Origin of the sequence: Chitinophaga ginsengisoli, assembly GCF_003014595.1 — a bacterium.
In the GTDB taxonomy this organism is placed as follows: Bacteria; Bacteroidota; Bacteroidia; order Chitinophagales; family Chitinophagaceae; genus Chitinophaga; species Chitinophaga ginsengisoli.
Genome location: NZ_PYGK01000015.1, coordinates 1 through 57,671 on the forward strand (window position 1 = coordinate 1; position 57,671 = coordinate 57,671).

General features: G+C 45.2%; 31 protein-coding genes, 1 tRNA gene and 1 pseudogene (1 of these 33 running past the window's edge). 14 read left to right on the forward strand and 19 right to left on the reverse strand.

The annotated features are described in order from the left end of the window. Nucleotides 1-289: 289 nt before the first annotated feature. Nucleotides 290-376: pseudogene (locus tag CLV42_RS34630) on the reverse strand (thioredoxin domain-containing protein); the annotation flags it as partial. Between the two features lie 402 nt (nt 377-778). Between CLV42_RS34630 and CLV42_RS26580 the strand changes: the two are divergent. From CLV42_RS26580 to CLV42_RS26620, 9 genes are all read left to right on the forward strand, one after another. Beyond that, entirely contained in the window at nt 779-1,963 is a 1,185-nt protein-coding gene (locus CLV42_RS26580) for a hypothetical protein (protein ID WP_106604977.1), read from the forward strand. A gap of 74 nt (nt 1,964-2,037) precedes the next feature. Further along, the gene (locus CLV42_RS26585) at nt 2,038-3,003 is read left to right on the forward strand and encodes a DUF5677 domain-containing protein (RefSeq protein WP_106604978.1); all 966 of its coding nucleotides are present in this window, start codon (nt 2,038-2,040) and stop codon (nt 3,001-3,003) included. A gap of 1,693 nt (nt 3,004-4,696) precedes the next feature. Beyond that, complete coding sequence (locus tag CLV42_RS26590; RefSeq protein WP_170117663.1) at nt 4,697-11,413, forward strand: FG-GAP-like repeat-containing protein; 6,717 nt, start codon at nt 4,697-4,699, stop codon at nt 11,411-11,413. 216 nt (nt 11,414-11,629) lie between these two features. Beyond that, entirely contained in the window at nt 11,630-12,295 is a 666-nt protein-coding gene (locus CLV42_RS26595; protein WP_106604980.1) for a DNA-3-methyladenine glycosylase I, read from the forward strand. A 751-nt stretch (nt 12,296-13,046) separates the two neighbouring features. Continuing rightward, complete coding sequence (locus tag CLV42_RS26600; RefSeq protein ID WP_106604981.1) at nt 13,047-14,453, forward strand: hypothetical protein; 1,407 nt, start codon at nt 13,047-13,049, stop codon at nt 14,451-14,453. Between the two features lie 28 nt (nt 14,454-14,481). Continuing rightward, nucleotides 14,482-15,615, forward strand: a complete 1,134-nt coding sequence (locus CLV42_RS26605; RefSeq protein WP_106604982.1) for a hypothetical protein — start codon at nt 14,482-14,484, stop codon at nt 15,613-15,615. A 26-nt stretch (nt 15,616-15,641) separates the two neighbouring features. Next, nucleotides 15,642-18,902: a hypothetical protein gene (locus CLV42_RS26610; RefSeq protein WP_106604983.1), complete on the forward strand. Its 3,261-nt coding sequence runs from the start codon at nt 15,642-15,644 to the stop codon at nt 18,900-18,902. Nucleotides 18,903-18,919: 17 nt separating this feature from the next. Then, a complete protein-coding gene (locus CLV42_RS26615) occupies nt 18,920-26,098 on the forward strand; it encodes a DUF6443 domain-containing protein (protein WP_146154487.1) in 7,179 nt (2,392 codons plus the stop codon). After that, nucleotides 26,092-26,361: a hypothetical protein gene (locus CLV42_RS26620; protein ID WP_106604985.1), complete on the forward strand. Its 270-nt coding sequence runs from the start codon at nt 26,092-26,094 to the stop codon at nt 26,359-26,361. The genes CLV42_RS26615 and CLV42_RS26620 overlap by 7 nt, the downstream gene beginning before the upstream one ends. A gap of 254 nt (nt 26,362-26,615) precedes the next feature. Here the strand turns inward: CLV42_RS26620 and CLV42_RS26625 are convergent, their stop codons facing one another. Together CLV42_RS26625 and CLV42_RS26630 are read right to left on the reverse strand one after the other, a co-directional pair. Next, entirely contained in the window at nt 26,616-27,131 is a 516-nt protein-coding gene (locus tag CLV42_RS26625; protein ID WP_106604986.1) for a hypothetical protein, read from the reverse strand. Between the two features lie 180 nt (nt 27,132-27,311). Beyond that, nucleotides 27,312-27,581, reverse strand: coding sequence for a hypothetical protein (locus CLV42_RS26630; protein WP_106604987.1), 270 nt, complete (start codon nt 27,579-27,581; stop codon nt 27,312-27,314). Nucleotides 27,582-27,945: 364 nt separating this feature from the next. On the opposite strand from CLV42_RS26630, the gene CLV42_RS26635 reads away from it, so the two are divergent. Together CLV42_RS26635 and CLV42_RS26640 are read left to right on the forward strand one after the other, a co-directional pair. Next, nucleotides 27,946-28,185 (forward strand): helix-turn-helix domain-containing protein, encoded by a 240-nt coding sequence (locus CLV42_RS26635; protein WP_170117664.1) that lies wholly within the window; start codon nt 27,946-27,948, stop codon nt 28,183-28,185. Between the two features lie 50 nt (nt 28,186-28,235). After that, nucleotides 28,236-28,799, forward strand: a complete 564-nt coding sequence (locus tag CLV42_RS26640) for a hypothetical protein (RefSeq protein WP_106604989.1) — start codon at nt 28,236-28,238, stop codon at nt 28,797-28,799. Between the two features lie 33 nt (nt 28,800-28,832). Here CLV42_RS26640 and CLV42_RS26645 read toward each other — a convergent pair whose 3' ends face one another. Then, nucleotides 28,833-29,120 (reverse strand): hypothetical protein, encoded by a 288-nt coding sequence (locus CLV42_RS26645; RefSeq protein WP_106604990.1) that lies wholly within the window; start codon nt 29,118-29,120, stop codon nt 28,833-28,835. 1,149 nt (nt 29,121-30,269) lie between these two features. On the opposite strand from CLV42_RS26645, the gene CLV42_RS26650 reads away from it, so the two are divergent. Beyond that, a complete protein-coding gene (locus CLV42_RS26650; protein WP_106604991.1) occupies nt 30,270-30,509 on the forward strand; it encodes a hypothetical protein in 240 nt (79 codons plus the stop codon). Between the two features lie 51 nt (nt 30,510-30,560). Here the strand turns inward: CLV42_RS26650 and CLV42_RS26655 are convergent, their stop codons facing one another. From CLV42_RS26655 to CLV42_RS26665, 3 genes are all read right to left on the reverse strand, one after another. Beyond that, a complete protein-coding gene (locus CLV42_RS26655; RefSeq protein WP_170117665.1) occupies nt 30,561-31,676 on the reverse strand; it encodes a tyrosine-type recombinase/integrase in 1,116 nt (371 codons plus the stop codon). A 384-nt stretch (nt 31,677-32,060) separates the two neighbouring features. Beyond that, nucleotides 32,061-32,144 (reverse strand) — tRNA-Leu (locus CLV42_RS26660). Between the two features lie 68 nt (nt 32,145-32,212). Further along, entirely contained in the window at nt 32,213-34,360 is a 2,148-nt protein-coding gene (locus CLV42_RS26665) for a xanthine dehydrogenase family protein molybdopterin-binding subunit (protein ID WP_106604993.1), read from the reverse strand. Between the two features lie 305 nt (nt 34,361-34,665). Here CLV42_RS26665 and CLV42_RS26670 point away from each other — a divergent pair, with 305 nt between their 5' ends. After that, a complete protein-coding gene (locus CLV42_RS26670) occupies nt 34,666-35,403 on the forward strand; it encodes a hypothetical protein (protein ID WP_106604994.1) in 738 nt (245 codons plus the stop codon). Between the two features lie 269 nt (nt 35,404-35,672). Here CLV42_RS26670 and CLV42_RS26675 read toward each other — a convergent pair whose 3' ends face one another. Genes CLV42_RS26675 through CLV42_RS26695 form a run of 5 tightly spaced genes read right to left on the reverse strand, consistent with a single transcriptional unit; the run spans nt 35,673 to nt 44,250 of the window. Beyond that, nucleotides 35,673-38,153 carry an outer membrane beta-barrel family protein gene (locus CLV42_RS26675; RefSeq protein ID WP_245901742.1) on the reverse strand — a complete coding sequence of 827 codons (2,481 nt, stop codon included), beginning with the start codon at nt 38,151-38,153 and terminating at the stop codon, nt 35,673-35,675. Between the two features lie 52 nt (nt 38,154-38,205). Next, nucleotides 38,206-41,229: an efflux RND transporter permease subunit gene (locus CLV42_RS26680; protein WP_106604996.1), complete on the reverse strand. Its 3,024-nt coding sequence runs from the start codon at nt 41,227-41,229 to the stop codon at nt 38,206-38,208. A gap of 10 nt (nt 41,230-41,239) precedes the next feature. Continuing rightward, entirely contained in the window at nt 41,240-42,181 is a 942-nt protein-coding gene (locus CLV42_RS26685; protein WP_106604997.1) for an efflux RND transporter periplasmic adaptor subunit, read from the reverse strand. Between the two features lie 16 nt (nt 42,182-42,197). After that, nucleotides 42,198-43,454, reverse strand: a complete 1,257-nt coding sequence (locus CLV42_RS26690) for a TolC family protein (protein ID WP_106604998.1) — start codon at nt 43,452-43,454, stop codon at nt 42,198-42,200. 10 nt (nt 43,455-43,464) lie between these two features. Further along, a complete protein-coding gene (locus CLV42_RS26695) occupies nt 43,465-44,250 on the reverse strand; it encodes a phosphatase PAP2 family protein (RefSeq protein WP_106604999.1) in 786 nt (261 codons plus the stop codon). A gap of 151 nt (nt 44,251-44,401) precedes the next feature. Here CLV42_RS26695 and CLV42_RS26700 point away from each other — a divergent pair, with 151 nt between their 5' ends. Continuing rightward, nucleotides 44,402-46,129, forward strand: a complete 1,728-nt coding sequence (locus CLV42_RS26700) for a GMC oxidoreductase (RefSeq protein ID WP_106605000.1) — start codon at nt 44,402-44,404, stop codon at nt 46,127-46,129. A 23-nt stretch (nt 46,130-46,152) separates the two neighbouring features. Here CLV42_RS26700 and CLV42_RS26705 read toward each other — a convergent pair whose 3' ends face one another. The 7 genes in view from CLV42_RS26705 to CLV42_RS26735 are tightly spaced (at most 26 nt apart) and all read right to left on the reverse strand, a layout consistent with a single transcriptional unit that may run on beyond the window. Beyond that, a complete protein-coding gene (locus CLV42_RS26705) occupies nt 46,153-47,610 on the reverse strand; it encodes a TolC family protein (RefSeq protein WP_170117666.1) in 1,458 nt (485 codons plus the stop codon). 26 nt (nt 47,611-47,636) lie between these two features. Then, on the reverse strand, nt 47,637-50,690 hold the full coding sequence (locus CLV42_RS26710) for an efflux RND transporter permease subunit (protein WP_106605002.1): 3,054 nt from the start codon (nt 50,688-50,690) through the stop codon (nt 47,637-47,639). Next, a complete protein-coding gene (locus CLV42_RS26715; protein ID WP_106605003.1) occupies nt 50,687-53,890 on the reverse strand; it encodes an efflux RND transporter permease subunit in 3,204 nt (1,067 codons plus the stop codon). The genes CLV42_RS26710 and CLV42_RS26715 overlap by 4 nt, the downstream gene beginning before the upstream one ends. Nucleotides 53,891-53,905: 15 nt before the next feature. Continuing rightward, nucleotides 53,906-55,078, reverse strand: coding sequence for an efflux RND transporter periplasmic adaptor subunit (locus CLV42_RS26720; protein WP_106605004.1), 1,173 nt, complete (start codon nt 55,076-55,078; stop codon nt 53,906-53,908). Between the two features lie 6 nt (nt 55,079-55,084). Further along, nucleotides 55,085-56,248, reverse strand: a complete 1,164-nt coding sequence (locus CLV42_RS26725) for a 6-bladed beta-propeller (protein WP_170117667.1) — start codon at nt 56,246-56,248, stop codon at nt 55,085-55,087. A gap of 10 nt (nt 56,249-56,258) precedes the next feature. Then, nucleotides 56,259-56,864, reverse strand: a complete 606-nt coding sequence (locus tag CLV42_RS26730) for a hypothetical protein (RefSeq protein ID WP_106605006.1) — start codon at nt 56,862-56,864, stop codon at nt 56,259-56,261. Further along, nucleotides 56,861-57,671, reverse strand: partial view of a 6-bladed beta-propeller gene (locus CLV42_RS26735; protein WP_170117668.1) — the 3' portion only. Its footprint extends 332 nt past the window's final position; only the last 811 of its 1,143 coding nucleotides appear in the window; the start codon falls outside the window, past its right edge — the gene reads right to left on this strand; its stop codon occupies nt 56,861-56,863. The genes CLV42_RS26730 and CLV42_RS26735 overlap by 4 nt, the downstream gene beginning before the upstream one ends.

Below are 57,671 nucleotides of genomic sequence, written 5' to 3' on the forward strand. Positions count from 1 at the left end.
GGCTCCGCTACGCTCCGCCTCACTTCACTCCACCTGCTGGTGGTATTAACTCGATACAGTTGAATATATACTTACACAAAGAATTTTACACTACCGATTTTTTTAGGGTAGGCTGTCTTAGTATTCTATGGGAACTGTTCTTAATGACCTGGCGCTCATCTGGTTTTTATTGTTATATTTAGAAATGAGTTTTGTTCTATACTTTTAGCATCTTTATACCATTTTCTTATCTCATTGTTTATCTTTCCTGTACAGTCCATCTGCACTTTTGCTGAGATGAAGTGTGTATTCATAAATAAGCTTGATGTATCATAGTATATACTTCTCTGCCCATTTGCTTACATGGCCCGCACCAGGTAGCATATAAATTGAGAAAATAAACTTGTTTTCTTGTTTCGCTTTCGCTTTATCTGGTCCTACGACAAATTTTTTCGAATTTTATACCCGATGTGTCAGTGCTTGCATAAACGGTGGCAAGAGGTAGGCACGGAAAGACGAGAAAATATAACTTCATATATACTGTTATTTGTTAGAATGTAGTACATAAGAATGCTGCAGGCGATATGGATTATCAACCAAAGTATTCACATGACTTTTATATAACACCGACTTGGTTGCAATCGTGCTATTGGAAAAAATCCGTAAGAATGGTCGGGGTGACAAATGGATTTTGTCGCCCAGGATCTCAGAGACAATGACTGCCAGTGTATAGATTATAAGACTTGCGAAAGCTGAAAATATATCAGTATCTTTCTTACCCCTTATTTAAATGCGAAGAATGAAAAACGTAGAAAATAATCTTCTAAATTTATGGCATAAGGAGGCTTTCAGCTTGTCTTCTCCTCTGTTAATTAAGCCGATTATTGACAGAAATATTGTTCAATACATCTATAGCTCTTTGCTGCAGTTTTTTAAACTGGAATACTTTCATCCGTCTCCTCCTGATACTCCTATAGAAGATATTAATTGGATCCATAGTTTGCTTGCCAACAAAGAAAACCTTGGCTGTTACTATGCGTTAAATGAAATATGCAATCTGCTTAATTATTATGAGTCTATAAAGAAGGAGTTACCTAATTCGATGGAAGGGGCCGTGAAAGACCCCAAAATATTAAGAACATTTCTGTTTGAGTTATTTATCTACCAGAAATTAGATAACGCCGGAATCCTTAATAAGAAAAAGGTAGTTAGAAACAACCAGGAACTGGAGGGAGTATGCCAAATCAATGGACGGGAGTTTTTATTTGAATGCAAAAAGGCATACTATCCTAAGCTTGATTCTTTAGATGCGTTGGTTTATGTGCTTAAAACATTTAGTGCTAAGCGAACCATGTTTAATAATCCTCAGGGGATGATTTGCTTCTTAACTGTTCCCAAACCAATTGTTAAAGGCTTTAAAAAGGCCTTTAATGCGTATTTACCCACGCTGGTTAACCTAAATAATTCATTAAGCGCTTCTACACCCGAGTTTAGCGAGGATTTGTTTGGTGGAAAGGTTACTGTTAAATTATATGATGAAATTGATTTCATTGAAGCCCACCTTCAGAATAATTATGACATATTATTTTATTTGAAACCGGTTTCCAGACTGGATGGCCTACGCTATCTGTACGGGAAATCAGTTGTAAATTTTTCGCAATATCAAAGCGAAATTTTTAAGAAGCTTGAAGGCATTCTCAAAAAAGTTAAAATGCAGCATAGGCCTTTTAATGGTCCCAAAATAATATTCATAGATACAGAGGCTTATCCAGAATTCAGAATGGGGCTTTTTCAGACAGAAAAAAGTGTTGTTATCACTGAAATAGATAGAATTATAAATAAAGAAAGATTCGCGAATACAATAATTTGTATTACAAGAAGAAGTATAAAGGAAGGCAAGCTGGTTAACGATGTTTATATCTATGCTCCGCCTAATCTTAACGAAGAAGGGAGAATAGCAGGGCGGATGTTTGAACAAAACTAAATTTTGAACTCTTTTTTGAACCTGCGCAAAAAGGTTGCGCAGGTCTGTGTTTGCTTTGTGATAAAGAACTTACAATGAATAAAACATATAACTACCGGCCTGGTAATGGTTCAGACGAAGACGTTTTTAGGGTGACTGCTAGAAAAATTGAGGAAATGAGTAGGACAAAGGATTTGAATTCTCTGCGGGAAGTAGTCGCGAACACCATTTTTAACCTGCGGCATTTAATAAATGCAATGCATTCAAGGAAGATCCGCATTAAGCCGTGGATGGAGCAGCTAGAGGTGCTATTGGTTAAAATGTCTCTACATGCTTCTTCCATTAACGAATTATCTAAAGCAACTCCCTTGTCGAGGGATGATTCCGCATCCTTTATTGATATTTCATCCAGTTATATACTATCAAGAGCTTTGCTGGAAAATTACCTGATGTTTTTCTATCTCTATATGCTTCCTAAGGATGATGAAGAGGCTCAGTGCCATAACTTACTTTATAAACTGAGCGGTTTATGTAATAGGCAAAAGTATCAGGTGTCATTGGCTCCCAATATTCTTAAGAAAGAAAAGGAATTTCAGGAGATTATTACCCTGAGAAAGCTCCTGGAAAAAAATGGGTACTTTCAACAGTTTTCGGAAAAAGAAAAAAAGGGCTTGCTGGGTAGCTCACCCAAGGCTTCGCCATATTCATGGGGCCAACTCATAGATCAATCCCATCTAAAAGGTGAGCACTTCTCGAGCTCATGGAAGATGTACTCCAACCATGCACATTCGGAGTATATTGGCAGCATGCAACTAATCAGTTATTTTCAGGATACTGAGGCTCTAACGCACACAATATTTCATAATCTTGAAGCCACCTTACTGGTTTTAGCTGTTGCCATTACCGATCTGCTTAATTTGTTCCCAGAACTGATACCTGTTTTTGATGTCGAAATCGATACAATCGGAAAAAGCTTTATACATTGTTGGTCAGTTGTAGGGCTAAGGAAGAATATAAATTCAGGGCAGCCTTCAGTAGACCCTAGTTCAGAGGGCTGTTAGTGTACCGAGGATTTTGACACCTTACTCTGAATCTTTTTTCTCTTTCCGGTTATACTCGGGAAGATGCTTTACAATAACCAATTTTCCTGCGCCCCCCGCGCGGAACGGGAAGTGTAGAGACTGTCAGATTCATGCGGAAATGTTCATTCAGCATTTCCTCAATGGTGTTAGCAAACCTTTTCTTTGAAGTGGCTTTAGCCCATCCTTCCACATGAGAAAAATGCTGTTCCCTATGTTTCTTCTCAGCGTGTGATTCACTATACAACGTAAGTCATCCATCCTTGCGCCGATATTGCCCGTCTCGCCAACGTAGGTAATTTTCGTTTGATCTTTGAAAAGGTAGACACCGGGCTTTCGTGGAAATTGTTGACACAAATCAGCTGTCAGTTCTATTTTTTGAGGTGGTTATATATTGCGTTCAGGTATTCTTCAGCAGGATTCTTGCATGTTATTTAATTTGATCGCCGGAGTATTTTTAAATGAAATCATATTCCACGGTGATTATAAGGGCGATGTTACTGCTTTTTTTACAATCTGGCAAATGGACATACGCCTGTATGCATAGTGTATAATCTTGTTCTGCCTTCATTATACCCTTGCCAAAAGGAAAGCTATGATGAAGGTGGAAGAACAAGTGATAATGCGTACCATAGCCTTATGCTTCAAACCCTACTTAAAGCGCGAAGAATGTCTGGTATACTGCAATCGTAACAGATGCAGATGTGCGTGAAATTAAAACGTTGGTGAACATTCAAAGGGTGATGCGATAGCTGGTAATAGTTTGCAAGATAAACTAGTTCCGTAATTAACCAAGACTCCTGGTTTGAGAAATTCAACGATCACGCTATATGTAAAATCGGTAAAAATCCCAATCATCGAAAGTAGTCCATTGGGACTATATTACCCCATTTAAGATAAACGAAAAAGATGATCAGTAATATGTAGCTTTTTTTCCTACTCATCAAAATCTCTTATTGGAGTAGAGCTTTCATAGGTAGAGTGATTTGCGACATTTGCTTTAATACCCCCCTGGAAATTTCACCCAACTGAGGCAGGGGAGAGCAAAACAGGGCTGTCAATGCAGCGGCTGAATTATTTAGTGCGAAAGTAAAATCCTTTGGGAACGCTATAGGAGAGTAAGGGATGTGAATTTATTTCTTTGTAGGCTGGTTAAACTATATGCCTAATTAGAATCCCCCAAGAATTCAACTTGATCCCTAAAATCTATGCTTGGTATTCTAATCCCCCAAGTTTTCAACTTGATCCATTATAATCGAACCAATTTTAGATTGAATATGAAGTGCTTACAAGTAAACTAACAATGACTAAAAATAGCAAACCCGCTCGTAGAGCGGGTTTGCTATTTTTAGTGCCCAGAACAGGAATTAACCTGGATCTGGTATGCAATAGGTTATAAATATCTTTAGTCAAATTGCTGTCAAGTTACAATATGGCTTAGTAATTAGCCGGATTCGTCCGCTTTCTTTCGCCTAACGACCTGTCAAGGCAAATATAGTTTTTAGTCACGGTTAAACGGCTATTTTTTTTAAATAGCAATTATATTACATTTGATGTTGCTATAGCGGGACAATCAACCATCTGTAAAACACCCTATACTTTAATCATGTGCCAACGCATCCTTTCCAAAGGGACAATTACCTTGCTGTTGCTGATTTTCAGCATTTTATGTTTTTTGCCTAGATCCTTTTCACAACTCCGGCGGATATATGTAGACGATATGGTAGCGGACAATGACATCCGCAATATAAGTTTCTTCTCCTCCTCTTCTGGTTATGTGGCTTTTGCCAGAAATGTGGGTTATACGACGGACAGTGGCAGGACATTCATCAAAAAGTATATTACCAATACGAACGTCAACTTTAATGGCTATTCGGTGAACCTTACCTTTGGCTTTAATATCAATGGTGTCAAGGCGTTCAGCCGGGACACTTTGTTTGCTTATGGGCACTATGGGAGGGTGCCTGCTATTCTGTATTCTGTAGACGGCGCCAATACATTCAGACTGGTTTTCCATCAGCAGTATAATGGTGTATTTTCAGATGGTATCAAAGGGATGGTTTTCCCAGCAGATAATGCCGAAGGCTATGCCATTGATGCGAATCGAATTATACGGACGCAGGATAGGGGTGGTTCCTGGCGTTACACTTCGGATTATGATAATGCCGAGGGCATATATGAATCAATGATCGACGCGGGCAATGGCCGTTTTATTGTATATGGTACCGGAAGTACCAGTAATGGACGAATACTGCAATACTTTAACGGTTCTAGGCTAAACCTGGTGGCACTTCCCTGTTGCGGCACACTAAAAGCAGCTTCTTTTCTGTCTACCGGCAGGGGCTGGATTGTGGTGAACGAAGATGATGTACAAGGAGTTGTCTATTACACGACAAACTGGGGTAATAGCTGGAGAAAGATGAGTCCCGCGCAGACGGGCATTCCCACTACCAAAATACAATTCGTGAATGATAGTGTTGGATATGCGTTGTATGGGCTGTATGAAGTATATAAGACCAGCGATTCCGGTAAGGTATGGGAACCGGTACCCAGGGATAACTCCTATAGCTATTTGAACTACACACATAATGCCATTCAGGCTTGGAATGAACAACAGTTCTGGGTTGGCGGCGGACAAGGCTTCCTTGAGATAAGCACCAATGCAGGCGGAAACACTCACCCCTGCGCTTATTTTTCGATAGATACGATCAACCTCTATCAGGATAGTAACGTGAAGTTGACCAGTTACGGTAAAGCGGGGTACACCTACGAATGGTTTAGGAATGACACCCTGCTGAGCCACGCTGCCTGCGTTTCCTACATACATAACAAGTACAACCTGCTGGATGCTATTAAGCTAGTGGTGCATAAAGACACTTTCACCGATACATTGGTCCGCTACCAGGCATTCAGCCGCCCGGTGATATTGCAGGCTTTCTCGCCTATGGCGGCAACGCCCGGTAAAACGGTCATCCTTAGCGGATACCAGTTTATCGGCACTTATAGTGTGACCTTTGGAGGGATACCAGCATCGTCCTTCAGGGTGGTTAATGACAGTACAATCTGGGCAGTAGTGGGAAGCGGCGCTTCAGGGGAGGTGGTGGTTACCGCGCCTAATGGCAAGGCCTCGTTGCCGGGGTTTACGTTGATCCCTTTGCCTGTATTTACGAGCTTTGTGCCGACAGCAGTAAAGATGGAGGATACTGTGGTTTTAAAAGGGAGGTATCTGTCTACTACCAAACAGGTCACATTCGGTGGCCAGCCAGCCACCTCCTTTGTGGTGGTGTCTGATACGCTGGTGAAGGCTATTGCCGGCTCCGGGGAACCAGGAAATATTGTCATTACAACTGAGGCAGGTACCGCGACGTTGAGTGGCTTTACGCTTTACCCTACTATTGGTGATTTCCTGCCGAAGTCAGGTACAACAGCGGAAGTGCTCAGTATCAGCGGTGGCGGTTTTACAGGTACTACGTCGGTCACAGTAGGCGGCGTATCCGCTACCTTTACGGTAGACAGCAGCAGTCATATTACCGCAATTGCGGGAGATGGAGGTAGCGGAGATGTGGTGGTGACTACACCCGCCGGTAGCTCCCGCTTAACAGGATATGCATTTAAACTGCCTCCTGTTATTACGACGGTGATGCCAACCAAAGGGCCTGTGGGTAGTACGGTGACTATTAACGGTCAACATTTCAGAGGGCAGACAGATGCCAATATTGTTATGTTTGGGGGGGTAAGAGCGGCTGTAACAAGTGCCACTACTACAGCACTGACAGTCACCGTGCCCTATGGTGCGACCTATGATCTGGTAAGCGTATCTATAGATCACCTAACGGCCTACAGCAACGAACCTTTTCATATTACGTTTGCAGATGGAGGTAGTATTACAGCGCAGTCATTTAAGCCGAAGTCAGACTTCCACCTAGCAGGCTATTTTCCTGTATCTGCACTTTCTGATGTATCTATAGGTGATATTGATGGTGATGGGAAGCTGGATGCAGCCGTGGCAGATTACTCCATGGCCCGCATTGTACTCAACACGACTACTGACGACAGCATTACCCTGTCTGAACCTGTTTCCATCGATGGTGGAGTAACGCCGGTCGGCGTTCAGTTAGGCGACATCGATGGCGACGGACTACCAGAGCTCGGCATCTACGACGCTGACAGCAGTCATATTTACATTTATCAGAACAGGTCTGTTCCAGGTACCGTTATCTTCAAAGACAGTATCCTGCTCAATGGCTACAATGTGCGCTTTCTGGATATGGACAAAGATGGGAAAACGGACCTGATAGCAGGAGGTTATGTGTACCGCAATAGCTCCTATATTGGTCATCTTTCTTTTGTTGGCCCGGCGGAAGTAGGCATTACTGGTAATATTGTATCTATCACAGATATGGATCGTGACGGATTGCCGGATGTATTGGCGTTCAGCACTGGTGCCAACAAGCTCACTATTGCAAGGAATATCAGTGTCAAGGGCACGGTAGCTTTTGAGCCAGCGCAAGAGTATGCGATGGATTATCCACATGGGCTGGCCACTGGGGATGTTGACGGAGACGGCTATCCGGATGTGGCATCAGACAATCCAGATGGGCATTATATCTCTGTTTTCCGCAACACCAGCAGCCCAGGACATATATCCCTGGCAGCGGCCGTCGACTTGCAGGCCGGTATTTCTCCCGCCAGCCCTGTCTTTACGGATATAGATGGAGACGGGAAGGTGGACCTGCTGCATATCAACAGCTACGAAGGTGAGCGGGCTACCATGAGTATCTTTAAAAATATTAGTACGCCGGGAGATATCCGCTTTATCGACAGGACAGCATACCAGGATTCTAATTGGGGAATGGAGCTTGCCGCAGCAGATTTCAATCATGACGGTAAGCCGGATGTAATGACCTTATCGCAAGGACAGGGGTATGTTTCGTTCTTTCGTAACAAGGTGACACCATCCCCGTCTATCTATGAATTTTCTCCGCGTATTGGAGATGCCGGAACCGTGGTGACTATCAAGGGCGCTAATTTCAGGCAAGTCAGCGCCGTTACTTTCGGTGGTGTTCCGGCGGTATCTTATACTATTATATCAGACAGCATGCTCCTGGCGACTGTGGGCAATGGCACTGCCGGCGATGTGGCTGTAACTAACAGCTATGGGACTGACATCAGGAAAGGTTTCTCTTTCGGCATTCCTCCGGTTATCATGACAGTAAGTCCTGTTAGTGGCCCAGTTGGTACAATGCTTACCATCAGCGGACACTATTTCAGCGCTATACCTGACAGCAATACCGTGTATATCGGCAAAGTTCGCGCAACAGTGCTTAGTGCAGATGCAAACAAACTGAAGGTGCAGGTGCCTGCTGGTATCACATATGAACCAGTGTCGGTGACTGTACGGGGGCTAACAGCCTATTCCAACGAGCAGTTTACAATAAGCGGTAATGCAAAGAATGAGGCCTTCAATAATGCATCTTTCAGTGCGAGGATTGACAAATCGGGTTCCAGCCTGGGAATCGTAGCAGATTTGAACAACGACGGCAAACTGGAAATCCTGTATACCCGCTTCAACCTGCTCTGCGTGTTACCCAATATCAGTACTACTGGCGCTATTAGCTTCGGCGCATTGCAGACATTTACCGCTGGCAATTCCGCCAACAGGTTAACTACCGGCGACATTGACGGCGATGGCCTGATCGATGTCATCATAGCTAACTGGAGCATGTCTTATATTTCGTATCTGCGTAATAATAGTAGCGGTGATACTATCAGCTTTGATCCAGTGAAACAGATTAATTTACCATATGGAGTAACGGCAGCAGGTATCATCATCGATGACATAGACCTGGATGGTAAACCGGATGTTGTATTATCTAGTTACAACGGCAGATCGTTCAACGTATTAAGAAACAATACAACGTCCGCTGGTGTGGCTTTTGACGATGGAATGGCCTACCCCCTGGACTTCTATCCAGGAGCGCTGACAGTATCAGACTATGATGGAGACGGGAAAAAAGATGTGTTAGTTCCTGGCGGGGATAATCATTGGAAAGTATATAAGAATATCAGTTCTCAAGGTGAAATCCGTTTTACATTCATGGAGAACATTTCGGTGCCAAATGGTTCCGCCAACAATAATACAGTAAGTGGAGACCTGAATGGTGACGGTTTAGCTGATATTGCGACGTCCGATATCCAGACAGGCAGCGTGGGTGTAATGCTTAACCAGAGCAGTAATGGTCAGATGCGATTTAAAGTACCATTGTATTTCCCCGCGGGCGTATCTACCTCCTACGTTAGTATCAATGATTTGGATGGAGATGGTAAGCCAGACCTTATCGCCAATAATACTGCAGGGGTAGCAGTCCTGAAGAATACCAGTACCATTGATTCCTTATCGTTCCTGGCGCCAATGTCATATGCCTCCCCGGGTGCAGTGTTCACTGGTACTACCGGTGACATGGACGGAGACGGCAAGCCAGAGTTGCTTGCCTTCCAGTATGATGGCATAACCTCTATCTTCCAAAATCAGGTAACAGACAGTAAGCAAATCTCACTTTGCGCCGGATTGGATACGACCTTATACGCCGGAGCAGTTGGTACTAGCTACCGATGGCAGATCAATACTGGTACAGGATTCAGCAATGTAGCAGATGATACAACTTACAGTGGTAGTCAGACGGCTATGCTGCATCTGCACAGTGTACCTGCAAAATGGAATAACTGTAGTTTCCGTTGCCTGGCAGATGATAACAGCGGACCGGTATATGGATTTAAGGTAACAACCACGGTCACCCCCGGTGTCACTGCTTTTGCTTCATATATGGATATTTGCCAAGGTCAATCGATTACTTTTACCTCGATGTCGACCAATAACGATTTCACCACCAAATTTGGATGGTTGGTCAATGGCGTTCCCAATGAGGTAATTACCAATCAATTTTCATCCAATGAAATACGTGATGGAGATGTTGTACAGGCAGTTGTTACAACGGGTGCCACTTGCTTTACAAAAAATGCTGATACCAGTGCGCCGATGAAAATCAATGTGACCAGACCTATCATCCCGGTAGTAAAATTGGTAACGGCAGATAGCGGTTATGTGAATGAATCCACCATCATCAACGTACAGGGCAATGATGTGCCGGATGGTTGCTTATTACAGTTGATGCGTAGTGTTGATGGAGATGCCTTTGAAGTGTACCGTACTCTTTACTATTCAAGCGGCGCCTCTTTTCTCATTACTGATAACAATACAGTATCCCGCCGTCAATACTATACCCAGCTGAGCGGTACCACATACAACGGTTATTGTGAATTCCATTTCAACATTGTTTCCGATACGGTGACCACCTGGATACGTAAGACAGAATCTATAGTGGATACTATCCGTATAGCTGTGTGTAGTGATGCGGATACGGTACTTACTACTTCGCTGAGCGGAACAGTGTATCAGTGGCAGGAGAACCGTGGACAAGGGTTTACTGATATATCAGACAACGACGATCTGATGGGCACAAAGACGGCAACTTTGCGGCTATTGCATATAAGCGAATCGGCTAACGGATACCAGTACAGGTGTCGGGTAGGGGAACAGTCAAAAGAATATTTCAGTTTGTCTGTAGAAGCTTCTGTTATTACTTCGACCTCTATTACGTATGAGGGAGGCTGGATTTGTAAAGGTTCGCCGGTTACCTTTACGGCGAGCTCTAAGAATGCAGGGGATATGCCTTCTTATCAATGGTTGGTCAATCGTACGAACACCGGTGCTACGGGAAAAGAGTTTACCACATCAGCATTACGGTTTTCTGATACCGTGTCGGTGGTGTGTATCAGTAGTGCGAGATGTGTTAGTAATAGTCCGGATACTACCGTTGGATTGGTCCCGTATGTGGTTGAGTTTGATCCATTGGTGGAATACAGAGACTCTACCCTATTTGTAACCAATTATAATGCGTCGTCCGAATTCAGTTGGCAGATGAAGGACAGCAGTGATGTATGGATAGCAGTATATGAGGGGACTACATCTTACAAGCCAGTGACCAGTGGTACTTATAGAGTTGCATTGTTGGTTGGTTCGTGTAGCTGGGTATCGGATGAATGGGTGATTAGAGTGGCTGACGATGACGTGGATGGTAGCACATCAATAGGTAGCAGGATAACGCCGAATCCGGTTGGGAGTACACTTCATGTCAGCGGATTGCAATTGTCGGACAGCTGGGAAACGTTGGAAATTACCAGTCTGACGGGGGCTGTCCGTAGTACCGCATATAACGTTGTGGGGCTGACGCATGTGGTGATTGATGTGCAGACATTGCCGAAGGGTTATTATTTGGCGGTGCTGAAACGAAAGAAGGGTAAGTCTGCTAGTATGCGGTTTATAAAGATATAGACAATCGGTTCTATAAACCGGCCGGTCCATCTTGATGGATCGGATTTTTTATTTCGGGAAAGTACGCTGAATAAACAAAAGGAGGACATCGTGAGTTTTTTATCAATACGTTGAACCTTTATCTTGTAAGGGGAGTTTAAATTCGTCTAACCACAAATTCATTACTTTAGCATCTCATTTTTGGGTCATTTTTTAATAAATTAATCATCCCAATTTATGAACGATTACAAAAAGATATTTGAGAAAGTTGAAGATACGCTAAGAGAAAAATCATTTTTATCGCAAACTGAGTTTGACAATAAATATGGTCATTTTAAAAGAATAGAAAATATAAAGAGAACAGACGAACAGCTGTTTGAAATAGTGACAATGACAGTTTTTTATTCAGGATTTAGCTCTGCAATCGTTGATCGTAAAAAGGATAAAATTTTGAGTTATTTCTCCAGTTATGAAACTACGTCTCAATATACAGAGAATGAATCCGTAAAGATTCTTACGGATTTTGACATGATTAAAAACAAAAAGAGAATTGATAGTTGTATAGCCAATGCTAAGACTTTTAAATGTATAGTCGATGAGCATCATTCATTTCAAGCGTATCTCGACAGTTTTGAAGCGAACTCCTCGTTTGAAAACCTCTTGTTGCTAAAAGAGGAATTAGAATATCGTTTTGAATATTTAGGAGGAACGACAGTTTATCACTTTTTAATGGACCTTGGTTATAAAGTATTAAAGCCAGATCGAGTATTGATAAGGATATTCAAACGCCTGGGACTTATTGAAAGTGAAACGCAGTTATTTAAGACAGTTATTCAAGGAAGGAAATTTGCGGAGGCTACTGGATTGCCAATAAGATATATCGATATCATATTTGCAAAGTAGGGACAACAAGGTGAAAACTTGGAATTCGGAATGAGAAATGGGATATGTCTTGAAAATGAACCTCATTGTAAAGACTGTGGCCTTACAACATATTGTAAATATTATTTAAGCAATGTTGGGTCCTCTAATACTTAATATGAAGCAAAAGTGCAAAGGAACATATATTTGTTTGAGCATGTAGTTAAGATCAAGATCGCATTTAGTGAACTATCGACAATTCGATGAATTTATCATTGGCTCGTAGAAGAATGAAGATCCTATTAAAGGGGGGGACTGTTTGGGCATTGGGATTATCAGAGTGAAAATAAGTGGCCAAATCCATTTCATCTTCGAAAATTGAGAGTATCAACTTTTTGTGTAAATGTATTTTCCATTGTTTGAAACCCTGCCGGGATGGGGAAGGGGGAATGGCGCGGCAGCAGCACCTTCTCCGGTTTCAAGGTTCATTGTGAATCATGACCGAATAAGCTGTTAAACACAAGAAATTTTATAGTCTCTTTATAGTCTCAAAAGCAGAGAGGAATCCCGTTAGTAATTTCCTGTATTCGTATTTGTTATCTCTCTCAATAATTTATTTACGTTAACATGAAATTAACTTTTTTTTTCGTGGATACGTTTATCTTTATATAGTAAAATTGTTTTTTTAGTCCTCAATAAATCCATCCCTTCTATGTAATAGTTACCCCGCGCGCCAACCCCATCTTTTCACATCTCAATAAGCATGCGTTTTTTAACCACCTAACTGTAGCAAATGAAGCTTTTTTACTTCATAGGGTTTAGCATTGCCCTAACGATATCCCTTATGTACCATGCCTTGGCCCAGGACAGTTTGCTTAACATACCCAGCAAATATTTGAACCAAGTCGGTAGGAAAACAGAACGAGCAACCCACCAGATCGATGCCAGTACAAGCAAGGCGATTTCTGCGTTGATGAAACAGGAATCAAAACTTTATAAGAAGGTACAAAGAATCAATCCCGAGCATGCCAGCCAGATATTTAAAAAATCTATGGATAGCCTGCTTGTAATGAAGAAGGCAATGCAGCTAAAAACGCTGCGATTACCTGGTGCAATTGAGCAATTCGTACCGTATCTGGATAGTAGTCGGAATACCTTGAAATTTTTAGATGAAAACAGGGCATTTCTACAAAAAGGTAAAGGTGACCTGCAAGTTGCTATAAACAAAGTTGGCGCCTTGCAACAGTCGATTAATAATGCCGCCCAGATCGAGCAATACCTCAAATCACAAAAGGAGGTCATCAAAGCGCAACTAAGTGCCTATGGCAACCTCACAAAAGATTTTACCAAACTAAATAAAACAGCCTATTACTATAGCCAGCAGCTAGGTGAATATAAGTCTATGCTTAGTGATAGAAAGAAGGCAGAGAAAAAGGCGCTGGAGCTGCTTTCGCAATATAAACCATATAGTGCTTTCATGCAACGAAATTCGATGCTGGCAGGCCTTTTTAACTTCCCCGCCGGCGATGGCTCCAGACAATTAGAAGGTTTGCAGACGCGTACTGCAGTAGAGCAGACCATCCAGCAGCACATCGGTACCAGTCCGGAGGCGAAAAAAGCGGTGTCGCAGTTAATGGATGAGGCGCAGCAGGAATTTGCTGCTTATAAATCTAAACTTCCTGATCTCAATAGTGCTGCTGACATGCCGGATTTTAAACCGAATCCCATGAAGGGAAAGACATTCCTTCGACGGTTGGAATTGGGCGGCAATATTCAGTTCAAAAAGAGTTCCGAGTATTTCCCTTCCAATACAGAGGTAGCCGTACAACTAGCCTACAAGCTTAACAACAAAAGCAGTGCGGGCCTGGGAACAGCTTATGGATTTGGTATGGGGACGGGCTGGGATCACATCAAATTTAGCCATCACGCCCTGGGCGTACGTAGTTTTATGGATTGGAAATTGAAAGCTTCATTCTATATCAATGGCGGCTTTGAAGGTAAATATATCACTGCCATTCGGGACTTTAATGATTTAAAGGCCTGGAACAGATGGCAACCCAGTGCCTTGCTTGGCATCAGTAAAAAATATAAAGTCAGCTCAAAAATAAAGGGAAATGTACAGCTACTGTATGATTTCCTGGCCACCCATCAGTCGCCGCGTCAAAGCCCGCTGGTGATTCGTTTCGGATATTGTAAATAGTCAGCATAATTACCTCAATCGATCAATCATGAAAAAGAATCTATTGTTAGCCGCACTTACCCTAAGTGCTGGTCTCGCCTTTGCACAAAACACTTTCCCTACCTCTGGAAACGCCGGCGTAAACACTACAACACCGGCTTACAACCTTGATGTAAATGGTACTTTTAATGCCAATTCTATATCCCTTGGTAAGCAACTCGTCCTGCCACAGGTGCCCTCAACCCCGGAAAGAGGGATATTCAATCTCATTCTGCCGGCTTTGCGATCTGGTAAGCGGTTGCATTCCGATGAACAGTTTAACAACGGTACTAATAGTTGTGTTCTCTACAATAACGCGGGCAATGGAAATGTCACCCTTAACCGCGTCGCAGTAACAGGAGCGCCCAACACTTCAGGGTATTGTCTGGAAATTACACATACGGGTGCTGCTGCACCAGGTCTGGGTGGTTACTATCAGCCTGCCATGAGTGGCGCTAACAAAACCCTGGTGCAATTGTTCCGTGCCAAAATACCCGTTGGCTATACGCTCAATTTTGCCAGCAATCTACTTGGTACCGGCTTTGTCCGCCAGTGGCTTACCGGCAACACTGGTACGGGTAAATGGGAGGATTACGCCATTATGATCGTATGTGGTTATACAGGTACATTCAGTACCGGTGGTTACGTTTTTCTTACCGGCGATACCCCGACTGTATCAACCCCGTTAGTATGGCAGGTTGCCTCATCTGCAGTATATGACCTGAGCGATCTTAAAGATAATACCATTCAAAACCAGCAAACGACCGATCAGTTAGCCGACCTGCGCATCACGGGTAATGGCTATATGGGTGGTAATGTCGGTATTGGTACCGCAGATACCAAAGGGTATAAGCTGGCTGTAAATGGCAATGCCGTTTTTAATAAAGCGGTTGTTAAACTCTATGGCAACTGGCCAGATTATGTATTTAGTAAAGGGTATGAGCTACCGTCCCTTACCACTTTGAAGGAATACATTGATAAGGAACAGCACCTACCGCATTTGCCGGCTGCCAACCAGGTGGAAGCCTCAGGTATAGACCTCGCTGAAAACCAGAGGGCGCTGGTAAAAACCGTGGAGGAACTTACGCTATACATTATTCAGTTAAAAGCTGAAATAGATGCGCTTAAAGCGCAGGTTCAATAATTGTTAATCCGACAAACCTTTTCCTAATGAAATTTTTAGCTTTCTACTTGGCCGTAGTAATATCGGCAAGTGCCGGGCAGCTGATGGCGCAAAGCAGTAATAACACTGATCTACTGCCGAAAACTGTGACGGCGGGTCCCAATACCACACAGTTTCATAAGTTCACCACCTTTGAAGTGGCTTATCATACAGGCGTCCCGGAAATCCAGATTCCAATATATACCATCGAATCAGGCCGCCTCAATTTACCCCTTACATTATCTTACCATGCTGGTGGTAATAAAGTCAATGAAGTGCCCGGATGGGTAGGTATGGGCTGGAGTCTGAGTAGCGGCGGTAAGGTTACCCGCGCTATCGTGGGCAACAAAGCCGATGAATCTGGCACAGGCTTTCTTCGAAATACCCTGCGTACAGATCTGAATACCAATGTAGATGCTGACCTACTATACATCAATGATATTGCTAAGGGGGATTATGACGCTGAGCCGGATATCTTCTCCTATGATATCCCTGGTTACTCGGGGCGGTTTTTCTTTAACCGGAACAACAATTTTGCACCATCACTGATCCCTTTTGCGCCGGTAAGAGTAAACAAATATTTTAATGCTTCCACCAGCAAGTTATGGTTTGATATAACCAATCCCGAAGGTGTAAAATGTACTTTCGGAGATAACTATCGCGAAGTCAGTAGCGGCAGTAATGGTGGTGTCAGCTTCGACTACACCACTGCCTGGATGCTGGAGAAAATGGTCTCAGCAGATATGCGTGATACAATAGCATTTAGCTATGTCATGCAAAGTTCTATTCCGCAGGAAGATGCTGCTGATACATGGGTGATAGAAGACAATGTACAGAATTATGGTGTTACCTTGCCGCCAGGCAGCCTGGAACAACAACCGGCGCCACCATATTCTCCTAACTCAATGGCTTCTTTGTCGTCTAGTGCTCATTCTTCGATCACTGGTGAGTATCTGCCAACCCAGATCTTGTTTAAAAACGGCAAGATCTTATTTAACCAGGCGCCATTAGGTAGACAGGATTTTACGTTTGGCTTTAATGCATCAAAAGCCCTTCAAAGTATACAAATCTATAACCTGAAGCCGGGCACCACCACCTATGAGTTGCTGCAAACGTTCATGCTGTACCAAAGTTATTTCATGAACGGATCTGACTCGCTGAGCCGCCGGCTGCGGTTGGATTCTGTGCAGGTGCTTGATAAAAACAATGCGCGGGTTTTTTCTTACCGTATGCAGTATGACAACCAGATGCTTCCCGTGCGCAGCTCCAAAGCAAAAGATCTCTGGGGGTATTACAATGGCAAAAACAATAATACCCTGATCCCCCAAATGCAGGTTGTCTACACTACTGGCGTGGTAGGAACGGGAACGCAAATCACGGTAGGAAGCGATATTGCAGATGGCCGCGACGTGGATTCGGTAAAAGCGCAAGCATCTATCTTGAAGCGGTTGTATCTGCCGACAGGGGGATATAATGATTATGAATATGAAGCCAACCGGTACCTGGACAACGGTGATGTACAGCTGGCAGGTGGGCTACGTATTAAGTCTATCAAGGCCTACGACCCGATCGGCAATGCACGTTTAACCCGTTTTTATAAATACGGACTAAACGAGAACGGAGCGGGTACTAAAAACTTTACGCTGAACAACTCCTATTATATTGCCACCCGCACACACCGCTATTGGTATCCATCTTCATATGGAATTAACATAATTGCCAATAAAACTTCCCGCACCATCGCTGCCAGTCCGGCTATTGATATTGTGCCCTGGGACGGTGCCGCCGTCATATATCCCCAAGTAGCCGAATACATCGACAGTTTGGGCGCTTCGGGCAAAACGGTGGTGACATTTAATGATATCACTGATCCACTGATCTCTGCCTCCTGGACCAAACCGGTGAAGAACAGTTACTTCTTTAGGCGCGGACAGCCTCTCAGCAAAACGATCTACAAGCGGGTGGGTAGTCAGTTTGTATTAAAGGAAGCTGAACAATCATATTACCAGGCCTTTGTTGATAGCACTTTCCCGAATGTGGGAATGGTGGCCATCAAAACTGTCGTGAATGAAGGCACCATAGATGACGGTGTAGTGTTACCTTCCAGTAGCTTGCAACCCAATGACGCCAGCTCATTCCGTTATAATTACTACAACATAATTTCCGGTGATAACCTGCTGACGAGTAAGGTCAATATGACCTATGATGACGGCGACCCAAACAGGTATTATAAAACCGTAGTGGTGAACGATTATAATAACCTCAAGCACATGCAGGTCAGCAGGGTTTACCAGATCAACAGTGAAGGGGATACCTTGTTCCAGACTAAAAAATATGCGGCTGATTATCTTTCCGGAAATACTACGGGCAGTCCCGTGCTGGATAGTATGGTGGCCCGTAACATGCAGACGTCTGTTATTGAATCGGTAAATTATAAAGTTGACAAGGGTACAACCACCAGGAAATTCACCGGCGCGGATCTGACCACCTATAAACTGGTGAACAGTAACAGGGATATTGTGAAGGATACCGAAAAGGATTTGGCAATAGACCGGCCTGTTACCAATTTTATATCATCCGCGGTCTCCAGTGGCACCCTGCAGTTTGACTCCCGCTACCAGAATCGTACAGTGTTTAATAATTACAATACGGGTGGCGCATTATCCCAGTTCACGGAAAAGACCGCTGGACCTACCGCCCAGCTCTGGGATTATAATAATGAAGAGATCGTGGCTGTCGCCGTCAATGCAAATGTGTCCGAGGTAGCCTACACGTCATTTGAAACTGCCACCAAAGGCAATTTTGCTTATACAGGCACAGTTACGGCTGATGCCACGGCGCCCACTGGTCAAATGGTCTATAACCTGGGGCAAGCCAGCGGCAGCATAACCTTTCCCGCATTCAGCTCTTCGCAGTCCTACCGTATTTCGTACTGGACAAAGAACGGCACACCTTATTCGCTCTCCGGTACACAATCGGGTTATCCCCAAAAGGGCCTGACCTACCAGGGCTGGACCTACTATGAACACAAGATAACCGGCATCACCAGCCTTACGCTCACTGGTACGGGTATGATCGATGAGCTCCGCCTTTGCCCCTTTGGATCCCGTATGGGCACGCGGTCTGTCAACCCGCTGGTAGGTGTGACCGCCACGGCCGATGATGCAGGCAACCTTAAGCTGTACGAATATGACAGCTTTAACCGGTTCAAACTGGCCCGCGAGTTCAACAACATTATAAAGACGATCGAGTATCAATACAAGAAATAACGTTAACGCCAAACCATATGAAACAGATTAAATGGAGGCTACTTTTACTGCTGGTCGCAGTAGTGGCCCTGTCGCAAACGAGTTGGGCGGCGGTTCCCAAAACATATCCTTCAACCGTTAGTTTTCCATTTCCCTTACGGGGAATGATTGGCCAGCGCGTTGTTACAATAGAAGGCCCTGGCTGCGTGCTGCCTGGTTTCCCGATTGGTTATTACTCCACCGGGACAAACCTGGGTGATAATTCGCAGTGGTGCGTAAATGGCGGTAGTATCCAGGGTACTACCTCAACATGTAAGAGCGGAACACCAGTACCCAGTATAACAGTCACTTTTACAGCGGACGCGCCATCCACGCAGATATCGCTTACTGTCAATGGCGGCTCTTTTACGACACTGACGCCAGTGGTCTTAAAAACAAATCAGATCAATATTAGCGGCAGTCAACAGGTGGTGTCCGGCACTACGCCTACGCCGCTGACTTCTATAGAAACTGCTCCGGAGTGTAGTGGCTTCACTTATCTCTGGCAACAAAGGGTGTCCGGCGGTAGTTGGACAGATATTACCACCGCGACCAGTGCAACCTATAGTGTTCCGGTGCTGACAACTACGACGGATTTCAGGAGGCAGGTCTCCGCCAATGGAAATTCCATGTACTCAAACGAGATCACCATTTCAGTTACTGCTCCTCTTAGTGCCGGATCAATCAGTAACCCTGTGACGGGACCCATTGTCTATAACGGCAACCCCGGTACAATTACTTCAACAACCCCTGCAACGGGAGGTACGGGCGGATCCTACGTGTATATCTGGCAAAAAAGTACCAATGGAACAACCTATACGGATATTCCGGGCGCTTCAGCTACCAGCTATGCACCCGGTAACCTCATGGCGACAACGTACTTCCGCAGAAAAGCATCCATAGGATCGGAAACTCAGTACAGTAACGTAGTTACCATTACTGTATATCCGCAGTTTGTGGTCGGCAACATTACCAACCCGGTGTCTGCACCCATTAACTATAGCACGGCGCCAGGCACCATCAATGGTCCTACAGTTTCCGGGGGCGGATGCAGTAGCGCTTACACGTATCGCTGGCAGGCATCGGCAGACGGCGTTAATTACACCAATATAAACGGTGCAACCACCCTCAATTATAATCCGGGCACCATGACGGTATCACGGTATATCCGGCTGATCGTTACTTGTGGAACAGAGAACAAAGCCACAAATGCTATTTATATCCAGGTATATCCGGCTATATCGCCTGGTACCATTACCGCCAGCCAAACCATAGATTATAATCAAGTGCCTGCTCAGCTCACCGGCAGTGTTGCTTCCGGAGGTAATGGAACAGTTGGTTATCAATGGCAGTCTTCTACCGATAATATTACATTTACCGGCGTTTTTGGTGCTACAGTTATTAGTTACGGTCCACCTGCCCTTACCGCAACGACCTATTACCGCAGAGCGGCACAAAGTAACGGCGCTACCGCATATAGCAATGTATTGACAATTACGGTAACGCCGCCTCTTACATCTGGTGGTACGATTTCGCCCGCTACAAAGACAATCAACTACAATACAAGTCCCGGACAGTTGACGGGTACCGTGCCTTCAGGAGGTGGACCTGTTTATGACTACCTATGGCAATCATCGGACGATAATGCCACCTGGAGTGATATTGGAACGGCTACCGGCCAACATTATACGCCAGGCAATCTGACCGCTAAGAAATACTTCCGTAGAAAGGTAACCAGTAATGGCTCTACCAACAGCAGCAATACGGCTACCATTAATGTGTATCCAGCCCTGCAGGCCGGCAGTGTCACTCCCGCGAGTTCAACGATCAGCTACAACACTGTAGTACCAACGCTTACAGCTAATCCGACCGGTGGCAATGGCTCCTATAGCTATGTCTGGCAAACGTCGACGAACAATTCAACATGGACCGATTATCCCGGTTCTGCTGATAAGGATCTGGATTACGACAGTGGGTTGATCGCAACCACCTGGTTCCGTGTTATTGTTACCAGCAATGGAGTGTCTGCTACCTCGGCCAGCGTTGTAGTAAATGTGCTGGCCCAGCTCAAAGCAGGCGTCATCACGCCCAATAATCCGTCCATTAACTATAATACCGCCCCAGGGAACCTGAGTGTTTCACCGACCGGTGGGAATGGAACTTATACTTACCAATGGCAATTTTCCGGGGATAATAGTTTTTGGCAGAACGTAGGGACCTCTTCCAACACCTACACGCCAGGCAACCTAACTGAAGATACCTATTACCGCTGCCTTGTGACCAGCGGTGGCGTTACGTCTACGAGCCAAAGTGCGCTCATAAACGTCTATCCACCATTAACAGTAGGCGCGGTTATGCCATTGACCCAAACTATATTGCCCAGTGCTGCGGCTACTCCGGTGAGTTGTGGAGCGCCTGCGGGTGGCAGTGGCAGCTATACTTATGTATGGCAAAAATCAATCAATGGCACTACGTGGACAGATATTGCAAACAGTAATGCGCTAAGTATTGATCCGGGTGAGTTAAGCGCGAATACTTATTACCGGCTGAAAGTGACCAGCAACGGCGTAACCGTATATTCCACAGCAGCGCTGGTGCAAGTGCAGTTGACTGGTGGCCTTATCACCGCTTCCGCCTCATCGGTGGCACCCGGTGGTACTATCACCCTGGCCAGTGCCGCGCCGGCTACTAACGGTAGCTGCGGTGGCAGCTATACCTATATCTGGCAGAAATCTGCTAATGAGATGGACTGGACAGATTTTGCATCTGCAACCATCTCCAACATCATGGCCACCAGCTGGTACCGCAGAGAAGTAACCTGCGGCTCGGAGGTGACCTATTCCAATACGGTGATCGTAAGGGTGAATAGCGGCGTGGCCGGCATCCCTGATACGGTAACGATGATGACTACGACACAACCGGTAGCTACAATGCCGGCATATGGCAGCGGCGCTAGTGCGACCAACATGAACTACATGCGTACACGCATCATCAATAAACCGGGTGTAACTACCGAAGCAGCAGCTACTGCTTTAACAAGTCCCGTGGATGTTGAACAGGAAACGGAGTATTTTGATGGACTTGGAAGATCGCTTCAAACAGTAACCAAACAGGTAACCACGGGCAGCAAGGATTTGATCACCCTACACTTTTATGATCCCTATGGACGTGAGTCGCTTGAATACAAGGGGTATGGCGCCAACACGAGCGATGGTAACTTCAAAACAGACCCGGCTACTGCACAACCTGCATTTTATAATGCTATGTTCGGTGGTAGGGAGAACTTCTTTTATAAGAGGTCTATCTATGACAATTCTCCGGATGGTGATGTGCTGGAAAGCCGCCAGGCGGGCAAATCCTTCGAAGGAAACGCCCGGGGTAAGCGCACCTTCATACGGGCAAACAGATCGAGCGAAGCTGTACGTATATGGGATATAGGTTACAATGAAACAGATATCCCCACCAGTACTTCCACGTATGCATCTGGTAGCCTCCAGGTAACTGAAACGACCGATGAAGACAATAACAAGGTCATCAAATATACCAATAGGGACGGCCGGGTCGTATTAAGCAAGCAACAGAATGATGAACAGGTAAGCGAGGACCATACAGACTGGCTCTGTACCTACTATGTATATGATGAAATGGATAAACTGCGGTGCATTATAACGCCAAAAGCCGTAGAAGCTATTAAGAGCAATTGGGTATTGAATGCCACTGTCTATAATGAACTTTGTTTTAGTCACTATTACGATAGCAATGGCAACCCCATCATAAGCCGCAAACCGGGTTACGTGACGGTTGAGAATGTTTATGACGGCCGGGAAAGGAAGGTGTTCAGTCGTACGAATCTGGAGAAAAACAAAGGGCAATGGTCTATTTACACCTTTGATGCATTAAACCGCCCGATTATGAACGGCTTTTATGTATCGCCGGGTACCCGGGCTGTCCTCCAGGATAGCATCAACAACTATTCAACACCTTCCCAAACTATTTCAAAAACATATCCTAACATTAACCTGGTATTGGACCAGCATGATGGTTCGCCTTTATATCAGGCCACAAATAGCATTACGCTGCTTCCTGGTTTTGATTCCGACACTGACGTCACCACATTGGAGATCAACGCTGCCGCCACGGGTGAAACGCTTGCATTCGCGCCCGACAACTTTATGACCGCCATCAATACCGCCGCCATAAAGCCGAATGTCTATCTGTATTATGACGATTATAATTTCCCTGGCGCCCAGCAAGGCCTTACCAGTGATCTCAGTAAGCCGTTGGCGCTAAGCAATTATAATGCAGACGCTTATAGTTCGTTTAATCCTATCAACACAAGCTTGGCCACCGGAATAAAAAACCGCGTGTTGGGTACTGACCAATGGCTCACCAGTACGTTGTACTATACGCCACGTCGAAAACTAAGTCAGACTGTAGAGCAGAATTTAAGTGGTGCTACCACAGTAAGCAGCTCTCTATATAATTTCAAGGGCACGTTGCTAAGTAAATACGTATCGCACACAAATGCGCAGGCCAGTGAGACACAGCCTGTCTTATATCTTTATCACCTGAACCTGGCAGGTAAAACCGATTCCATAAAGGTGAGGTTCAACAATGATGCTGCTACACAGAAAACGGTAGCATACACTACTTATAATGAATTAAACCAGATCAGCCAGAAAAAAGTAGGTGTAACCGGTACCAGCACACAGTTGGAGACTTTTGACTATGGTTATACGCTTAATGGTGATATTACCACGATCAATGAGGCGTTTGTCAATACGCCTGGTAGTACTGCTAACTGGTTTGGACTGGTGAATAGTTACGATAAGGGTTTTAACGTAAAATTCTTCAGTGGATTAATGAGTGGCACCAAATGGAAGAGCAGGGGAGATGGAGTTGCTCGCGCCATGGCCTTTAGTTATGATAATAGTGGAAGACTTGCCGGTTCTTCATTTAATCAGCAGAATCAGGGAAGCATTGCATGGCAAAACAACCTTGCTGATTTCAGTTCCAATTTCCGGTATGACGAGAACGGCAATATTGTCTCCACGGTTCAGAAAGGACTCGATGGGCCCATAGTCAAAACCATTGACAGCCTTGAATATGGTTATTTTGCCAGCTCCAATAAGCTCAATTACGTTAAGGACTATAAAAATGAAACCGGAAGTAAGCGCGGTGATTTTAATGAGACTACTAACGATACTTCGCGTGATTATTGGTACGACGCCAATAATAACCTTACCCGTGATAAAAACAAGGGTATTGACAGTATCCGCTATAATGAGTTCAACCTGCCGGAATATATTTCCATCCCTGGAAAAGGAACTATCAACTTTGTGTATACTGCTGATGGTAAGCGCCTCCGTAAAACGGTAAATGATGTTTCCGTAACGCCAGCCAAACAAACGGTGACAGATTACATGGATGTGTTTACTTACCAAAATGATACCCTTCAACAGTTTACGCATGACGAAGGCCGCGTGCGGCTTGAACACGGAAGCAGCGGTGAAGTGAAATATACTTTTGACTACTTTGTACGTGATCCGGTCGGCAACACCCGTATGGTATTGGGCACCAGCACGGACACCAGCAGGTACATGGCTACAATGGAAAGTCAGTATACGGAAACAGAAAACCTGCTGTTCAGTAATATTGATAACACACGTTCAGCTAAACCAAGTGGTTATCCTGCAGATGCTACGACTATCCCAAACAGTTCTGTAGCCAAACTAAATGCTCAAAATGGTCAAAAAATAGGTCCATCGATAGTACTACGCGTCATGGCCGGAGATACCATACAGGCCGGTGTAAAAGCATTCTATAAAAGTGGTGGGTCAACCAGTTACAATGCCACGGCGACCGACATGCTAAATGCCTTGTTGTCGTCTTTTAATAGTAGTGGGGTGCTAGATGGGGTACATCAGGGATCAGGTGCTAACAGTCCTATCACTGCAATGACATCCAGTTTGTACAACGATGTCAAAAACAATGATCCGTCTCAAAACCTACCAGACAGACCCAAAGCATACCTGACCTACGCTGCCTTTGACGACCAGTTCAACCTGGTTAGTGAAAATTCGGCGGTACGTCAGGTGCAGAATTCCCCGGATATCCTGCAAACCTTGGCCACAGGACAGATCGTTATCAAACGAACAGGGTTCATTTATATCTATGTCAATAACGAAAATGGCCAGGACGTTTATTTCGATAACCTTTCAGTGATCCACAATAGTGGGCCGCTATTGGAGGAAACGCACTACTATCCGTATGGCTTAACAATGGCTGGTATTAGTAGTCATGCGCTGAAAGGTGATGACTATTATACAAATCGGAAAAAGTATAACGGTATTGAATTCAATAGCGACCTAGATATTAATGAGTATGAGGCGCAATTCCGGACATTGGATCCCCAAGTCGGAAGGTGGTTGCAAATGGACCCGAAGACCGATGAAATGGAAAACTGGAGTCCGTACGCTTCCAATTATGATAATCCGATTAGGTATAATGATTTCCTGGGTGATGAGCCTGCAGAGGGGCCTGGTGATCCGATTAAGCAATTTGGGCTCATTACTGGAAACGAATACAAGTTGACTGCACCTAAAGATTTCAAATCTTCAATCCAATTTGCCGCAGAATATACTTGGGGGACAGTTACTGAGCTCGCTGCGGGAGTGAACAAGTACATAAATCCGGTTTATGCTGTTGTAAATGGCTCGCAGGCGGTAGTCACTGGCAAAGATTTAATGTCTGGGGAAAAGATGAATGCTTCTGAAGCTTCAATGCAGCTTTTAGCTGCAGTTCCGGTAGGTAAGGTTGGCAATATGGTTGGACGTTTAACGGTCGCGGGAGAAAAATTGGTTGCTAAAGGAGCCATACAAGCGGTGGAAAAAACAAAAAAATTTAACTTATCTTCCTTCAATGAAGTATTAGGGATGGCCAAAACTCAAGGTAAAAACTTTACTGCAGCGGCGGAGCAGACGCGGGAATTTGCCAAGGGCATTAATAAGAGCTTTGTTCAAAAGCTAAAGGCAGGAGGTACCGTTGTTAAAGGTGCATTAAAGCAGTATGAAAGACAAATGAAAAACGCAATTAGGGATTTTGAGAAAAAAGGAAAAGATTTTCAAGTTCAAGAGGCAAGATTTAAAACAATTAAAAAAATACTAAAACTATGGTAAGTAACGATTTAGTTATTAAATTTACGAATACTACGGAACAACCATTGACGATTGTGATAGACCCTCCTGTTTATGATTTTGACTTGAATCCACAGGAAGATTTGCAGTTGAAAATTATTGATTATAGAAGTGCTTCAATTGATGTTAGTGATATTATAGACGTTCGATATTCGACGCCAAATGCGATAAATATTGACATTAGGTATAACTTCAAATTGGTTGCAGTTTTTCGAGGTGAAGAGCAAACTATTTGGGGCCTTTAATAATAAGATGGATCAAGAAGTAATCTTTTAACCAATGTCCTTTATGGGGCAAAGTCATAAGGCAAGGCGCTCGGAAAACCGGGCGCCTTTTTGATATTATCGTGGTTGTTTCCCCTATTGTTAACACCAGAGTAGTATGTATAATGGTTACATAGTACCTGCCGGGACATTTTCCACCTACGACCGGGCTTGCAAGTCTAAGCGGATGTTAACCAGAGTAGATAAATTTGGATAATATTAGGTACAAGCATAACCTACCCGATCATTATAAACCGTTCTTCCAGCGCTCTGTGTGAATAGGTCTTAAAAATACAATCGACCTCTTCTTCTACTTGCTGTGGAGTATTGAAGACCTTCAGCAGATGTTGGGTTGTGTCATATATATGCCACTGCCGGGTGATAATAATATTGTGGCTGGCTACAACGATATTTTTCATGTTAAGCAGATAAAATGTTATACGCGTAGGTGCAAACTTCCGTTCTAAGGTCCAATCGGCGAACTCGTTATCGCTTAATCCCATTGGGTTGGGTACAAAGTAAAGAGGACCCATTGGTGTTTGTATCTTTACCAGGGGGATGGGACCAATGGCTGCAAAATAAACTTTAAACCCGCCAGTGTTTACAAGCCTTACATGCTGTTTGGGTGTGTTTGTATAATAGCTAATGTTAAATAATGTTGTGGTAAAGTGTAGGTAATGGCCGCCTGCTTTGGTGCCGTTAGGCATGAGCACAGGAAATACGTCCCCAACTGCTACTTCTGGTGCTGTCATAAAAATTTTGTTTTGGATGTTATTGCAATAAAAAGTGGTACAGGGTAGATACCCTGCAACCATGTCGTTACGGAGCCAGCATTAATGGCTCTTATGTATACCCCTTAAACTTGATTTAGTAAATGATGGTGGTCCTGTGCAGGACTACGTGCTAAGCTCAGCTAGTGCGCCGCTGAAATGTCAATTCAGCTGTTTGCGTTTGGAAATTAGAGCTTCGCATTCGGAGATAGCCGCCTTAAGGTTGTCGATGGCTATCTGGGCAATTTTGTCCTTCTCTGCATTACTACATTTAGGACCATCATGCCTTACGCGGCGATAATACGTGGGGATGCTGATACCGCATTCTTTCATTATTTCGTCCCTGAATTTGTTGGGAATGGCATAGAAAACACAATGCACCAATTGCAAGAAGGAGCATGTGTTCAGAGCTGAGTCTTTAATTTTTTTCATTGATTTTGCATTTAAACAGGACACATGAATGCAGAACCCAACGTCTAAAAGAAAACGTGGGCCTCTACGTTGATGTTCCCTGGCACTCCCCAGTGCCTTGACCAAACAACGCGAGCGCCCACGCTAGTGCATGGCGCTACTCGACGTTGCCTTGTTGGTCGTTTGAAATGGGGAGTTTCGGGAACCAAGACAATTTCGATGCGAAAATCTTTATGAAGATCGCAAAGCTATATAAAATTATTTACGGATGATGCTCTTATTAATCCACTCTTACTCAGTTTAATAACGGCAAGTTAGGGAAAAAACAGATACGATGTCCGATCGGACATCGGTTTTTTCAAGAAATCTTTTCAATTTCATTTTGATGAATAAAGACGAAGAAAAAGATTACCAGTATATTTTAGACCGTGTTGGCCAAAGATTAGTGAAATACCGTAAGAGCAAGAATATGTCAGCCCGGCAGCTTGCTGCAGAAACAGGGTTTGACCAGGCTTGGCTAACTAAGGTAGAGAAAGGCCAGAAGGACCTCAGGCTAACCAGTGTCTATAAACTGGCCGAGCAGACTACCGGGGATGTATTTTATTTTTTGAGGGAAGAGGAGTAGCAATAGCCTATATATTTCTGTAATTGAGTTATAAACCACAACCCCATGTTATGAATAAAGAAAATTTCTGGTTTTACTCTGGGCTTATCACATTTTCACTTGTATTAGGGCTTATGATTGGCGCCTCTAATTCCCCTGTAATAGGTGCCTTGGTGACTGGTGTCATCGGAGCAGGAATGGCATTTTTAGGGCTTTTTTTTGACAGGAAAAAGGAAGATTTAAAAGACATAAACATACCTCGTCCATCTGCAGGTGCAATTGGTAAAGCTGTTACCTTATTTTCCGTACTCCTATGTGTAGGGGTATATCTAGGTGTCCTATATAGAAATTTTGAGCCAACCGCTAGTTCGTCCAAGTTTGTATGGGAAAATCAAAATGCACCGAGTACAGCATACGAAGCTATAGACTGGATTTTGGTAAAGGAAAATTTGATAAAGCGTGGATTTACTGAACAGCAGGTTAAAGCTCTTTACAACATTAGAATTGCAGAACGTAATGCGAATAAGGCGACACAATCAAACGACTCCTATTCAGAAGCTATGCCATACTATAAAATGCTCCAAACAGTTGCAATAGCTGAAAAGAAAACTAATAGAGGGCCGGCGTCTGAATAGCCCTCTGTGAATTCCAGCATTTTTGGTCTTTAACTAAAATGGTTTTCTATCTGCCGGTTTCTCTGAAGGAGTATTGTTACCTGCTCTATATTCTTTAACGACTTCTCTTACCCTTTCAGGTGTCTTGGCCTCTTTTACTTGTTCTTTTGCCTCCCTGGCATCTCGAACTTTGCTATCATTTCCCTCATTTTTTCCCACTCGTATTTCCCTGTTTAATTCTCTATTGGCGGATTGTTTGGCTTCTCTTGTCGCCTTATCTTGTGCATAAGTAGCTCCTACAAGTAGCAATGCTGCAGATAAGCAGAAAAGGAACTTTTTCATAAAAGAAATTTTTGTTGGTTAAGAATCGAAACGCTACAATTATTAGACGCCTTATAAAGTTTGACCTCTAGGATTCTATATGAAATTATTAACTATCCATTGATCCAGAAATACCAAGTAGTTGGTATTTTCTGCACCTTACATTATATGTCTGCAGAGGCAGACAACATTCTGCAGATCTCTAAATCCAGAACGAGGTTGCCACGCTTTTTGTATTTAGACCATAACTGCAAGGTTTTCACGTCTTCTAAGACTCACCCACGACTCCGGAGTAAGGGTTCCCAAGTAGTTTGTCCGACAAACTGACACCTTGCCGGTTGAGCGAAGCCACAATCTAGGTCTTGCAAGTCTTTGGTTTGTACGACCAGGCGGGCATTTGACGTCATAGTTTGGCTGGAAGTAGCCTTGATTGCGGTTTTAAAGGGCCCAACCTTCCTTAGAAGATTGTCAGCGAGAAGAGAGCTGATCCGCTGTATTTTAAGGGAAACTTGCGACAAAACAATAAAACGTAGGGCTAGTTGCCGGAAGGTTTAAACGTTTAAAATATCCGTTCCCCGCTGATTTTGTTATCAAGGCCGGTCGCTGATTGATGTTCTTTTGGCCCGAACAAATCTTCTTTTTCTGGCATTTCGTATTGGTAAAAATCGATCTATAAACGGCTAGCCGTAACTTGCAAAACGAGCCTCATGAAGTGGGAATGCGGCCATTGATTTCCTGTCTTTTTTCGACTGATTTGTGGAATTTCAGAGATATAGTTGCGGAGGAAATCAGGCGCTTCCAGGTACACAAACCATTTACATATTTATGATTCTTTGGGCCTTAATTTGACAGGTAACCCGCTGCGGATTTCAAGGCTGTTCTAGCCCATTTCGAGCGGCTAATTTGTAATGCTTTCTTTGCAGGTGCTTCAACGAAATTGTCGCCCAAAATTAGATACTACAAGACCTATCCTGACCATATTTTGAATAGGATCAAATAGAGTTCGTTGTTTATTTTTGTTGCTACAAGGTGAAGGAAAAATGACTGGAAGATTGACTATGGAAGAAGTAGTAATGAACGAATATCTGAGGCAATTGAGGTTGGCATTACCGAGCGGGAAGAGAAGTATACCGTGTAAATTAACAATCAGTATTAAGTAAATGTAAGATTATGGTGAAGAAAGATGAAATGCTGACAATGCGGGCGATCGCAATATGTTTCAAACCTTACTTAAAGCCGGAGGAAGCGCTGATATATACCAACCTGGGCAGGACTCAGTTTGCAAAGAAATGCAAGGAACATGGTATATACAAAAATACGGCGGGCTATTATAGTAGAGAGGAGCTTGATTCGTATATGGGAGGAGAGGAGGCAAAGATTGTTCAAAAGGAGGCCAATACGAAACGGTGAAGGTCTTTGTTAACAAAAGAAAGGGGCGTCAATTTTGCGCCCCTTTTCCATCTATTCAGTAAACCGTAAGTAATCAGGTAAGACATCAGGAATTGGCAAATTGTTGACACTTTCCATTTGGTTCTTTGGCCTGTGACGTTTGTATATCTCAGACACTTGTTTGGTCGTAGTATGCCCTAATAGATAGGCAACTGTGGACGTATCAACAGATTTGTCCTGCAGGAGAATGGAATAGGTAAGACGTGCTGTCTTGGGTGTGACATTCTTAATAATCCCTCTCTTCTTAGCCCAGTCCTTAATTACATCTATTGCTGCTTTGTGGGATGGTAAATTGAACACCTTTTTGGCCGGAAGTATTGTTTCCCCCAGGTATTGTCTACGTTTGCGAAGCAGCGCCGTTGCCACATGATGTAAATGTAAAATGACGGGTTGTTTTGTTTTTGCCTGTAGCATCCGGGTGGTGTACTTAAAACCATTAATTTCTCCCCACTGTAAATTCTCGACGTCACACCAACGCACGCCGGTATATAAAGCAAAAATGAATGCTTCTATGGTTTCCTGAATCTGAGGCGGGGGAGGGGCAGCGATGAATCGTAAAAATTCGTCCACTTCTAAAAAGTCAGGAAGGTTTTCACTCGGATTTTTGGTGGCCGGAATATTATCGGTCGGGCAAATCTTAAAGTAACCCTCGCGGGTCGCACTTTCTAACATTCTTTTGAAGGTTGCAAAATAATTCTGCGGCGTTTCACCTTTCAATGTATCCAGCAGATGCCTTCGGAACCGGAAGCAAAGATCATAAGTGATTTCAATCGGGGCTAGCCTGGACCGCTTGGTCCATGTTTTAAATTTGCTAAAGCAGCAGCCGAGGTGTCTATTATTGTCCCTCTTATTATTTTCGACAAAGTCTGAGTAATAATCAAGGAAGTTTGTCTTAAATCGGTGTTCAGGAATATAGCCAGTTCCAATTGCTTGCTGTTCCAATACCTGTTGTCCTTGTTTTACTAAGAGAAGGTCTGCTGTTTGTTTGTTGTGTTGTTTTTCAACGGCGTTTGCCGGCCTCGCATATAAAAACATACCCGTTTTGACCCGATCACCTTTGGCACGGCCATAATCATAATATAGGTAAATCTTCTTTCCGTTTGGGCTTTTCTGTCTCACAATTTTCATACTCCAACAATTTTTACGGTCAGCAATGAGTTGTACAATGAATATGCCCGTAATAGTACTGGGAGTCGCCAACATGGGGCGGCCGACACCCAAACGGATAAACGTGAAAGCAAGCGGAAAGAATAAAAATTTTGCGATACTGGCCAGATTGGCACCGACTGACCGGGGAGAACAAGTATATCAGCCTTTTTAGTCAATCTGGTGAAAAAAATGTTACAGCTTCTGTGCAGGTTAAATTCCTGTGGAGTGCAGGTTAATTTTTTAGTCATTACGTTAGTCAATTTTTAGTCAACGATGGTGGTCGTAACCGAAAAAAAGCGGCTAAAATCGACTTTGACTAAAAATAAAAAAGGTTGTAAGTCAAATACTTACAACCTTTTTGCGTGCCCAGAACAGGAATCGAACCTGCACTCCCTTTCGAAAACAAGATTTTGAGTCTAGCGCGTCTACCAGTTCCGCCATCTGGGCAAAGCAACTGTCCTTCAGTTGCGGGTTGCAAATGTATATAAAATATTCAAAATCCCAAATTTTTTCTTCTACAAGAAATTATCCAGCCTGAACGGCAGTTTCCTCACCCGCTTCCCCGTAAGATCAAATATGGCATTACATAACGCTGGCGCAAACGCCGGCAATCCCGGCTCACCGACACCTCCTGGTTTCTCTTCATTCTCCATAATATGCACCTCAATTACAGGAATCTCATTCATCCTGGGCATAGGGTAGGAGTGGAAGTTCCTTTCTACCGTTCTCCCTTGTTCGAAATGTGTCGCATGATTCACGGCTGCCCCCAGCGCCATAACAATACTCCCTTCCAATTGGGCACGAATGGTATCCGGATTTACATACCAACCGCAGTCTATCAGGGCAAACACTTTATCAATCTTAATTTGAGCATCCTGTCGGGATACTTTCACCACCTGGCCCACCATACTACCAAAACATTCCGTAATCGCCACACCCCAGCCCTGATGCTTCCCCCGGGCATTCCAGTTACTGATGGCTGCGAGTTTGTCCACCAGCGCCTGATACCTCGGAAAGGTAAAATGTGCTCTCCGGAATGCCAGGGGATCTGCCAAAGCAAGATGTGCCAGTTCATCAATAAAACACTCAGCAGCAAAAGCGTCGGTGTTAGCCCCGGGCGCGCGCCACCACATAGTGGGTATGGGCGATTTAATGGCCACGCTTCCGAAGCTATAGTGCGGTATTGTCTTATAATAGTCGTAAATAATGCCGGCTATTCCCCCGGTATTCTCCTTTAATGCCTGGGGTTCGGGCGCTTTGTCGGCCCCCGGACCAAAGTATTGCGCAGCTGAAAGGATCTGCAATGCAAAGATCTTCTTTTGCGTGTCTACGCCGCCCCTGCATTTGTACAATGCACCCGAGCGGAAAGGGCCTGCGCTCATATCATCCTCTCTCGTCCACATTACCTGTACTGGCGCCTTCATCTCTTTGGAAATAAGCGCCGCTTCGTGCGGATAATCAAGGAATGCTTTCCTCCCAAAACCACCACCCAGAAAGGTCATATTCACTTTCACCTTTTCAATAGGAACATGAAGCCGCTCACTTAAATCTGCCTGCACCCAGATAGCCTCCTGTATAGGCCCCCATATCTCGATACTATCGTCCTTCACATCCGCAATACAGTTAAGCGGTTCCATACAGCTATGCGATTGATACGGCATCTCATATACCGCCTCTATAGCAGAAGATTGCTTCAATGCAGCCTCAAAGCTATCGGGCGACGAGAACTTGTTCAGATCGGCCTGCATCCTTGCAGCAATCTGCGCTGAATCGAGATGTTCAAACCCGGTATCATCCCATTCTACCTTCAACAGCTTGCGTCCTTGCATCGCAGCCCACAAGGAGTCTGCCACCACCGCCACGCCTTCATACCAGCTATCAAAGACAGGCCGCCTCACTTTAAAGACCCGCTTTACACCCTTGATAGATGTAACCGCTGAATCATCGAAATGCTTTACCTTGCCCCTGAACCTCGGACTCCGTTCTACCACTGCATACAACATCCCCGGTAGTTTTTTATCCAGTCCAAATACGGCCGTGCCATTGGTCTTAGCTCCTGCATCATGACGATGTAAAGGCTTGCCGATAATTTTATAGTCTTTACGCGCTTTCAGCTTAACATCAGCAGGTGGCTTTAATTGAGCTGCATCTTTTACCAGCGCACCATAAGGAAGTCTTTTTCCCGTTACGCGATGAACAACCTCTCCATTTTCCGCATAACATTCGGAAGGATGAACACCCCATTGCTTCGCTGCCGCTTCAATCAGCATTTCCCTGGCTGAAGCGCCAACACGCAATAATTGCTCATACCAGCCGCGTATAGAAAAACTTCCATCCGCTGGCTGTGGTCCATATTTCGTCGGATGAACGGTCACGTATTGAACCCTCACCTGGTCCATGCTAACCTCCAGTTCTTCCGCAATGATCTGCGGAATGGCCTGCCAGGTACCTTGTCCCATTTCCGACCGGTGATTGAAGATCGTCACTTTCCCTGCGGAATCTATTGAGATCCATGACATCAACTCCGTCACATCATCCGCACGGACAATCTCCCCCGTACTTTTTCCTATTGCCGGCCAGTAATAACCAATGGTCAAAGCAATACCGGACAAACCCGCCTGCTGCAGGAAAGCTCTTCTGGAAAGGTCTTTTTTATGTTCCATTGGGATGAAGTTATGGGAAGAGATGTTTAAATGCCCCTAAGGTAATGGCATATAGCTACCAAATTTAATCTATTCATTCAAAAATCGCCAGGCATCTTCGATTATCGGTTATTCTACATTATGTCAGGTAATTCTCAGGCCTTTGTTTAAGCCAGCTACGGTATAACATAAAACCTGCCGGTCAGCGTATCAGGTAAGATGTAGAAGGGGGATAACAAGCCCGGAATTGTGGACAATCTCCGCCTTTTTCAGTGCCTTCCTCCTCCGGACTATGTTAATTTTATATATCACAAAAATAGTTACCAATGGCTAAACAAAAGTCACTTTTCCCTTATAGCGGTCAGCTCCGCGATCTCATAGGGTATGAGCGCAACGGAGAGCATTTCCTGCGCCGAAGGCCTGAAATAGTCAGGCAAACAGCTGCCACCCGCCGTGCTGCACAACGTTTTGGCGTGGCAAGTAGAAAAGCAGCAATGATCCGTAAGGCCTTTTACCATGAGTTGGATATCCGTTGCGACAACGGGCATATCAACCGCCTGAACAAGCTGATGATCAACGCAGCGGGTAATAACACCGCCATAACTGGCTTCCGCTTCAACCAGCATGCGGGAACAGATCGTTTCTTTACGGTAGCCCCCAGGCTTTTTAGGAATGAAGTACTGCATATTCCGCCGCAAATACTTGCCCGGTACAAAGGTATCACCATGCTGGAAGTAAAAGTGATCGCAGCGCGTATTGACTTTAATACACATCAGGTCATTGGTACAGAAACGGCTATGTTAATGATTGACCCGCGTGAATCTTTCGAAGGAGCAAATATTTCCCTGAATGTGCGCGGTGAAGGAACATTGGTGGTCGCCTTACAGGTGTGTGGCATGTATAAAAATGGGCCATCTTGCAATAGGAAATACCTGGCTGCAGATATCATTGCTGTAGCAGTCCCGCAAATGCCGGAATGCTTTAAGCCTGGTTACCCACAGGGTACAACGTCAGCGCTGGAAACAGTCCCGGATGCTGGTCCGGCGATCGTTCAACGGGAATAAGACCTCCAGCCGCTGGTGATTATTTTTGTTGAGTAGCCCCATCCATCGAATGTTACAACCCACCTATACCCCATCTCCATCGCTGCAGCATACCCTGAAGCTACACTGTTATTGCCAGACGCCATCCAGACACATTTGCTTATCAGATTTTATTGTAATTACTCCGCAATGATCAACACCACCTCAAGTCCACGTATGCGGCATGTATAAGGCATGTATACAGCATAGTTCCAGCGAATGATAGGGGAGCCCCTATCCGGCACATTACATCATGGCGCCATGTTTAAATCGCTGTTATCAGTCTCTCTTTCCTTTTTCACCTCCAGCAAACCAAACTTCCACGTAAAGTTCAATCCAAAAGAACGAAAAGGAATTTTACGAAGACTGGTCTGTGTAAAATTCGGCCCGTCCAGTACCAGGCGTTGATTAACATATTCATTGAAAGGATTGACAGCTACAAATGCCAGGCTTCCTTTTTTATTCCAGAATTGCTTCCTGACAGCAATATTGTAGGTCGTAAATGAAGGATACTTTCCTTGCACCTCATTTCTGGCCGAGTTAAAATTGCCGAAGAACTCACCGGCCAGATCCTTCAGAATCTGGTAGGTCGCATTCATATTAATCCGGTAGTTAAAACTACTACGATCATTTCCTTTGTCAATTTCATTAATAATATGACGGTGAAACATAAACACATTGGTGCGGAAACCCAGCTTTGAGCTAAGGTGTAAGTCTGCAAAGAGATTCAGACCGGTATTTTTTTCCGTGCCGATATTCTCCCTGGAGCTCACCGATACATTGTGATAAATGGAATCGCCCACTTGTAAGTCGGTATAATATTTTACAAATGGCTGGATATCCTGACCATTATGCCGGTAAAAAGCCGTTGCCATTAAAGAACCTATATTAGCGATATCCACAGAATAGCCCAGCTCAACCCTTTGTCCGATCTCAGGTTTCAGATAAGGATTACCCGCAGTGATATTCTTCGGATCGCTGGTATTGATGAACGGGTTCAGATCACCATAATCCGGACGCTCTATTCTTTTTGAATAGCTGAGTTTAAGCAGCTGTTTATCGCCTATCTTCCGGGAGAAGTAAATGGAGGGTACAAGTGTATTGTAACCAGGTGCAGCTGCCTGTCCGGGCGCGTTGGAATAAAAGCTGGTAGTTTCAGTCCGCTCATACCGGCTTCCCATCTTGACATCAAAAAGGTGAGCTACCGGAAAGGAAAGCTCTGCATACAACGCATACACTTTCTGATGATAATTAAGATTATTAGATAGCGCGCCATCATACTGATATTCCTTTAAGCCAGTATGCAGGCTTTGAACAGCAGCATCGCTGTTGATGTCTAAGAATGTTATTTTACCCCCTGTTCCTAACAGCACCTTTTGGGTAAAGGGCTGCGTATAATCAATGGCTATCTGGGTCTCATTTTCTTTTCCCGGGTTAATGTTGCTCACACCGTACAACAATGAGTCATTCGGCAGCATAAATTGCTCATTATGAGCCAGGGTCCGCGAATGCCCAAAACTGGAATTAACAGAAATTTCCAGTTCCTGGTCTTCCTTTGCAAAAGTTCTTTTATAGTCAAGGGAGGCGTCGATGTTATGGAACTTATAGCTGTTGCCGGAATTACTCACTATCTGCTGTTCGAATATAGTAGCCCCCGTTAAATCCCTGAGCGTTTGCTGCTGATGCAGATTGCTAAGATTATTATTGCCAAACTGGTTGTAATTAAATGATCCCGTAATAACGTTCTTTTTTTGCAGCGTCCAGTCAAAGCCAATGCCTGATTCAATACCATGCCTCTTGAAACGTCCGCTGCCGTCCTGGTTGAGGAGGGAACTGCCCGTTGAATCAGATGAGTGCCTGGACGAGCTGGAGGGCGTAGTCACTGCCAGTCTTGTGTTACCACTGATAAATGTATTGATGCCGAAATTCCCGCTCCTCGCCGCAAAATTGAAGGAACCGTTTTCAACACGGGTACCGGTTGTCAATGAAACACTGCCGTTTACGCCGCGGGTAGTACTTTGTTTGAGGATGATATTGATAATGCCTCCAAGTCCCTGCGCATCATACCGGGCGCCAGGATTGGTGATCACCTCGATACTTTTGATCTGACTGGCAGGGATGGATTGCAGAACATCCGCAATGCTGGAACCAAACGCCGTAGAAGGACGGCCGTTGATCAGGAAACGGATACTGCCATTACCCGCCAGCTGGACATTGCCATCAACGTCAACGGATACCTGCGGTACTTTTCTCAGGATATCCGCAGCAACACCTCCCTGAGAGGTAAGGTCTTTTTCGGCATTGTAGATCATCTTATCTGTCCGGTTGTCAATTAGCTTCGTTTGACCGGTAACCGTTACCGCCGCCAGGGCTTTGGAACTTTGGTAAAGATGCACGACCGGTATTGTTATATTAGCGTTACTATTTACAAACACATCCTCCATTACATAAGATCTGTATCCCATATACTCAATCACCAGCCTGTAATGCCCTGAAACAATACCGCTGAGGGTAAACCGGCCGGCACTATTGCTGGTATTGCCGGTAATTACTTTGCCCGATGTTTTCTCAAGCAATGTGATGGTCGCATATTCCAGTGGGGCGCCAGACACAGAATCTTTAATGAGCCCGTTTATCTTCCCATTTCCGGTACCGGAATGTTGCGCCATGGTAACAGATGCGATGAGGGTAATCAGCATCCATGTCAAAAGGAGGAACTTTTTTGATTGCATACAGCAAACTTATGGGTTAAATCTGTAGAAATACTGGAGCCCCGTACAATGTTCATTTTTTGAAAACGTACAATAGCCTCAACATCGAAGGAAATACGATCAACAGCAATGGCAGGGCAGTGATAAATCCACCAATGACCGCTAGCGCCAGGGGCTGATGCAGCTGTGCTCCGGCTCCAATACCCAGCGCTAATGGCATTAATGCAATGATGGCTCCCAATGCCGTCATTAACTTAGGCCTGAGGCGGGTAGAGATCGAATAGATGATCGCCTCGTCAGGATGTAAGGTATGCAGTGATTCTTTAAACTGCAGAAACGTGAAGATGGCATTTTCACCGATGATGCCCACCACCATGATCAGTCCCGTATAACTACCCACGTTCAGCGGAGTATTAGTGATGCATAGGGCAAGGTAACCTCCCGAAATACCCAGCACCGCGATAATCAGTATCAACAAAGCTACCCGGAATTCCCTGAACACAAACAGGATAACGCCAAATACCAGTAGGCTTACCGTGATCAAAATGATCAGCAACTCGCTGAAAGATTGTTGCTGCTCCGCATAACTACCGCCATACTCAATATGATAGCCGGCGGGAAGGTTCATTTTTCCCAGCTCCCGCTGGATCTCTTTCATCACAGAACCAAGATCACTGTTTTCTAATCTTCCGCTTACTACACTCATACTCTGAAGGTCTTCCCGCTGTATCTCGGCATCTCCGGCATTTACTTTTATTTGGGCAAGAGAGGTGATCGGAAGTAGCGTTCCCCCGGGTAAGAATATTTGTAAGTTGCCGATATCTTTTACATTCATTTTCGTACTTCCGGGATACAGCATCCGGATGGCAGTGAGTTGTTCCCTTTCCTGTATCCCACCCACAGTGTGTCCCTGCAATGCATCCTGTACCTGCTGTTGCAGATTGGCAGGTGTTATGCCAAACTGGGCAAGCTTACTGTAATGAGGAATGATACTGATCGAGGGACCCGCTATAACGATGCCATCAAAAACATCCGCTGTGCCATGAATGCGGGATACAACAGCAGCGATCTGTCTGGACAGCTCCTGGAGCCTTTCATGGTTATCCCCAAAGATCTTGATCTCAATAGGCTGCACGGAAGTCATCAGATCACCCAGCATATCGCCGATCACCTGCCCGAAATCTATACGCAGCGCAGGCTGGGAAGATTGTATCTTTTGGCGGATATCACTGGATACTTCATCAGTAGTACGGCTGCGATCCTTTTTGAGCTGGATCAGATAATCACCTCTGTTGGGTTCTGTTATAAAGAAGCCCATTTGCGTACCAGTTCTTCTTGAATATGCCTCCACCTCGGGTACTGACTGGATCTGCTTTTCTACCTCACGCAGTATCCGGTCCGTTTCCTCCAGCGATGTGCCGGGTGGTGTTGAGTAATCAAGTACAATACTGCCTTCATCCATTTCAGGGAGAAAGCCCGTTTTTAGCTGCGGAAGCACCAGGAAAATGCTGCTTCCGAGTAATCCGGCAAACACAATGCTGATAATCGGACGATGTATAAAATAAGATACCCATCGTTGTTTTTTGACCTCATGTGCATCCGCCCGTCCAATGTTATTGCCGTGTTTTTCTTTGGTAAACAGCAGGTATATAACAGGTAATCCAATCCACGTAACAAAGAATGAACAGGTTAAAGTAATGATCATAGTATTGGTCATCACTTTAAAATAGGCACCTGCTACACCGCTCATCAACAGAAAAGGTATAAATATGACAATGGTACTGATTGAAGAGCCCAGCATGGCGGGAAACAGGTAGTCGATCGCTTTCTGCAGCAGCAGAATGGTGGGCGTTTCAGGGTGTTCTTCGTGCGTCCGGTGTATTTGTTCAACCACCACAATAGCATCATCGATGATCAGGCCGATGGCTGCCGCAATGGCGCCAAGCGTCATGATGTTAAAATTATAACCTATTGCATAGAGCACAATCAATGTCAGGCAGAGGGTAACCGGTATGGTAACCAGGATCGTAGCACTTGCCTTCACAGATTTCAGGAAAATAATGGCAACAATGACCGCCAGTAATAATCCCACCCACAGACAGTCCGTAACACTTCTCACGGAGCTGTTTACAAAATCTGCCTGTATATAGTAAGGGGCTATCGTAACACCCCGGGGCAATACCTTTTTTAGCTCAAGCACCTGCTTCTCCACAGCAGAAGAGACATCGACGAGATTTGCGTTGGCTTGCTTAATAATCGCCACCAGGATGCCTTCTTTGCCGTTGGCATTGATCTTTGTATACTCTACAGCCTCCTTTATCTCCACACTTGCTATATCTTCCACCCGGACAATACGTTTCCCATTATTGACCAATACTATATTTTTCAGGTCGTCCAGTGTATGTACGGTGGCGTCAGTGACGGTAAGATACAGGTACTTATAATCGGAAAGGTAACCGTTAGACAGCACGAAATTGGTCTGGGAGAGCGCACTACTCACAACGTCGGGTGTAATGGAGAGTGTGCTCATTTTTTGCTGGTCCAGCAACAGCCAGTATTCTTTGGTTTTTCCTCCTATAACCCTTACTTCAGCAACCCCGTTTACCTGTGAAAGGAACGGTTTGATGGTATAATTTGCCAGCATCTTAAGCTCAATGGCAGACATTGAATGGCTCTGCAAAGTATAACCCATCACCGGTAATATAGACGGATTCATTTTTTCTACTGTCACCTGGAGATCCGGAGGCAGGTGGTTTCTGATCTGATTAATGCGGGATTCGATCCTTTGCTGACTGAGGTCAATGTCAGCATCCCAGTTCATAAAGGCAGATATTTCACAGGTTCCTTTGCTTGTGGTACTGCGGATCATCCGAAGGTCCCTCACCTGCTTCACTGCATTTTCCATGGGCTTGGTAACAGTGATCATCATCTTGTCTACCGGCTGAAGACCCGCATCCGCAATAATCTTTATCTTGGGAAAAGTAACATCCGGGAACAGGGACGTCTGCATTTTATCGTAAGCAAATATCCCACCACCAATAATCAATATCAGCAATACCGTCATTGGGTTCTTATGGGAGACGAAGAAATTTTTCACAATACTCAGATTATTGCTGTGACGGAATAATTTTCACCCTGGCAGTATCTTCCAGCCCATAGTTCCCACTCACTAATACACGGTCATGCTCACTTATTGCAGGAGAATATATTTCGATCATCGCATTGTTCTCGATGCCCTTCCGGACGGGTATCTTTATGGCAGTGACACTATCTCTCAGTTTCATGACCCAGAACTCGCTTTGCGTCTCATCAGTCAGCACTGCCGCTTTGGGTACCATGATGACGCCTGTTTTAAAAGTCTTCCGGATACGTACCCGGGCAACCAGGTTCTCAGGAATGGGATGCGTGGCCTGCACCTCTATCACGACCCGTTGTGTTTGCGAAGCGGAATCCACAGCTGGCATCATGGCTTTAATGGTGCCTGTCAATAGCTCCTTATCCGGTAGTTCCAGCTGTACCTGGTTCTTGCCTGCCAGAGCGGGGCGAAGCTCATAAGGCATATTCATAATAAATACAAAACTCTTGCTCGTGTTTATTACAGCCAGCTGTTCTCCATCCTGTACATAATCACCCGGCTGGTGATTCAGCTCAGTAATATACCCGCTTTCTGCAGCATGGATAATATTGGTGCCTGTAAATTTGAAGCCGGAATCCAGCGCGTTTATCGTATTCCCGATACTTTCAGCCTCCTTTGTCCTGATACTAAAAAGCGTCTGTCCCTTAGCCACCAGCTCTCCGGGCGTGATCCGGGAAGATTGCAGATAACCGTTTGTATTGGCTTTTATATAGCTCTTCAGGAGAAAAGTGGCGGTAGCATTCAATTCAACAAATTCCTGCATGGTGTCACGTACAACTGACACCACCGTTACAGGCGTTTGCGTCTCAACGGCCGGAGAGTCATCCACTGCCGATACATTACTATGGCAGGATATGTACAACAATCCAATCAGGCTGGCTAACGTTATTATATAATAAGTTTTCGGGTTCATCGTATTACATGGCAGATTACCTGTTCCAATAATTTATCTGGTTAATAATTTGTAGTCTGTTTATCTCATTTTGCGTCAGCAGGTTCCTGGCCGTCAGGTAATTATTGATGGCTATCACCATATCGGCAATCCGCACATCACCCGTAACCAGGAGCTTGGAATTCACTTCTATCAATCCGTCTGAATACCTGATCTGCTCCCGGATCTGATCGATTAATTGCCGGGTACTTTCCAGCTGCCGCATCAGCTGTGGCACCAGCTGGTCATGTTGCCTGATAAAGAAATCCCTGTATTGCTGCCGCGTCTTTTCAGCAATGTCCAGCTTTCGGTACTGCATCTTGCGTTGATGGCCATCGTATATAGGAACAGTCAGGCCGAACCCAAAGCTCGTACCGAAATTTTTGTAGGGAATACCCGCCAGGGAAGAATAATAGCCGGCATCAGCAAATACATTCACCTTAGGCTTATAGCTATAATCGAGTCGCGCGCGGTCATTGCCTAGTTTGAGACTATCCAGCGTATACTGACGAAAAAAGATCGAGTTTTCAACAGATGGCAGAGAGGAGAGTGACTGCGGAGGTGCTTCCAGTTCTATCAATGTTGTATCTACAATACCGGAAAGGTAATTTAATGTAGCGAGATCATTTTGCAACTGGATGGTCTGCTGCCTGACAGCAATCTTCTGTTGTTGCAAGGTTACCAGGAAGGTGAGATAGTCTGTCTGCCGGTATACGTTGCGTTCTGTGAGCCTTTTTAGCACTATTTCCTCTTTGGAAAGCATGTTATACACTTCATTAAGATAACCCAGCTGCTGCTGGTCACCATAAGTGGTGATGAACTGCCCGGATATTGTTCTTTTCAGATCCTGTTCGGTTATTTTCGATGTGTTTTCTATTCCACGGCTGGCCAGCTGAATGGCGTTGAATTGCGTCTGTAAGTTTTTTTGACCTACCAATGTTTTATTGACGCCAACCAACGCCGAAATATTCGCGCCATTGGTAATGGCGTTATCATATCCATATCCCTTGATCACCGGAGAATAGCTATTCAAGCTGTTGCCAGTTACCTGGGGCAGATAGCTCGCTTTTAATCGCTCACTGTCGATTGTATTTGACGCTACCTGGTTTTGATAGTCTTTCAGTAAGGGACTGTTGGAAAGCGCCTGTTGCAGGTAGAAGTCAATAGTCTTTTTCTGTGCTGTTGTAATTACAGAAAACAATAGCAGCAGCAACAACATGCCATGGGTCCAGAGAATAGCTACTCTACAATGCATATCCGGCGTATTAAAAATGATGCGCAAGGCACAGACCTGCTCCTGTATATGGCGTATAATAAGGAACTATCATGGTGCTCACGTCCTTTCCCTTCCCAACGGCCCATCGTTTCAGCACGGGATATGTCCACCATACAATATCTGTACTAAGGATGCCTACACCGGCGCCAGCTACAACATCGCTGAACCAGTGTTTGTTGTTGTACATTCTTAAAAAACCGGTGGCAGCAGCTGCTGCATAACCGGCAACACCATACCATGGGGACACATTCCGGTATTCCAGTCTTAACAATTCTGCCGCCATGAAGGCATTAGATGTGTGCCCGGAAGGAAAGGAATACTGGTTAGAACTGTCTGGCCGCCATTCTTTCCAGGATTTCTTTATCATTTCAGTAAGGGCAGTATTTAACAGGAAAGACATACCATATTTGATACTGAGATCTGCAAACTTATCCTGTCCCTTTATGCCTGCCAGTTGCAAACCAAGCAGCGCCACAGCTGGCGACCATTGCAGGTAGTTATCGATTGGTGTTTTACTATGGTGATGCCGGGTCCATAGGTCGTCAGACAGATTATTATTTAAATTCCTTAGGGCGCCCGATTGACGGGCTATCACACCATAAGTGATCAGTGTTGCAGGAATAATCAGTCTCAATGGGTGCAATTGGGTGCTACGAATGGTATCTGTCCGGTCTGGAATACCATTGGAAGTGCCTTTGACAAGGCTGTCCGTCTGAGCACTTGAAGCCAGCGCCATTAATAGAAAAACGAGAACGATACAGTTGAATATACGCATAGTAAAAGATGGTTGGTGACTTCAATCCCCACTCCATCCACTAAAGTAGCTCCCAATTCTAAAGAAATTATGAGGCCGTTATCCGTCCAAAATCCTTAAATTGGGTTATACCCAATAAGAGCATTCACCTAAAACAACCCGGTTCCACGTCATGTCAGCTAATTCATTGTTCATTAATACAAAAGGCACGCAGCAAAACACCTACGACGCCATCGTGATCGGCTCTGGTATCAGCGGCGGATGGGCTGCCAAAGAACTCTGTGATCAGGGGCTGAAAACACTGGTCCTGGAAAGAGGCCGGAATGTAACGCATATAAAAGATTATCCTACTGCCACCATGGCGCCCTGGGAATTTAAACACCGCGGACAAATGTCCAAAGCCTTCCTCCAGGAAAATCCACTGATCAGCAAGGCGGCCGGATTTGGAGAAGACACGGCTCACTTCTTCATCAAAGACAATGACCATCCCTACATCCAGGAAAAGCCTTTTGACTGGATCCGGGGCTATCAGGTAGGCGGAAAATCCCTCACCTGGGGTCGTGCCTGCCAGCGTTGGAGTAACTTCGAATTTACAGCCCCGGAACGCTACGGCTATGGCATCGGATGGCCGGTGAATTATGATACGATCGCACCCTGGTATTCTCATGTCGAAAAGTTCATAGGTGTTTGCGGTACCCGCGATGGTATAGACGCCATGCCAGACGGAGAATTCCTGCCACCGTTTGACCTGAACTGCGCCGAAGCAGAGATCCAGCGGAAGATCCAGGCAAACTATAAAGACCGCCACCTGGTACATGCGCGATGGGCACAATTGACCGCTCCCCAGGATGTTCATTTACAACAGGGTCGTGCCAAATGCCAGGCCAGGAATCTATGTATGCGTGGTTGCCCCTTCGGGGGATATTTCAGTTCCGTGTCTTCCACACTGCCATGGGCGAAGAAGACCGGTCATCTTACTGTCAGACCATTCTCCGTTGTACACTCCATTATCTACGACGAACAAAAAGGAAAAGCCACCGGCGTAAGGGTAATTGACGCAAATACAAAAGAAGTCACCGACTTCTTCGCACGTATCATATTCGTCAATGCCGCCGCCCTGAATACGAACCTGGTCTTACTGAATTCCACCAGCAACCGTTTCCCCAATGGCCTGGGAAACGATAACGGCCTCCTGGGAAAATACATCGCGTTTCATAACTACCGGGCATCCGTCAGTGCTGAAATGGAAGGGATGGAAGATAAGTACTACTATGGCCGTAATCCTACAGAACCCATCATCGCCAACTACCGCAATTTGCACCGGCAGGACTCTGACTACGTCGGTGGCTTCACCACCTTCATGGGCGCCTACCGCGCACGTGCCAATGGAGAACTGTTGGAGCATCAGATCGGCGCTGCTTATAAAGACGCATTATCTGAACCCGGTGGTTGGCGTACCTACATGTATATGCAGGGAGAAACTATTCCCAAAGCAACAAATCACGTGCGACTAAGCCCTGATAAGAAAGACCAATGGGGCATACCCTTATTGATCATGTCCGTCGACTATGACGACAACGATGAAAGAATGATCAAAGATTTTCTTACCCAAAGTGCAGAGATGATGGACAACGCAGGCTGTAAAAACATTGAGCAGCACGACAACCACCAGGCGCCCGGTCTCGATATCCATGAAATGGGTGGCTGCAGAATGGGCAAAGATGCCCGTACCTCCCTGCTGAATGAGTGGAATCAGTTACATCACTGTAAAAACGTATTTGTGACAGATGGTGCTGCCATGACAAGCACCGGTAATCAAAGCCCATCCCTGCTGTATATGGCGCTGACGGCAAGAGCTGCCACCCACGCTGTCAGCGAAATGAAGAAGGGAAATATATAAGAGCTAATGTTCCGGGTATCCACTCACTGCAGCGGAGGCCTGATCACATACTTCAATTCCCCCTTCTTTTCAAAATCATATAAAGTCAGTTTACGTAGCGTAAAGTACAGCTGCCAGTATATTTTCAGCGCTTCATAGTAGGCCGTCACCGCACGCTCCCTGTTGCCCCTGGCAATATTGAGATCATTCAGCGTAATCGTTCCCCGGAGAAACCTTTGTTGTTCCAGCGCATAGTTTTCTTCGGATATTTCGCGGCTTTCCCGCGCCACACTCATTTGTTGTGGCAATAAACTCCAACGGGATACCTGTAGGGCAATTTCCTGTTCCAGCGCTACCTGCTCCTGTTCTATCTGATGCTCTACCATGCTAAGGTCAGCCTCTGCACGCCGCCGCTTCGTACTGGCATTACCCCAGTCAAGAATAGGCATACTGAACCCGATAGACAGGTTCTGTTGATTCTCCATTTTGTCAAATAACTTCGGAAGATTTGGTGCCGTATTAGACAGTCCGAAATTGGCGCTGACCCTGAACTGGATCTTGTTCGCCGCAGTGACTTCTGCTACATGCTGCTCCGCCTCCAACCGGTTGAGCCTGAATTTCAGCACTTCCTGACTGTTAGTTTTTGCCCGCTCAAGCGCCTCCGGATATGCAACAACAAAGAAAGACGCCTCTTCCGGTAAAGTGATCATCCACCTGGCCTCCGGATCAAGATTCAGGTAACGGGCAAGCTCCTGCCTCGCGAGGAAGAGGTCCACACTATCCTGCGTCAGCGCCTTCTGTGCTTCCAGTACATTCAGCCGCAATTGCAGCAATTCACTCTGCCCGACCGTTCCCAGTTTGAAGCGCTCTTTCGCTATCTGCAATAAGGTATCCGAACTGCTCAGGTTATTCGCCGTTAACTCCTTCTGCGTTTGTGCCAGCAGTACAGTGAAAAACTTATCTATGGTAGACAGCCCGATATCTTCCATGTCAGCAACAAACTTCCGGTCCGCCAGCTCAAAACGCAGCGGCTCAGTTTTTTTTAACCACCTGTATTCATTGTAGCCTATCGTACTTTGTGTGTAAGCAAGTGATACCGGTACGGAAGAATAACTGACAGAACTATTTGTGCCAAATACATCGATACGGTTCAGGCGGTAACCCAATGATAAGATGCCCCCCGTCGCCGTAATATTCTGCTGAAGACTCAGATACACGGAACTGTAAGCCTGATTCTGGCTGACGAAGCTATCCTCACCATTCGATAGAGTGATCTTGTTGATACTGCGCGAATAGTTCGGTACCGTACCCTCCAGGTAAAGTGCCGGCTTCCTGGAGATTTGGTAACTACGGTAGTTCCATTGACTGCTCTGATGACTATTAAGCGCAATCTTGTAGGAAAGGGATTGCCGCTGCGCAAGCAATACAGCTTCCTGCAGATTGATCGGTCGTTGTGCAAACGCTAAGGGAACATACACAGATGCTATCAGAAGCAGGCTCATTTTTCTGCAAATACTTATCATAGTCTTCATAATGCTTTAGGAGAATGCTTTTCCCGGCCACGGTAGATCAGCCAGTAGAGGAGGGGTACAAAGAATAAGCTGACCAGCAGACCTAAGGTCATACCTCCAAGCAGGGTTAATGACAAGGGCTTCTGTAGTTCCGATCCCAGGTCCCGCATAAAAAGTGTAGGCAGAAGTGCACCCACGGTAGAAAGGCTGATCATGACCATCGGTTTAAGACGGCGCAGCCCTCCCAGGTGGATAGCTTCTATAAGTGGAACGCCCTGTCGCCTGTAGCTGTTAATGGCATCTATCTTAAGAATACTGTCATTGATCACCAGCCCGCTCATGATCACAATACCGATCATCGACATCAGGTTGAGAGAACTGCCTGCTACATCCAGGAAGATGAATGCACCCAGTATCGCGATGGGCAGCTCCGCCAGGATAAACAAAGGCTGTAATAAAGACTCAAACTGCACAGACAGTATAAAGTACAACAACACGACAGATATCAGCAGGATAAAAGACATCTGCCGGATCAATGCCTGGTTGTCGAAATAACTGCCCGCAAGCGTAATGGAAAACTCCTTGTTATTCCTCACCAGCTTATCTCCCAGTTTATCCAGCACACTGCCCGCATCGGATACTTCCAGCCGGATCGGATAATATTCTCCCTGTTTCCCCGCTGTGATCAACCGGTAGTCGTCATCAGGTGAGGTAGATACAAAATTGGCCAGTGGATACTGCTGATCCTTTTTCCCTTTGACGGTAGTTTGTATAAGTAAGTCCTGCAGGCTCGGATACTCCCTCGACGTGATCACGATAGGGACCAGTTCCTTCGTTCCCTGAAAATTGTCAACAAATAGCGGTTTAAGGGCATTACTGAGCGTATTGTTAAGTTCTGGTAAACTTACCCCATATAAGCTCGCCAGCTCCGTATTCGTCCTTAAAACAAGTTTTTGCTGATGAGCGATAGGTGCAATAGGGACACCCGGTAGTAAATAACCCAACCGCTGACGGAATACCTCACTCTGTCTGATAGCTGGCATCGTACGGGAATCCTTTTCACTTAGCTGCAACACCAAAGGCGCCTGCCTGTCTGCAAATACCGCATCAAACGCATTCTCGGCCGGATGTTGCTCCACCAATGCAGCTGGATAATGCCTGGCTGCTTCGCGGGGTAGTTGGGCAACTAACAAAGGCAGGTATTCGCTCTTTTTGAGGCGTATATATATCCTCGCCTGATTGGAAGACATGTCGCGCATGGCTGACAGCAGGTATTGTTGTGCGCCCGTCCAGACACTATAACGCTCAATATAAGCCCGGAATGGCTGAAGCAGGCTGTCTACACGTGCATTGGCAGTTAAGGGATCAGCATAGCCGTTCCAGTCGATCTGTACATCCAGTTCCTGCCGGCTGATAGGCGGAAGCCGCTCCTTCTTAATGTGCAGAAAACAAAATATGCCGGTCAGCATAACCCCAAGCACCAGCATCACGGTGATGGTGATATGCTTAAATACCCAGTGTATCCCTTTTTCATACCATCCCGTTACATTGACCAGTGCCGGGATCTGGTGCTTACCATCTTCACGGAATGGTCTAAGCCTGTGTATCAGCAGGAATAACGGTGGCAGCAGTAACACAGATACCAGCATAGAAGCAACAATGCCAATAGTGATTGATAAGGCCTGATCAAAGAAGATAGCGCCCGCCAGTCCGCTCAGGAATAACAGCGGCACAAAAACAGCGCAGTTAGTCAACACAGAGGAAATAAGCGGTATAATGATCTCATTAGGGCCTGCTACACTGGCCTCCTCCAGCGATTTGCCCTGCAGGCGGTGTAAGGTAATAGTGTCAATCACCACGATAGAGTTATCAATGATCATCCCCAACCCGAGTATCAATCCTCCCAGGGAGATCACATTGAATGAAATGCCAAAGAGATAGAAGCCCAGCTGACTAAGCACCAATGACACAGGAATAGTAATCCCTACAAGAATAGCGGCGCCCGGTTTACGGATGAAGATCATCATGCAGATAAACGCCAGCATACCACCCAAAACCAGGTCCTGGTAAAGATTGCCAACAGCGTAGTTGAGCAGCGCTGTCTGGTCCTGGCTCACCCTGAATTGCATGTCCGGATAATCCTGCCTGAACTGTGCTACCAGTCGCTGGAAAGATTGCTGTAAGTCTTCCATCCTGGCTGCCGATTGTTTGATAATGGCCATATCTATCGCCCGATGCCCGTTTGTATAAAAAGCCCCGGTAGCAGGCGCATTGTTCAGGCTGACGGCAGACAGCTCATCCAGGCGGAAAATACGTCCGTTGACCTGCAAGGGTATCTGCCGGATGTCATCCAGGTCATGCAGGTCGGCAACAAATTTCAGGTAGTAACGATAATGACCATCCCGCACCATCACATTGCCCAGACTGATCTTGTTCTCCTGGAATACATGCAGCAGATTGCCTGCATTCAGTCCCAACGTCCGCAGGTAATCCTCACGCGGCTGTAGCTGTACCTGTGGCGCTGTATAACCGGTAATATCTACCATCGATATCTCGGCCGACTGCTCCAGTCTTCTCCGCACGATTTCCCTTGTAAAACTGCTGATCTCTGCCAGCCGCTGCGGACTTTCATTTCCCGCCCTGTCGTACAATTGTAAATGAAACACTGGTATATCGGAAACGCTGACGCGGGTCACCAGCGGACGTGCAGTGCCCGGAGGTAAGCGGTTCATCAGCATATCCACCTTTTCATTCACCGCAATGAAAGCCATAGACATATCCGTTCCATGAGTGAAAACAAGCTGTATGTCGCCACTGCCTTCACCGGAAGCACTCTCAATTGCATCCAGTGAATGCAGTTGCCGCATCGCATCCCGCATAGTGGATGTAATATTTTGTTCAATCTCTCTGGCAGATTGATTAGGAACTTGTATACGTATATTGATCTGCGGAATATCTGTATCGGGCAACAGGGAAGTCGGTACCATATTACCGGCAACAATACCCAGCAACATCAGCGCAAAAAAACTGATCAGTACTGCAATGGGCCTTTTCGTTAGAAACGCTATCATAACTGCATCCTCCTTTCTTTATAATATCTTTTCGTGTGTTGTTTGTCTTTCGGGATCAGGCACAAGGGCAGGAATAGAAAGGCCCCGAGCACGGAGAATAACAACCCGCCAATCGTACCAGCCGATAGCGTAAACCAGAACCCCTGCTCCTCGCCATTCAGCATAAATGGCAGTAAGCTGAGAACTGCTGATGCCGTTGTGACCAGGATAGGCATTGCCTTGGCTTGTAAGGCCCTGACGTACAGGTGTACAGCCTTATTCCCTTTGTACTGCTTCCCGTTCCTGATAAAATTGAGGTCATTAATGATGTACAGTGCAGTGTTTGTTACCAACGCGCTCACCATGAGCAGAGAAGCATAAGCCCCCTGGTCCATCCCCAGGTCCAGCAGATAGAAAACAAGAAATACGCCGGTAAAGGAAAATGGAATGATCAGGATCACGGCCAGTGGTTGTAAAAGGGATTCCAGCAGCACAGCACAAATAATATAGATAATCAATAGTACCAGGGGAATCAACCAGAGATGATGATCAGTATCATTACTGAACCACAGGCCTCCCTTAGCCCGTCCCGGAAAGCTGTATCCAAAGGGAAGTATCTTTTCATAATGATCCATCAGCCTTTCCCGGATCAGTTTATTGAGCTCATAACTCCCGGTAAACCGGTAATGAATGTGTAGTATATACGCCTGGTTGACCCTGACGATATCTTCGGATGTTTTCACGCTTTTTACTGTGCCCATATCATCCATACGCAGCATCACAGAATCATTCACCTGCGAAGGCGCATGCAGAATGCTCCAGATAGGAGGGGGCGCATCAGGATTGTTTTCAAATGCTACATCAATAGTCTTATTAGAGGCTGCGGATATTTGTCCAACATGCTCAGAAGCTTCCGCAAGCCCTTGCAGGCTCCTGCCAATATCAGCGCGGGCAATTTTATATAAGCTGAGATGCTGTGGATCATTCAACTGCACATAATACTCCGGTACCGGTTCAAAAGCATAACGGTCCCGTGTACTGATCACCACATTGCTCATACGGGGATTCTGAAGCAGCGTGTCCTGTATTTTGTTGGCAAGCACTTTCAACTGCTGGTAATTGTATCCCGCAATGCTGATATCCGCATCAAACTGATCAAAGTCCACAGCATTACTAAAGCCTCTGCCTACGCCATATATCTGAAAGTCAGCCGCGCCTTCTTCAATCGCCTTGTTTTCCAGGATGTCTTTGAGCTGGTAGGGAAAGCCCTTTTCATACTTAGGCAGAAATGATATCTGGATACTCGCATTGGTAGCGCTGTTTACCTGTGCCTCCACCTGTTTGAGCTTTGCGCTATACTGCCCCAGCAATGCTTCAAAATGCCGCACCACCAGGTCCATCTGCTGCAACGTAGCTCCTTTCGGCATACTGATAGTCAGGTTCAGATGTGGATGCGCTTGTTCTCCTTCCTCCTGGTCCCTTTTCCCTGATGTAGTGGTGAAAAGATACAAACTGCCACCCAGGTAGCGGTTCAATGGATCACGCAGTTGCTGTCTGTAAAAGTCGCTTCCTATAGTACGATTGTAAACACCGGCCCAGAAGCTTTCTTTTTTAATCTCTTTCGGCAGAAGATATACGGGTATTCCGAACGCCAGTATAAAGAGGAAAACAAACGAAAAACGGAAGCGTAACATAAACTGCAGCTGCCGGTTATAGAAACCCGGAAGGCGGCTTAACAGCGACTTCCTGCCCTGTTGTTTTGAGGATGCCTTTACCGTTACAGGAAACTTATCCAGCATGGCAGGAATAAAAAAATAGGCAATAGGCAATGACACCAGCAGATTAACAATAATACACAGTGCAAAATCCAGCAACAGGATACGCTGTTGCTCCCCAAGAAAGAAGATGACTGATAAAGCCCCTATAGCGGTCATAGTAGAGGCTAGTATTGCCGCAAAAATGCGGTTGCGCCCCGTATGTCGCAGGTCCTCCACAATAACGATGGCATTGTCCACAACAAGCCCTAATGATAAAGTGATACCCGCAAGAGAATACAGATGGATCTCTATCTTCAGAAAATAATACAGAATAAAAGACAACAGTATATTAGCAAGCAGAGAGCTCACTACAATTAATAAGTACCTTAACTGCCGCGTAATCAGTAGTACAAAAGTCAGCAGGATAACCAGCGACAAAGCAGTACGGATATACACCTTGTTCAGTTCTTCGCGGATGTATTCGGTATTGTCTGTGCTTAGCGACACCTCAAATCCCCGGGGTAATGTCTTGCTGATCCTGTCCATACATTGGCGCACCCTTGCAGACAGGTCAAGCGTATTAATATGCTCCGCCGGAAAGACAGCAATACTCACCTGCTCCTTACCATTAATGCGGTAATAGGAATGTTGCGGTGCAAGCCTGCGTTCAATATGCGCAATATCCCCCAGGTGTACGATGCTGCCCTCTTTCTGCGCAACAGGAAACTGTGACAACTGCGCAGGTTCCGCCAGACTACGGTCGACAAATACCGTCCTTTCATCTTCACCATTCCGGAATACGCCCAGGAAAGCCGTGCTTAGACCTACGTTGAGCGCATACTGCACGGTGCTGAAGCTCAGTCCATATCTTCCCAATACTGCCGAATTGGTCTGAATAGCATATTGCTCCGGTTGACGTCCATATACTTCCACCCGGTCTACTCCGGGCAGATCGGCTAGCAGTGGACGTATATGCTCTTCCACCATATCAGCCACCACATTTACACTACCAGGACCACGGATTGCAAAATTGAGTATGCTACTGCGTTGCCGGTTATTATCCGGTTTATTGAGTGTAACAATAGGGTAGGAGGCACCCTTAGGCAGGCGCTCATACAACCTGCGCATCAGTACAGACGCCTCAAAACGGAAGATCTCCGGATCAGTCCATTTATCCAGGTCTATCTGAATATAGCACATGCCGTTGCCTGAAGTAGACCTCAGGCTGCTAAGCCCTTTCAGACCAGCGAGCGTGCTCTCAATAGGAGTACTTACTTCAAGGTCCATCACTTCAGCAGAGGCGCCGGGCAGGTAGCATTCCACACTCACCGAGCCATAATTATGGCTGGGCGACAACTGGATACGTTGCAAAGGAATAGTAGCTGCTCCGATCAGCATACAAAGCACAAACACCAGTATGGTACTGAAGGAAGAGAAAGAAGTGGTAAAACGCTTTTCCCGCATAGGTATGCTGTGTCTTTATTGCTCTTTGGCGCCATGTATTATCTTTTCATGTGCCAGGTTAAAGTTGCCTTCATAAATAACTTTATCGCCGGATTTCAACCCCTTGCTGATAGCGTACTGGCTGCTATTCTCCCCGCTGATCTCAACATAGTTCCATTGTGCAAGCGTATCCACAAGGGTGAAGACCACCTTTCGGTTCTGACGGTCCAGTACTGCTTCCTTAGGAACCACCAATTGCCCCACTAGTTGCTGCTGAACATGTACCCGTACATTCATACCATCCAGCAATTCCCTATGACCACCATCTGATAATAAGGCTTTCACTTCTATCATGCCGGCGCCATCCACCAGTGGATTGATACTTTGCACCCGGGCCATAACGCCACTCTCGCCCCGCTGACTGAAAGGCCTGATGGTTACCAGCCCCGATCTCCGGATAAATGATAACTCCTGTTCCAGTACCTTAAAACTTACTTCCATATGGCTGTCATCAATCAATGAGCAGATATATTCGTAGCTGTTACTGTTGTTAAAAGGCATTGCTTTGAGGTTGGCAATAATACCGGGGAATGGCGCCAATAGCCTTGTTTCTTTTAGCTCATTCTCCATCTGGCGAAGACTTAATACAGCCCTGCCAAGCCCACTCCTAAGCCTTGCCACTGCTTTAATGTCTGCCGGCAAGCGGGCAGTATCGTTTATCTTGAAGCCAGACCGCAGCAACTGATCCTCATAATCCAATACTGCCTGTTCATAACTCAAGCGGGCAGCATTGAAGGATGCCATAGCTGTTTCCTCATCGAGCCGGGCTATCAGCTGACCCGTCTGCACGTGCTCTCCCTCATGTACCAGTACTTCCTTTATGATCCCGGAGGTCTTGAATTTCAGGTCCGCCTTGCGCGTAGAGCTCAGCTTTCCATTGGCCAGTAACTCTTTACTGAACTTTGTTTCCTGCAATACCATATACCGGATGTTTTCTCCGGTAGGAGAAGTCGTCATCAGAATGGAATCAAGTCCCGCTTCTCCTGTGTTGTTACCACTCGTTTGATTACAGGAAGCGCTAAGCAGATGCAGGATGATCAGACAGACTGGCAGTGCGTTAATAGACACTTTATCCGCAGTCTTCCGGCCGGGGTTGCCAGTAATAATGTTGCCTGATTTCAGATAGCGGGCAATAGAAAGGAATAACATGGTTATTTATTTAAGCCTGAAAGACACCAATATCTTGTCATAGTTTTTCAATTCGGAAATGGCCTTGAAATCGCTGTGCTTCTCCTGGTTACTGATGATCGCCTCACCGTCTATTACCGTCAGAAAGTTCTTTGCATCCTTTGCAAAAAGAGGGTTATATAAAGTCACCCCTTGTTTACTCAGGCCCAGTCCGAAATAAGAAACAGCTAAAGACTTCCCCGATGCTTTATCACAAACAGATGAATAGCGATGCTGACCAAGTATATATTCCATGATACAGTACTTGTCGGATTCAATAAAGTAATTCATCGCAGGCACAGGATGGAACTTCGCTTCTTTTATCATAGCGCCGACGTCCAACGCATTCTTCGTAGTCAGATTGAATTGTTGATATTGCAGCCTGTATTTGGGCGTTAACCCTGTATCAGAAACAGTATAGATAACCGGGAACAGGGGATCAAAGAAACACAAGGCCCCGGACGCCTGATAAAACTGCCGGTTATTTACAGGAAGTACAACAACCAATGAAGTATCGATAGGCCACCAGGAACTGACTTTCTTCAACTGCTTAAACACATAGAACCTGTTAGGTGCCGTATTGCCGGTGTTTGCATTAAAGTTGTTATAAAGCACATAGGCAGCGTCGCTCAGTGGAAAGAACAAAGCATGTGGATAGGACTTAAACTGCTCCCCGACACCAAGAAACTCTCCATCTGGGGAGAATGAGTAAAGATTGTTCTTCATGTCCAGTACCTCTATACGGTTGCTGTACGGATTGTTTCTTATATCTGCTATCTTAAAATCAAAACCTATCAGTTGATTCAGGTCTAACTCCTTTTTTAACCTTCCGTCATAGCTGAATATTACCAGTGTATTCAGGCGCTTGTTGAACAATAGTACAGCGTCACTGGTGACAAACCTGCATTCCAGCTCGCTGGTAAATGAACTGTCTTTACTGTTTTCCAGCAATGTGAATTTTAAAGATCCGGGTTCGATCAGGGAATCTATATTCAACAGGCGGTCAATATGAGCATCTCTGATCAGCAACAACGAACCATCCGTATTGTCTTTTTGACGGATGCTGTTGCAACCGGAGCTAGTCACAATTGCGGTAAGAAAGGCCGCCAGCAATACATATAAATTGCCCTTTATGCCATTTTTAATGAACATTATAGCCGTTTTATTTTTGATCATTAAAAAGTAGTTTTATGCTGTTCAGATAAGCGATAGTTCTTTGTGGGTCTTCTTTTGCAGGACAGAAAAAGTGATGTAACAATCCATCTCTGTCTGCCACAAATAAATAGGGATATCCTAACGCATCAGCATGAAGAAAGGAATTGATTGCCGGATGCTTAAAAATGGGAAACCTGATAGTATTCAATCGTACGAACGTGCGCAGATAAGCTTCTGACCTGAAATCTACCAGCACAATAACGTGGGATGAATCAATTGCTTTGCTCGCCTCCAATACAGAAAAAATGCTTTCCACACAGGTTTCGCAATTTACTTCCGAAAACCTTACAACCAGGTAATGATCTGCAGGAAATGAAAAATGTTCCTGATCATTTATATTCACAGACGGTAGGCTATCCAACGACAGACGCTTACCCTCGTCTAGTTTCATTTTTTCATCAAATGTCTTCTCCGTATTGATCAGGTCCTCCTTCATAACAGCCTCCAGGGGTTTTTCGGGATGGCTCCGCGATATCAGAAAAGTAACGCTACCGGCCATCAACAGGATGACAATGAAGCTTCCAATAACTGTGCGTTTGCTTATTCTTTTCATATCGTCTTGAATCTTATAAAAATGGGATTGCTAAGTGTAGTAACGTTCAGCTTACTAAACCGTTCCTGCAAGGGAGATAAGGTTTGTAGTTTACTCAGGTGTTCTTTCACACGCATCAGATCATCTGGGTAGACAATAGAACCCAGGAATGCCCCATCCTGGAATAATGAATACAGTTCCAGGTCAAGCTCTTTGATCTTATAATTGAAAATGGCAGTGCCTAATGATTTTGAATCAGCTTTATTGTAAATGGAGAAACGCTTCATCTCATCCACCAGGTAGGTGATGAAGATAAAATTGTTGGTCTCATTCACCCTGTTGAGCATGGGTAGTTTCTTGTCAAAGACCTCTTTTAATAATGCAGGATCATCAGGGTCTGTGAAGGACGGATTAGCCGTTTTGAACACTACGTGGTATTCAGGAACTAACGAGTCGGCATCTATACTGTAAATCACCGGGAATATGGATTCAAAGAAATGTACCTTGTTGTTAAATAAGTAAAATGGGTTGATCGAAGTAACAGGAACAGCTGTTTCCTTATCGAAGTATAAATTCCTGTAGGCGATATTTTTTCCTTTGAAAACGCCAAATCTAAAGTTATTCTGATAAACTTCCTCTACAGGAGAGAAGCCATTGTAACCAGCATAAAGGGTACTATCAAGGGGAAGAGAGTAGGCAATATGATATTTCCGTTGGAAACTGAATCCTTCAAATTTGAGCTCACCTGAATGAATATCAAACTTACGGGTCTTAACAGCCATATCCAGCACCTCCACTGTATTGTTATACGGATTGTAAACAACATCC

What these genes read in the sequence shown, in the direction of transcription:
- CLV42_RS26700 (WP_106605000.1), top strand. Translation starts at nt 44,402, where the DNA reads ATGTCAGCTAATTCATTGTTCATTAATACAAAAGGCACGCAGCAAAAC.
- CLV42_RS26605 (WP_106604982.1), top strand. Translation starts at nt 14,482, where the DNA reads ATGAAAAAGAATCTATTGTTAGCCGCACTTACCCTAAGTGCTGGTCTC.
- CLV42_RS26585 (WP_106604978.1), top strand. Translation starts at nt 2,038, where the DNA reads ATGAATAAAACATATAACTACCGGCCTGGTAATGGTTCAGACGAAGAC.
- CLV42_RS26580 (WP_106604977.1), top strand. Translation starts at nt 779, where the DNA reads ATGAAAAACGTAGAAAATAATCTTCTAAATTTATGGCATAAGGAGGCT.
- CLV42_RS26710 (WP_106605002.1), bottom strand. Translation starts at nt 50,690, where the DNA reads ATGATAGCGTTTCTAACGAAAAGGCCCATTGCAGTACTGATCAGTTTT.
- CLV42_RS26630 (WP_106604987.1), bottom strand. Translation starts at nt 27,581, where the DNA reads ATGAAAAAAATTAAAGACTCAGCTCTGAACACATGCTCCTTCTTGCAA.
- CLV42_RS26720 (WP_106605004.1), bottom strand. Translation starts at nt 55,078, where the DNA reads ATGTTATTCCTTTCTATTGCCCGCTATCTGAAATCAGGCAACATTATT.
- CLV42_RS26645 (WP_106604990.1), bottom strand. Translation starts at nt 29,120, where the DNA reads ATGAAAAAGTTCCTTTTCTGCTTATCTGCAGCATTGCTACTTGTAGGA.
- CLV42_RS26615 (WP_146154487.1), top strand. Translation starts at nt 18,920, where the DNA reads ATGAAACAGATTAAATGGAGGCTACTTTTACTGCTGGTCGCAGTAGTG.
- CLV42_RS26665 (WP_106604993.1), bottom strand. Translation starts at nt 34,360, where the DNA reads ATGGAACATAAAAAAGACCTTTCCAGAAGAGCTTTCCTGCAGCAGGCG.
- CLV42_RS26620 (WP_106604985.1), top strand. Translation starts at nt 26,092, where the DNA reads ATGGTAAGTAACGATTTAGTTATTAAATTTACGAATACTACGGAACAA.
- CLV42_RS26625 (WP_106604986.1), bottom strand. Translation starts at nt 27,131, where the DNA reads ATGACAGCACCAGAAGTAGCAGTTGGGGACGTATTTCCTGTGCTCATG.
- CLV42_RS26675 (WP_245901742.1), bottom strand. Translation starts at nt 38,153, where the DNA reads ATGCAATCAAAAAAGTTCCTCCTTTTGACATGGATGCTGATTACCCTC.
- CLV42_RS26725 (WP_170117667.1), bottom strand. Translation starts at nt 56,248, where the DNA reads ATGTTCATTAAAAATGGCATAAAGGGCAATTTATATGTATTGCTGGCG.
- CLV42_RS26705 (WP_170117666.1), bottom strand. Translation starts at nt 47,610, where the DNA reads ATGAGCCTGCTTCTGATAGCATCTGTGTATGTTCCCTTAGCGTTTGCA.
- CLV42_RS26655 (WP_170117665.1), bottom strand. Translation starts at nt 31,676, where the DNA reads ATGAAAATTGTGAGACAGAAAAGCCCAAACGGAAAGAAGATTTACCTA.
- CLV42_RS26695 (WP_106604999.1), bottom strand. Translation starts at nt 44,250, where the DNA reads ATGCGTATATTCAACTGTATCGTTCTCGTTTTTCTATTAATGGCGCTG.
- CLV42_RS26730 (WP_106605006.1), bottom strand. Translation starts at nt 56,864, where the DNA reads ATGAAAAGAATAAGCAAACGCACAGTTATTGGAAGCTTCATTGTCATC.
- CLV42_RS26595 (WP_106604980.1), top strand. Translation starts at nt 11,630, where the DNA reads ATGAACGATTACAAAAAGATATTTGAGAAAGTTGAAGATACGCTAAGA.
- CLV42_RS26640 (WP_106604989.1), top strand. Translation starts at nt 28,236, where the DNA reads ATGAATAAAGAAAATTTCTGGTTTTACTCTGGGCTTATCACATTTTCA.
- CLV42_RS26650 (WP_106604991.1), top strand. Translation starts at nt 30,270, where the DNA reads ATGGTGAAGAAAGATGAAATGCTGACAATGCGGGCGATCGCAATATGT.
- CLV42_RS26635 (WP_170117664.1), top strand. Translation starts at nt 27,946, where the DNA reads ATGAATAAAGACGAAGAAAAAGATTACCAGTATATTTTAGACCGTGTT.
- CLV42_RS26685 (WP_106604997.1), bottom strand. Translation starts at nt 42,181, where the DNA reads ATGAACCCGAAAACTTATTATATAATAACGTTAGCCAGCCTGATTGGA.
- CLV42_RS26600 (WP_106604981.1), top strand. Translation starts at nt 13,047, where the DNA reads ATGAAGCTTTTTTACTTCATAGGGTTTAGCATTGCCCTAACGATATCC.
- CLV42_RS26670 (WP_106604994.1), top strand. Translation starts at nt 34,666, where the DNA reads ATGGCTAAACAAAAGTCACTTTTCCCTTATAGCGGTCAGCTCCGCGAT.
- CLV42_RS26690 (WP_106604998.1), bottom strand. Translation starts at nt 43,454, where the DNA reads ATGCATTGTAGAGTAGCTATTCTCTGGACCCATGGCATGTTGTTGCTG.
- CLV42_RS26715 (WP_106605003.1), bottom strand. Translation starts at nt 53,890, where the DNA reads ATGCGGGAAAAGCGTTTTACCACTTCTTTCTCTTCCTTCAGTACCATA.
- CLV42_RS26610 (WP_106604983.1), top strand. Translation starts at nt 15,642, where the DNA reads ATGAAATTTTTAGCTTTCTACTTGGCCGTAGTAATATCGGCAAGTGCC.